61 protein-coding genes (1 of these 61 running past the window's edge) are annotated in these 57671 nt (G+C 30.7%); 60 read left to right on the top strand and 1 reads right to left on the bottom strand.

Features of this window, described 5'->3' with window-relative positions; translation table 11 throughout:
• The 17 genes from rplR to ctlX form a co-directional block, all read left to right on the top strand.
• Nucleotides 1–234, top strand: the 3' portion of a protein-coding gene (rplR, locus tag BSF41_RS21205; RefSeq protein WP_035650451.1) for a 50S ribosomal protein L18. 117 nt of this gene lie to the left of the window's left edge; 234 of the gene's 351 nt are visible here — the last part of the coding sequence; its start codon lies beyond the left edge, outside the window; the stop codon is at nucleotides 232–234.
• A gap of 3 nt (nucleotides 235–237) precedes the next feature.
• Nucleotides 238–762, top strand: a complete 525-nt coding sequence (gene rpsE, locus BSF41_RS21200; RefSeq protein WP_085949269.1) for a 30S ribosomal protein S5 — start codon at nucleotides 238–240, stop codon at nucleotides 760–762.
• 11 nt (nucleotides 763–773) lie between these two features.
• Complete coding sequence (gene rpmD, locus BSF41_RS21195) at nucleotides 774–956, top strand: 50S ribosomal protein L30 (protein WP_008464315.1); 183 nt, start codon at nucleotides 774–776, stop codon at nucleotides 954–956.
• Nucleotides 957–967: 11 nt separating this feature from the next.
• Nucleotides 968–1420: a 50S ribosomal protein L15 gene (rplO, locus tag BSF41_RS21190; RefSeq protein WP_095931496.1), complete on the top strand. Its 453-nt coding sequence runs from the start codon at nucleotides 968–970 to the stop codon at nucleotides 1418–1420.
• Between the two features lie 13 nt (nucleotides 1421–1433).
• Nucleotides 1434–2780: a preprotein translocase subunit SecY gene (gene secY, locus BSF41_RS21185; protein ID WP_007803669.1), complete on the top strand. Its 1347-nt coding sequence runs from the start codon at nucleotides 1434–1436 to the stop codon at nucleotides 2778–2780.
• A gap of 7 nt (nucleotides 2781–2787) precedes the next feature.
• Nucleotides 2788–3003, top strand: coding sequence for a translation initiation factor IF-1 (infA, locus tag BSF41_RS21180; protein ID WP_007136545.1), 216 nt, complete (start codon nucleotides 2788–2790; stop codon nucleotides 3001–3003).
• Nucleotides 3004–3015: 12 nt separating this feature from the next.
• On the top strand, nucleotides 3016–3132 hold the full coding sequence (gene ykgO, locus BSF41_RS21175; RefSeq protein WP_002987490.1) for a type B 50S ribosomal protein L36: 117 nt from the start codon (nucleotides 3016–3018) through the stop codon (nucleotides 3130–3132).
• A gap of 2 nt (nucleotides 3133–3134) precedes the next feature.
• A complete protein-coding gene (rpsM, locus tag BSF41_RS21170) occupies nucleotides 3135–3509 on the top strand; it encodes a 30S ribosomal protein S13 (protein ID WP_095931495.1) in 375 nt (124 codons plus the stop codon).
• An 8-nt stretch (nucleotides 3510–3517) separates the two neighbouring features.
• Entirely contained in the window at nucleotides 3518–3901 is a 384-nt protein-coding gene (rpsK, locus tag BSF41_RS21165; protein WP_026727866.1) for a 30S ribosomal protein S11, read from the top strand.
• 91 nt (nucleotides 3902–3992) lie between these two features.
• Nucleotides 3993–4598, top strand: a complete 606-nt coding sequence (rpsD, locus tag BSF41_RS21160) for a 30S ribosomal protein S4 (RefSeq protein ID WP_095931494.1) — start codon at nucleotides 3993–3995, stop codon at nucleotides 4596–4598.
• Between the two features lie 21 nt (nucleotides 4599–4619).
• Nucleotides 4620–5612, top strand: a complete 993-nt coding sequence (locus BSF41_RS21155; RefSeq protein WP_008464329.1) for a DNA-directed RNA polymerase subunit alpha — start codon at nucleotides 4620–4622, stop codon at nucleotides 5610–5612.
• A 62-nt stretch (nucleotides 5613–5674) separates the two neighbouring features.
• Complete coding sequence (rplQ, locus tag BSF41_RS21150; RefSeq protein ID WP_095931493.1) at nucleotides 5675–6166, top strand: 50S ribosomal protein L17; 492 nt, start codon at nucleotides 5675–5677, stop codon at nucleotides 6164–6166.
• A 245-nt stretch (nucleotides 6167–6411) separates the two neighbouring features.
• Nucleotides 6412–7521 carry a glutamine-hydrolyzing carbamoyl-phosphate synthase small subunit gene (gene carA / locus BSF41_RS21145; protein ID WP_095931492.1) on the top strand — a complete coding sequence of 370 codons (1110 nt, stop codon included), beginning with the start codon at nucleotides 6412–6414 and terminating at the stop codon, nucleotides 7519–7521.
• 111 nt (nucleotides 7522–7632) lie between these two features.
• Nucleotides 7633–8925 carry a phosphopyruvate hydratase gene (gene eno, locus BSF41_RS21140; RefSeq protein ID WP_095931491.1) on the top strand — a complete coding sequence of 431 codons (1293 nt, stop codon included), beginning with the start codon at nucleotides 7633–7635 and terminating at the stop codon, nucleotides 8923–8925.
• A gap of 153 nt (nucleotides 8926–9078) precedes the next feature.
• Complete coding sequence (locus tag BSF41_RS21135; RefSeq protein WP_095931490.1) at nucleotides 9079–10356, top strand: citrate synthase; 1278 nt, start codon at nucleotides 9079–9081, stop codon at nucleotides 10354–10356.
• 62 nt (nucleotides 10357–10418) lie between these two features.
• A complete protein-coding gene (locus tag BSF41_RS21130; RefSeq protein WP_095931489.1) occupies nucleotides 10419–11333 on the top strand; it encodes a dimethylarginine dimethylaminohydrolase family protein in 915 nt (304 codons plus the stop codon).
• A 90-nt stretch (nucleotides 11334–11423) separates the two neighbouring features.
• On the top strand, nucleotides 11424–12359 hold the full coding sequence (gene ctlX, locus BSF41_RS21125) for a citrulline utilization hydrolase CtlX (RefSeq protein WP_095931488.1): 936 nt from the start codon (nucleotides 11424–11426) through the stop codon (nucleotides 12357–12359).
• A 76-nt stretch (nucleotides 12360–12435) separates the two neighbouring features.
• On the opposite strand, the gene BSF41_RS21120 is transcribed toward ctlX, so the two are convergent.
• Nucleotides 12436–13062, bottom strand: coding sequence for a MarC family NAAT transporter (locus BSF41_RS21120; RefSeq protein ID WP_095931487.1), 627 nt, complete (start codon nucleotides 13060–13062; stop codon nucleotides 12436–12438).
• A gap of 152 nt (nucleotides 13063–13214) precedes the next feature.
• Between BSF41_RS21120 and BSF41_RS21115 the strand changes: the two genes are divergently transcribed.
• From BSF41_RS21115 to BSF41_RS20905, 43 genes are all read left to right on the top strand, one after another.
• Nucleotides 13215–13580, top strand: coding sequence for a CoA-binding protein (locus BSF41_RS21115; protein WP_095931486.1), 366 nt, complete (start codon nucleotides 13215–13217; stop codon nucleotides 13578–13580).
• Between the two features lie 130 nt (nucleotides 13581–13710).
• Nucleotides 13711–14331, top strand: coding sequence for a recombination mediator RecR (gene recR / locus BSF41_RS21110; protein WP_095931485.1), 621 nt, complete (start codon nucleotides 13711–13713; stop codon nucleotides 14329–14331).
• A 70-nt stretch (nucleotides 14332–14401) separates the two neighbouring features.
• A complete protein-coding gene (locus tag BSF41_RS21105) occupies nucleotides 14402–15193 on the top strand; it encodes a polysaccharide biosynthesis/export family protein (protein WP_095931484.1) in 792 nt (263 codons plus the stop codon).
• A gap of 16 nt (nucleotides 15194–15209) precedes the next feature.
• On the top strand, nucleotides 15210–17657 hold the full coding sequence (locus BSF41_RS21100; RefSeq protein ID WP_095931483.1) for a polysaccharide biosynthesis tyrosine autokinase: 2448 nt from the start codon (nucleotides 15210–15212) through the stop codon (nucleotides 17655–17657).
• 10 nt (nucleotides 17658–17667) lie between these two features.
• Entirely contained in the window at nucleotides 17668–18651 is a 984-nt protein-coding gene (locus BSF41_RS21095; RefSeq protein WP_095931482.1) for an SDR family oxidoreductase, read from the top strand.
• 27 nt (nucleotides 18652–18678) lie between these two features.
• On the top strand, nucleotides 18679–20070 hold the full coding sequence (locus BSF41_RS21090; RefSeq protein WP_095931481.1) for a UDP-glucose 6-dehydrogenase: 1392 nt from the start codon (nucleotides 18679–18681) through the stop codon (nucleotides 20068–20070).
• 64 nt (nucleotides 20071–20134) lie between these two features.
• Nucleotides 20135–20599: a UpxY family transcription antiterminator gene (locus BSF41_RS21085; RefSeq protein WP_095931480.1), complete on the top strand. Its 465-nt coding sequence runs from the start codon at nucleotides 20135–20137 to the stop codon at nucleotides 20597–20599.
• 283 nt (nucleotides 20600–20882) lie between these two features.
• On the top strand, nucleotides 20883–22172 hold the full coding sequence (locus BSF41_RS21080; protein ID WP_172426951.1) for a nucleotide sugar dehydrogenase: 1290 nt from the start codon (nucleotides 20883–20885) through the stop codon (nucleotides 22170–22172).
• A gap of 24 nt (nucleotides 22173–22196) precedes the next feature.
• Nucleotides 22197–23204 carry a mannose-1-phosphate guanylyltransferase gene (locus tag BSF41_RS21075; RefSeq protein WP_095931479.1) on the top strand — a complete coding sequence of 336 codons (1008 nt, stop codon included), beginning with the start codon at nucleotides 22197–22199 and terminating at the stop codon, nucleotides 23202–23204.
• Between the two features lie 15 nt (nucleotides 23205–23219).
• Nucleotides 23220–24266, top strand: a complete 1047-nt coding sequence (gene rfbB / locus BSF41_RS21070; RefSeq protein ID WP_095931478.1) for a dTDP-glucose 4,6-dehydratase — start codon at nucleotides 23220–23222, stop codon at nucleotides 24264–24266.
• 48 nt (nucleotides 24267–24314) lie between these two features.
• On the top strand, nucleotides 24315–26792 hold the full coding sequence (locus BSF41_RS21065) for an SLBB domain-containing protein (protein ID WP_095931477.1): 2478 nt from the start codon (nucleotides 24315–24317) through the stop codon (nucleotides 26790–26792).
• A 6-nt stretch (nucleotides 26793–26798) separates the two neighbouring features.
• Nucleotides 26799–27875 (top strand): Wzz/FepE/Etk N-terminal domain-containing protein, encoded by a 1077-nt coding sequence (locus tag BSF41_RS21060; protein ID WP_095931476.1) that lies wholly within the window; start codon nucleotides 26799–26801, stop codon nucleotides 27873–27875.
• Nucleotides 27876–27890: 15 nt separating this feature from the next.
• A complete protein-coding gene (locus tag BSF41_RS21055; protein WP_095931475.1) occupies nucleotides 27891–28292 on the top strand; it encodes an FdtA/QdtA family cupin domain-containing protein in 402 nt (133 codons plus the stop codon).
• Nucleotides 28285–28707 (top strand): FdtA/QdtA family cupin domain-containing protein, encoded by a 423-nt coding sequence (locus tag BSF41_RS21050; RefSeq protein WP_095931474.1) that lies wholly within the window; start codon nucleotides 28285–28287, stop codon nucleotides 28705–28707. The genes BSF41_RS21055 and BSF41_RS21050 overlap by 8 nt, the downstream gene beginning before the upstream one ends.
• Nucleotides 28688–29230 (top strand): acyltransferase, encoded by a 543-nt coding sequence (locus BSF41_RS21045; RefSeq protein ID WP_172426950.1) that lies wholly within the window; start codon nucleotides 28688–28690, stop codon nucleotides 29228–29230. The genes BSF41_RS21050 and BSF41_RS21045 overlap by 20 nt, the downstream gene beginning before the upstream one ends.
• Complete coding sequence (locus BSF41_RS21040; RefSeq protein ID WP_095931472.1) at nucleotides 29227–30336, top strand: DegT/DnrJ/EryC1/StrS aminotransferase family protein; 1110 nt, start codon at nucleotides 29227–29229, stop codon at nucleotides 30334–30336. Before BSF41_RS21045 ends, BSF41_RS21040 begins: the two co-directional genes overlap by 4 nt.
• 83 nt (nucleotides 30337–30419) lie before the next feature.
• Nucleotides 30420–31013, top strand: a complete 594-nt coding sequence (locus tag BSF41_RS21035) for a hypothetical protein (protein ID WP_095931471.1) — start codon at nucleotides 30420–30422, stop codon at nucleotides 31011–31013.
• 89 nt (nucleotides 31014–31102) lie between these two features.
• A complete protein-coding gene (locus tag BSF41_RS21030) occupies nucleotides 31103–32584 on the top strand; it encodes an oligosaccharide flippase family protein (RefSeq protein ID WP_095931470.1) in 1482 nt (493 codons plus the stop codon).
• Complete coding sequence (locus BSF41_RS21025; RefSeq protein ID WP_095931469.1) at nucleotides 32584–33537, top strand: glycosyltransferase family 2 protein; 954 nt, start codon at nucleotides 32584–32586, stop codon at nucleotides 33535–33537. Before BSF41_RS21030 ends, BSF41_RS21025 begins: the two co-directional genes overlap by 1 nt.
• 1 nt (nucleotide 33538) lies before the next feature.
• The gene (locus BSF41_RS21020) at nucleotides 33539–34669 is read left to right on the top strand and encodes a glycosyltransferase family 4 protein (RefSeq protein WP_095931468.1); all 1131 of its coding nucleotides are present in this window, start codon (nucleotides 33539–33541) and stop codon (nucleotides 34667–34669) included.
• A gap of 10 nt (nucleotides 34670–34679) precedes the next feature.
• Nucleotides 34680–35570 carry a glycosyltransferase family 2 protein gene (locus tag BSF41_RS21015; protein ID WP_095931467.1) on the top strand — a complete coding sequence of 297 codons (891 nt, stop codon included), beginning with the start codon at nucleotides 34680–34682 and terminating at the stop codon, nucleotides 35568–35570.
• 77 nt (nucleotides 35571–35647) lie between these two features.
• Entirely contained in the window at nucleotides 35648–36730 is a 1083-nt protein-coding gene (locus tag BSF41_RS21010) for an EpsG family protein (protein ID WP_172426949.1), read from the top strand.
• Between the two features lie 15 nt (nucleotides 36731–36745).
• Nucleotides 36746–37915, top strand: a complete 1170-nt coding sequence (locus BSF41_RS21005) for a hypothetical protein (protein WP_095931465.1) — start codon at nucleotides 36746–36748, stop codon at nucleotides 37913–37915.
• Entirely contained in the window at nucleotides 37912–38703 is a 792-nt protein-coding gene (locus tag BSF41_RS21000) for a glycosyltransferase family A protein (RefSeq protein WP_095931464.1), read from the top strand. The genes BSF41_RS21005 and BSF41_RS21000 overlap by 4 nt, the downstream gene beginning before the upstream one ends.
• Nucleotides 38700–40064, top strand: coding sequence for a hypothetical protein (locus BSF41_RS20995; protein ID WP_095931463.1), 1365 nt, complete (start codon nucleotides 38700–38702; stop codon nucleotides 40062–40064). Before BSF41_RS21000 ends, BSF41_RS20995 begins: the two co-directional genes overlap by 4 nt.
• 117 nt (nucleotides 40065–40181) lie before the next feature.
• Nucleotides 40182–41288, top strand: coding sequence for a glycosyltransferase (locus BSF41_RS20990; protein WP_095931462.1), 1107 nt, complete (start codon nucleotides 40182–40184; stop codon nucleotides 41286–41288).
• Complete coding sequence (locus tag BSF41_RS20985; protein ID WP_095931461.1) at nucleotides 41281–42180, top strand: NAD-dependent epimerase/dehydratase family protein; 900 nt, start codon at nucleotides 41281–41283, stop codon at nucleotides 42178–42180. The genes BSF41_RS20990 and BSF41_RS20985 overlap by 8 nt, the downstream gene beginning before the upstream one ends.
• A gap of 3 nt (nucleotides 42181–42183) precedes the next feature.
• Nucleotides 42184–43134 (top strand): glycosyltransferase family 4 protein, encoded by a 951-nt coding sequence (locus BSF41_RS20980; protein ID WP_095931460.1) that lies wholly within the window; start codon nucleotides 42184–42186, stop codon nucleotides 43132–43134.
• A gap of 9 nt (nucleotides 43135–43143) precedes the next feature.
• A complete protein-coding gene (locus tag BSF41_RS20975; protein ID WP_095931459.1) occupies nucleotides 43144–43575 on the top strand; it encodes a WxcM-like domain-containing protein in 432 nt (143 codons plus the stop codon).
• Nucleotides 43565–44692 (top strand): DegT/DnrJ/EryC1/StrS aminotransferase family protein, encoded by a 1128-nt coding sequence (locus tag BSF41_RS20970; protein ID WP_095931458.1) that lies wholly within the window; start codon nucleotides 43565–43567, stop codon nucleotides 44690–44692. The genes BSF41_RS20975 and BSF41_RS20970 overlap by 11 nt, the downstream gene beginning before the upstream one ends.
• Before the next feature lie 14 nt (nucleotides 44693–44706).
• A complete protein-coding gene (gene rfbC / locus BSF41_RS20965; protein ID WP_095931457.1) occupies nucleotides 44707–45255 on the top strand; it encodes a dTDP-4-dehydrorhamnose 3,5-epimerase in 549 nt (182 codons plus the stop codon).
• A complete protein-coding gene (gene rfbD, locus BSF41_RS20960; RefSeq protein WP_095931456.1) occupies nucleotides 45255–46100 on the top strand; it encodes a dTDP-4-dehydrorhamnose reductase in 846 nt (281 codons plus the stop codon). Before rfbC ends, rfbD begins: the two co-directional genes overlap by 1 nt.
• Before the next feature lie 74 nt (nucleotides 46101–46174).
• Entirely contained in the window at nucleotides 46175–47059 is an 885-nt protein-coding gene (gene rfbA, locus BSF41_RS20955; RefSeq protein WP_095931455.1) for a glucose-1-phosphate thymidylyltransferase RfbA, read from the top strand.
• A gap of 84 nt (nucleotides 47060–47143) precedes the next feature.
• Nucleotides 47144–49111 carry a nucleoside-diphosphate sugar epimerase/dehydratase gene (locus BSF41_RS20950; RefSeq protein WP_095931454.1) on the top strand — a complete coding sequence of 656 codons (1968 nt, stop codon included), beginning with the start codon at nucleotides 47144–47146 and terminating at the stop codon, nucleotides 49109–49111.
• 129 nt (nucleotides 49112–49240) lie between these two features.
• On the top strand, nucleotides 49241–50104 hold the full coding sequence (locus BSF41_RS20945; protein WP_095931453.1) for an ABC transporter permease: 864 nt from the start codon (nucleotides 49241–49243) through the stop codon (nucleotides 50102–50104).
• A complete protein-coding gene (locus BSF41_RS20940; protein WP_095931452.1) occupies nucleotides 50105–51370 on the top strand; it encodes an ABC transporter ATP-binding protein in 1266 nt (421 codons plus the stop codon).
• Between the two features lie 2 nt (nucleotides 51371–51372).
• Nucleotides 51373–52140 (top strand): TylF/MycF/NovP-related O-methyltransferase, encoded by a 768-nt coding sequence (locus BSF41_RS20935; protein ID WP_172426948.1) that lies wholly within the window; start codon nucleotides 51373–51375, stop codon nucleotides 52138–52140.
• A complete protein-coding gene (locus tag BSF41_RS20930; RefSeq protein WP_095931450.1) occupies nucleotides 52137–52844 on the top strand; it encodes a class I SAM-dependent methyltransferase in 708 nt (235 codons plus the stop codon). Before BSF41_RS20935 ends, BSF41_RS20930 begins: the two co-directional genes overlap by 4 nt.
• Entirely contained in the window at nucleotides 52825–53943 is a 1119-nt protein-coding gene (locus BSF41_RS20925; protein ID WP_095931449.1) for a glycosyltransferase, read from the top strand. The genes BSF41_RS20930 and BSF41_RS20925 overlap by 20 nt, the downstream gene beginning before the upstream one ends.
• Before the next feature lie 20 nt (nucleotides 53944–53963).
• Nucleotides 53964–54806 (top strand): glycosyltransferase family 2 protein, encoded by an 843-nt coding sequence (locus BSF41_RS20920; protein WP_095931448.1) that lies wholly within the window; start codon nucleotides 53964–53966, stop codon nucleotides 54804–54806.
• A 105-nt stretch (nucleotides 54807–54911) separates the two neighbouring features.
• Nucleotides 54912–55802, top strand: coding sequence for a glycosyltransferase (locus BSF41_RS20915; protein ID WP_095931447.1), 891 nt, complete (start codon nucleotides 54912–54914; stop codon nucleotides 55800–55802).
• A complete protein-coding gene (locus tag BSF41_RS20910; protein ID WP_095931446.1) occupies nucleotides 55799–56719 on the top strand; it encodes a glycosyltransferase family 2 protein in 921 nt (306 codons plus the stop codon). The genes BSF41_RS20915 and BSF41_RS20910 overlap by 4 nt, the downstream gene beginning before the upstream one ends.
• The coding region (locus BSF41_RS20905) for a glycosyltransferase family 2 protein (protein ID WP_141248175.1) at nucleotides 56720–57671 on the top strand (952 nt) is incomplete at its 3' end.

The raw sequence follows: 57671 nt of genomic DNA, 5'->3' as shown, positions 1-57671 counted from the left end.
GCTCAAATTATTGATGATGTAAATGGAGTTACTATCTTAGCTGCATCTTCTAGAGAAAAAGAAATAGGAAAAGGTACTAACGTTGAAGTAGCTGCTGCTGTTGGAAAACTAGTTGCAGAGAAAGCGTTAAAAGCTGGGATTGATACCATCACTTTTGATAGAGGTGGATATTTATATCACGGGCGTATTAAATCATTAGCAGAAGGCGCAAGAGCCGCTGGACTTAAATTCTAATATATTATGTCTAAATACAAAAATGTAGAATTGGTAAAACCTAGTGGTCTTGAATTAAAAGATCGTCTAGTTAGTGTTAATCGTGTTACTAAAGTTACAAAAGGTGGTAGAGCTTTCGGTTTTTCTGCTATTGTAGTTGTAGGTGATGAAAATGGAGTAGTTGGTCATGGATTAGGAAAATCTAAAGACGTTTCTGAAGCAATTGCGAAAGCAGTAGAAGATGCTAAGAAAAATTTAGTTAGAATTCCTTTGAATGGACAATCTGTTCCTCACGAACAAAAAGGTAAATTTGGTGGTGCACGCGTATTCTTAATTCCAGCGTCTCATGGTACTGGAGTTATTGCTGGTGGAGCTGTTCGTTCAGTTCTTGAGTCAGTAGGTATTCACGATGTATTGTCTAAATCTCAAGGATCATCAAATCCACATAACGTAGTAAAAGCAACTTTTGATGCTTTATTGCAAATGAGAAGCGCTCATACTGTTGCAAAACAAAGAGGTGTTTCTTTAGAGAAAGTTTTTAAAGGTTAATTCAGGAAATTATGGCTAAATTATTAGTAAAACAAGTAAGAAGCAAAATCAACTGTCCTCTTTCTCAAAAGAGAGGGTTGGAAGCTTTAGGTCTACGTAAAATTGGACAAGTTGTGGAGCATGAGTCAAATCCTGCTATCCTTGGGATGATAAACAAAGTTAAACACTTAGTTTCTGTTGAAGAAGCTAAATAACAAATACTGTTATGAATTTAAGTAACTTACAACCTGCTGAGGGATCTACACACAATCAAAATAAAAGATTAGGTAGAGGAGAAGGTTCTGGAAAAGGTGGTACCGCTGCACGTGGACACAAAGGAGCAAAATCTCGTTCTGGTTATTCTAAAAAGATTGGTTTTGAAGGAGGGCAAATGCCACTTCAAAGACGTGTACCTAAGTTTGGTTTCAAAAACATCAATCGTAAAGAATACGAAGGTGTTAATTTAGATACTCTTCAATTATTAGTTGATAACGGTGCAATTACTGATTCTGTTTCTATGACAGAATTCGTAGCAAATCGTCTAGCTACTAAAAATGAAATCGTTAAGATTTTAGGTAGAGGAGAATTGAAAGCAAAATTAAAAGTAACTGCCCACAAATTTACTGCTACTGCAAAAGCTGCTATCGAAGCTGCTGGTGGAGAAGCTGTAACTATATAACTTATCTATTAAGATGAAGAAATTTATTGAATCAATAAGTAATGTTTGGAAAATCGAAGAACTAAAGAATAGAATCTTAATTACATTAGGATTGCTTTTAGTATATCGTTTTGGAGCACACGTTACGCTTCCTGGAATTGACGCAACGCAATTGACTGGTTTAGCGGGACAAACTAAAAATGGTCTAGGATCTATTCTAGACATGTTCACCGGGGGTGCTTTCTCTAAGGCTTCAGTTTTTGCCTTAGGTATCATGCCTTATATTTCTGCGTCTATTGTTGTTCAGTTGATGGGGATTGCGATTCCATATTTACAAAAACTTCAAAATGATGGGGAAAGTGGTAGAAAAAAGATTAATCAAATCACTCGTTGGTTGACAATCGCTATCACATTGGTTCAAGGTCCAACTTATATCTATAATTTATACAGAACATTGCCTAGTAATGCATTTTTGCTAGGCTTTAATTCTCCTGAATTTTTGTTCTCGTCTGTTATCATTTTAGTTACTGGTACAATTTTTGCTATGTGGCTGGGTGAGAAAATTACAGATAAAGGTATTGGAAATGGTATTTCATTGTTAATTATGGTTGGTATTTTAGCTCGTTTACCGCAAGCTTTTATCCAAGAGTTTACAACTCGTGTTACCAATAACAATGGAGGTCCAATGTTATTAGTTATTGAAATTATTGTGTGGTTATTAGTTATCATTTCTTGTGTATTGCTTACAATGGCAGTGCGTAGAATCCCTGTTCAGTATGCTCGTCGTACAACTACAGGAGATTACGAGCAAGATTTGGCAGGAGGTAATAGACAATGGATTCCTCTAAAGCTTAATGCTTCTGGAGTTATGCCAATTATTTTTGCTCAGGCAATTATGTTTATTCCTGCGGCTGTAGCTGGATTGTCTAAATCAGATACATCACAATCTATTGTTGGTGCATTTAGTAATATGTTTGGTTTCTGGTATAATTTTGTTTTTGCAACTTTAATTATTGTATTTACATTCTTTTATACTGCGATCACTGTACCTACTAACAAAATGGCTGATGATTTGAAGAGAAGCGGCGGTTTTATTCCTGGAGTTCGTCCTGGAGCAGAAACTTCTGATTTCCTTGATAAAGTGATGTCTTTAATAACTTTCCCAGGATCTTTATTCCTTGCTTTGATTGCTGTGTTCCCAGCTATTGTTGTAAGTATTATGGATGTACAACAATCTTGGGCGATGTTTTTTGGAGGTACCTCATTAATAATTATGGTTGGTGTTGCAATAGATACTATTCAACAAATCAATTCATACTTGTTAAACAAACATTATGATGGTTTAATGAAGACTGGTAAAAATAGAAAAGCGGTAGCTTAATATATTTATGGCAAAACAATCAGCAATAGAACAAGACGGATCAATCATTGAAGCATTATCAAATGCGATGTTCCGTGTAGAGTTAGAAAATGGACATATTGTAATTGCTCATATTTCTGGTAAAATGCGAATGCATTACATCAAATTATTACCTGGTGATAAAGTGAAACTAGAAATGAGTCCTTACGATTTGTCAAAAGCAAGAATTACTTATCGATATTAAAGGATATTCACTATGAAAGTTAGAGCATCAGTAAAAAAGAGAAGTGCCGAGTGCATTATCGTGCGTAGAAAAGGGAGACTGTACGTAATAAACAAAAAGAATCCTAGATTTAAACAAAGACAAGGATAATTATGGCAAGAATAGCAGGGGTAGATATCCCAAAAAACAAAAGAGGTGTTATTGCACTTACCCACATCTTCGGATTAGGAAAAAGTAGAGCTATCGAGATTTTGGAAAAAGCTCAAGTTAGCCAAGATAAAAAAGTTCAAGATTGGAATGATGATGAAATCGGAGCAATTCGTGAAGCTGTTTCATTTTACAAAATTGAAGGAGAATTACGTTCTGAAATTTCTTTAAACATTAAACGTTTAATGGATATCGGATGTTACAGAGGTATTCGTCATAGATCTGGTCTTCCATTAAGAGGACAAAGAACTAAAAACAACTCAAGAACAAGAAAAGGTAAAAGAAAAACTGTTGCTAACAAGAAAAAAGCAACTAAATAATAAGTAATATGGCTAAAGCAACTGCAAAAAAACGTAAAGTTATCGTTGAATCAACGGGTGAGGCTCATATTTCTGCCACTTTTAATAACATTATTATTTCTTTGACTAATAAGAAAGGTGAAGTTATCTCTTGGTCTTCAGCTGGTAAAATGGGTTTCAGAGGTTCTAAAAAGAACACTCCTTATGCAGCTCAAATGGCAGCAGAAGATTGCGCTAAAGTAGCACTTGAGGCAGGACTTAAAAAAGTGAAAGTTTATGTAAAAGGACCAGGTAACGGACGTGAGTCTGCTATCCGTTCTATTCATAACGGTGGAATTGAAGTTACAGAAATTATTGATGTTACTCCAATGCCTCACAACGGATGTCGTCCTCCGAAAAGACGTAGAGTTTAATTTTTTATTTTTATAGTATAAACAAGGTAGAACATAGATTATCGAAGGATTAGACCTGAATTCATAATTTCTACCTTAAATTTTTTTTAAAATGGCAAGATATACTGGTCCTAAAACCAAAATCGCTCGTAAATTTGGCGAGGCAATCTTCGGAGATGATAAATCTTTCGAAAAAAGAAATTACCCACCTGGACAACACGGGATGGCTAAAAAAAGAGGAAAAAAATCTGAGTACGCTGTTCAGTTAATGGAAAAGCAAAAAGCTAAATATTCTTATGGAATTTTAGAAAAACAATTCAGAAATTTATTCGAAAAAGCATCAGCGACTAAAGGAGTAACTGGTGAAGTTTTATTACAATTATGCGAAGCAAGATTAGATAATGTTGTTTTTAGAATGGGAATTGCTCCATCTAGAAGAGGTGCGCGTCAAATCGTTTCTCACAGACACGTTACTGTAAATGGAGAGGTTGTTAATATTCCTTCTTACCACCTTAAGCCTGGTGATAAAGTTGCAGTTCGTGAAAAATCTAAATCTTTAGAAGCTATCGAACGTTCTTTATCAAATTCAAGTCATGTTTATGAATGGATTACTTGGAACAATGATCTTAAAGAAGGAACTTTCGTTTCTGTACCTGCGAGACTTCAAATTCCAGAAAACATTAAAGAACAATTAATCGTAGAGTTGTACAACAAATAATAATTGACTTAGTCGAAATTTATGGCAATATTTAATTTTCAAAAGCCCGATAAAGTTATCATGATCGATTCAACCGATTTTGAAGGTAAATTTGAGTTTAGACCTTTAGAACCTGGTTACGGATTGACAGTTGGTAATGCACTTAGAAGAGTTTTGCTTTCAGCGTTAGAAGGTTATGCAATTACATCTGTTCGTATCGAAGGTGTAGATCATGAGTTTTCTACTATTTCAGGTGTTGTTGAGGATGTTACCGAAATTATCCTTAATCTTAAACAAGTACGTTTCAAACGTCAGATTGAAGATATCGATAATGAATCAGTTACTATTTCTGTTTCTGGTAAAGATCAATTAACAGCAGGTGATTTTCAAAAATTTATCTCAGGTTTTCAAGTTTTGAATCCAGACCTTGTTATCTGTAATTTAGATTCTAAAATCAAATTGAACTTCGATTTAACAATCGAGAAAGGTAGAGGATACGTTCCTGCTGAAGAGAACAAAAAACAGAATGCTGCAATTGGAACAATTTTTACAGATTCTATTTTTACTCCGGTAAAAAATGTAAAATATGCAATCGAAAATTTCCGTGTAGAGCAAAAAACAGATTACGAAAAATTAGTTTTTGAAATTAAAACTGATGGATCTATTAATCCAAAAGATGCTCTTACTGAAGCTGCTAAAGTTTTAATTCACCATTTCATGTTGTTTTCTGATGAAAGAATTACACTTGAGGCTGACGAAATTGCACAAACAGAATCGTATGATGAAGAGTCATTGCATATGAGACAATTGCTTAAAACTAAGCTTGTTGATATGGATTTATCTGTGAGAGCATTAAATTGCTTGAAAGCGGCTGAAGTTGATACACTTGGTGATTTAGTATCGTTCAATAAAAATGACCTAATGAAATTCCGTAATTTTGGTAAAAAATCTTTAACTGAACTTGATGAACTTGTTGCAGTGAAGAATTTAACTTTTGGAATGGATTTAGCTAAATACAAATTAGATAAAGAATAATTTACTTCATATTTTGCTCTCCATAGTGGATTGTAGCAAGATGAAGATAAAAAAAACACGTCATGAGACACGGAAAAAAATTCAACCACTTAAGCAGACAGACTGGACATAGAAAAGCTATGTTGGCTAATATGGCTTGTTCTCTTATTGAGCACAAACGTATTAACACTACTGTTGCTAAAGCTAAAGCGCTTAAACAATTCGTTGAGCCTTTAATCACTAAATCAAAAGAAGATACGACTCATAATCGTCGTATTGTTTTTGCTTACCTACGTAGCAAATATGCTGTAACTGACTTGTTCAGAGATGTGGCTGCTAAAGTTGGAGACCGTCCAGGTGGATACACTCGTATCATTAAAGTTGGAAATCGTTTGGGAGATAATGCTGATATGGCAATGATCGAACTTGTAGATTTTAATGAACTTTACAACGGAGGTAAAAAAGAAGTTAAAAAAGCGAAAAGCCGTCGTGGTGGTAAAGCTAAAAAAGCTGAAACTGCTGCTCCAGAAGCTCCTGCTGCTGAAACAGAAACGACTACTGAAGCTTCTGAATAATTATGAAAGTAATCATTCTATAGAGATCAAGGATAAACTAATTTTTAGTTTATCCTTTTTTTTTGATTTTTTTGAAACCGTAAAAATGTAACTTATTTAAAATGATAGGTTTTATTTTTACCGATGAAAGTTTTAAAAAATCTTGGAGGGGCTATTTTAAAGAAGTAAATTTGCAAAATTCTAATTACACTTAAAACCTATATTTTGGTTTTATAACTTGATTAAAAAACAATACAAATTAAATAATGAAATACACAACACGACAAAGCGCCATTTTATTACTTAGTGACGGAACAATCTTTCACGGAAAATCTATCGGGATTAGCGGTAAAACTTTTGGTGAAGTTTGTTTTAACACAGGGATGACTGGGTATCAGGAAATTTTTACTGATCCTTCTTATTTTGGGCAAATAATGGTTGCTACAAATACACATATCGGAAACTATGGTGTTAATGATTCTGAAGTTGAATCTGATAGTATTAAAATTGCCGGTTTAGTTTGTAAAAACTTTAGTTTTAATTATTCTAGAGAAAATGCTTCGGGAAGTTTAGAGGATTATTTTGCTAAACAAAATTTAATCTGTATTTCTGATGTTGATACGCGTGCACTTGTAAGCTACATTCGAGATAATGGTGCTATGAATGCAGTAATTTGTACAGATGGAACTTCAATCGAGGATTTGAAAAAAGAGTTGGCTAATGTTCCTAATATGGAAGGTTTGGAATTGGCTTCTAAAGTTTCAACTAAAGAACCATATTTCTTTGGCGACGAAAATGCTACTTATAAAATATCAGCTTTAGATCTTGGAATTAAAAAGAATATTTTAAGAAATCTTGCTAAGAGAGATTGCTACATTAAAGTTTTTCCGTACAACTCAACTTATGAGGATTTAAATTCGTTTAATCCAGATGGGTTTTTCTTGTCAAATGGACCTGGGGATCCAGATCCTTTATTTGGTGCGATAGAAGTAGCAAAGAAAATTCTTGCTGAAGATAGACCTTTATTCGGGATCTGTTTGGGGCATCAAGTAATTGGTTTGGCTAATGGAGTTGAAACTTATAAGATGTTTAATGGACACCGAGGGATTAACCACCCAGTAAAAAATCTTATTACAGGTAAAGGTGAAATAACATCTCAAAACCACGGTTTTGCTGTTAAGAGAGAGCAATTGGAAAATCATCCAGAATTACAAATTACTCATGTTCACTTGAATGATGGTACTGTGGCAGGAATGAGGATGAAGAATAAAAATTGTTTCTCAGTTCAGTATCACCCAGAAGCTAGTCCAGGACCACACGATTCGTCATATTTGTTTGACCAATTTGTAGAGAATATTAAAAGCGACAAAGCCTAAAACGATGTAGTTAATAAATAAAGGTGTTTAATGACTACAATGCGTTTATAGTATTAAATATTTTTATAATTTCGAAAAAAAAATATAATTTATTAATAAAAAACAAAAATAATGAGTATTATAATTAAAGTTCACGCAAGACAAATTCTTGATTCTAGAGGTAATCCTACTATTGAAGTAGATGTAGTAACTGAAAATGGAGTTTTAGGTAGAGCTGCTGTTCCATCTGGAGCATCAACTGGAGAACACGAAGCTGTTGAATTACGTGATGGAGGTAAAGCTTATCTAGGTAAAGGTGTTTTGAATGCAGTGAACAATGTAAATACTGTTATTGCTGAAGAATTAGTGGGAACTTCTGTTTTCGAACAAAACACAATTGACCAATTAATGATTGATTTAGATGGAACTCCAAATAAATCTAAATTAGGAGCTAATGCTATTTTAGGAGTTTCTTTAGCTGCGGCAAAAGCTGCTGCTAATGAACTTGGATTGCCATTATACAGATACGTAGGTGGTGTTTCTGCTAATACGTTACCAGTTCCAATGATGAACATCATCAACGGTGGTTCTCACTCTGATGCGCCTATCGCGTTCCAAGAGTTTATGATTTTCCCAGTAAAAGCAACTTCTTTTACGCATTCTATGCAAATGGGAACTGAAATTTTCCACAGTTTGAAGAAAGTTTTACACGATAGAGGTTTGAGTACTGCTGTAGGTGACGAAGGTGGTTTTGCTCCAAACTTAGCTGGTGGTACTGAAGACGCGTTAGATACAATTAAATTAGCTGTTGAAAAAGCAGGTTATTCTTTCGGTGACGAAATTATGATTGCTCTTGACTGTGCTGCTTCTGAGTTTTATGTAAACGGTAAATACGATTATACTAAATTTGAAGGTGAAACTGGAAAAATCAGAACTTCTGAAGAGCAGGCTGATTACTTAGCTGAACTTGCTGCTAAATATCCAATTATTTCTATCGAAGATGGTATGTATGAAGATGATTGGAATGGATGGAAATATTTGACTGAAAAAATTGGTGACAAAGTGCAATTAGTAGGTGATGATTTGTTTGTTACTAATGTTGAGCGTTTGTCTACAGGAATCCAAAAAGGAATTGCTAACTCTATCTTGGTAAAAGTAAACCAAATTGGAACTTTAACTGAAACTATTGCAGCTGTAAACATGGCGAAAAATGCTGGTTACACATCTGTAATGTCTCACCGTTCTGGAGAAACTGAAGATAACACAATTGCTGACTTAGCTGTTGCTTTAAACTGTGGTCAAATTAAAACTGGTTCTGCTTCTCGTTCAGATCGTATGGCAAAATACAATCAATTATTAAGAATTGAAGAAGAATTAGGAAGCACTGCTTATTTCCCTGGTTTAAATGCTTTCAAGATTAAATAATCATAAGAGATATATTAAGATAAACCATTCATTTTTTAATGAATGGTTTTTTTTTGGAGTTTTAACAAATTCATAGCAGTATTCTTTTTTTAATTAGTCTTAAATTCATTAGATTTGATAAATTATTATTTAAAGAATTATTTCCAGTATATTATGTCAAAAATAGCTACATTAGAAATAGATGGTAAAAAGATTGAGCTTCCAGTAATCACAGGAAGCGAAAACGAATCAGCTATCGATATTAACAAATTACGTGATTTAACAGGTTTTATAACACTTGATCCTGGTTATAAAAATTCAGGGTCTTGTACAAGCGAAATCACTTTCCTAGACGGAGAAGAAGGAATTTTACGTTACAGAGGATACTCAATCGAAGATCTTGCAGAAAAAGCTAATTTCTTAGAAGTATCTTATCTTTTGATTTTTGGTGAATTGCCTACAGCTTCACAATTAGAAGATTTTGAAAATGGTATCAAAAAGCATTCTTTGGTAAACGAAGAAATGAAAAATATCATTGACGGTTTTCCTAAAACGGCTCACCCAATGGGAGTGTTATCTGCTTTAACTAGTGCTTTAACAGCATTTAACCCTAAAGCAGTTAATGTTGATAATGAAAAAGAAATGTACGAGGCTATTTGTAAAACAATGGCAAAGTTTCTTGTAATTGCTACATGGACTTATAGAAAATCTATGGGTTATCCTTTAAACTACTACGATAATACAAAAGGATATGTAGAAAGCTTTATGCAATTAATGTTTAAATTGCCTACTGGTCCTTATGCTGCAAATCCAGTAATCGTAAATGCTTTAGATAAATTATTTATTCTTCACGCAGATCATGAACAAAACTGTTCTACATCTACTGTTAGAATGGTAGGTTCTTCTCACGCAGGTTTATTTGCTTCGGTATCTGCAGGAGTTTCAGCTTTATGGGGGCCACTTCACGGTGGAGCAAACCAAGCTGTACTTGAAATGCTTGAAGAAATTAATAAAGATGGCGGAGATACAGATAAATTCTTAGCAAAAGCAAAAGACAAAAATGATCCTTTCCGTTTAATGGGATTCGGACACAGAGTTTACAAAAACTTTGATCCAAGAGCTAAAATTATCAAAAAAGCAGCAACAGAAGTATTAGAGACTTTAGGTGTTGAAGATCCGATTTTAGATATCGCAAGAAAATTAGAAAAAGCTGCACTTGAAGACGAATACTTCAAAGCAAGAAACTTATATCCAAACGTTGATTTCTACTCTGGAATTATCTACAGAGCTTTAGGAATTCCAACTGATATGTTTACTGTTATGTTTGCAATTGGAAGACTGCCTGGTTGGATTGCGCAATGGAAAGAAATGCGTGAAAACAAAGAACCAATTGGAAGACCAAGACAAATTTATACAGGACATCCTTTACGAGAGTTTAAGTCTAATAAATAAAAAACGAAAGCTTCACTTAACTGTGAAGCTTTTTTTATATTTGCTCAAAATACAATAGAGTTATGTTGCAATTAAATGTAAAGAACGAAACGTCTCGACTTCGTGCTGTAGTTTTGGGTTCTGCTGTTCATAATGGACCAACTCCAACTATAGAAGAGGCTTATGATCCTAAATCATTGGAACATATTAAGGCGGGAACTTATCCTTTAGAAAAAGATATGGTTGCTGAAATGGATGCTTTTAATGCTGTTTTTCAGAAATATGATGTTACAGTTTATCGTCCGGAGATGATTGAAAACTACAATCAGATTTTTGCAAGAGATATTGGATTCGTAATTGATGATATCTTTGTGAAATCGAATATTCTTCCAGATAGAGAACGCGAATTAGATGCTATTCAATATGTAATTGATCAGATAGATCCATTAAAAGTGGTTCGTCCTCCAGAAGAAGTTCATATTGAAGGAGGAGATGTGATGCTTTGGAATGATCATATTTTTATCGGAACTTATAAAGGAAGTGATTATAAAGACTACATTACAGCAAGAACCAATATGCATGGTGTAAACTATATCAAATCGTTATTTCCTAATAAGATTGTAAAAGAATTTGATTTGGTAAAATCTAAATTAGAAGCAAGAGATAATGCGTTACATTTGGATTGTTGTTTCCAGCCCGTTGGAAAAAATAAAGGTATTATTTATAAAAGAGGCTTTCGAGAGGAGGCAGATTATCTTTATTTAGTGAAGCTTTTCGGAAAAGAAAATCTATTTCATATTGAAAGAAACGAAATGTATAATATGTTTTCGAATGTATTTTCAATTGATGAAAATGTGGTGGTTTCTGAAAAGAATTTCACGAGATTGAATAATTGGCTTCGTGAAAATGGTTTTACTGTTGAAGAAATTCCATATGCTGAAATTTCAAAGCAAGAAGGTTTGTTAAGATGTTCAACGCTTCCATTAATTAGAGAGTAAAAATAGTTTTTTGTTTCAAGTTTCAGATTTCAAATTTTTGCAAGACGTGAAACCTGAAGCTTGAAACGTGAAACAAAAAAAATATAAAAAATGAGACAAACAACAAACGCAATAGTAATGATTCGCCCAGTTGCATTCAGGATGAATGAACAGACGGCTGTAAATAATTATTATCAAAAAGTATTAGACGAACTTTTACCAAGTACTGTTAATGCTAAAGCACAACAGGAATTTGATGCTTTTGTTGAAAAATTAAGAGCAGTCGGAGTAGATGTTACTGTTGTTGATGACAATTTAGAGACTGATACTCCTGATAGTATTTTTCCAAACAATTGGGTTTCATTTCATGAAAATGGTGATGTAGCACTTTATCCGATGTTTGCTGAAAATCGTCGTCAAGAACGTCGTGAAGATATTTTGGATACTTTGGAAGAAAAAGGATTCGAAATTTCTAATATCATGGATTATACTTCAGCAGAAGAAGATGGCATTTTCTTAGAAGGAACAGGAAGTTTGTTGTTAGATAGAGCTAATGGAAAAGCATATTGCGCACTATCTCCAAGAGCAGATGAAGAGCTTTTTATAGAATTCTGCGAAGATTTTGATTATGCTCCTGTTATTTTTGAAGCTTTTCAAACGGTTGATGGCGAGCGTAAACTAATTTATCATACTAATGTAATGATGTGTTTAGGTGAAACTTTTGCTGTTATTTGTGCAGATTCTATCGATGATAAGAAAGAACGAAAAATGGTTCTGGATAATCTTAAACAAGATCAAAAGGAAGTTATTTTAATAACAGAAGACCAAGTGAATAATTTTGCAGGAAATATGCTAGAAGTTCGCGGAAAAGATGATAAGAGATATATTGTTATGAGTGCTTCTGCACACCAGATCTTAACTCCAAAACAGATTGCTCAATTGGAAAATCATGCAGAAATCTTAAGCTCAAGCCTTGATACAATTGAAGCTTGTGGCGGAGGAAGTGCAAGATGTATGATGGCGGAAGTTTTCTTACCGAGAAGTTAAAATAAAAGATCTAATAAAAAGAAAGGGATAAAATCATACTTGATTTTATCCCTTTCTTTTTAAGAATATTTTGGAGTTAAAAATTTCCTTTTATAATATTTACTATAGCACTTACTATGTATTGAATTCCGATAGAAATAACGATAAAACCAACAATTCTTGAAATAGCGACAATTCCAGATGCTCCTAAAATTCTAGCTAAATAATGAGCGCTTTTTAAAATAGCAAAAATCGCTACAGCAATTGCTAGAATCGCTAATGATGAAATTATAATTTCGTTTATTTCATGATGCTCTTGATAAAAAGCAATTAAAAGAGACATCGATCCAGGGCCAGCAAGCATTGGTATTGCTAAAGGTGTTAATGCAATATCATTTCTGTGTTGCGCTTCATTTTCAATTTTTTTATTGATTCCTCGTTTCTTGTTGAATTTTCCAGAAAGTAAAGAAAAACCAGAATTTACAATTACAATTCCGCCCGCAATTCTTAAGGCGTCTATGCTGATTCCGAAAAAAGTTAAAACATATTGGCCAATGAAATAAGAAACCAATAATATGATGAAAACATTGATTGCGGTCCAAAGAGAGATTCGTGATCTTTCTTTTTGAGAGTCGTGTTGTGTTAATCCGACAAAAATAGGTACAGTTCCAATTGGGTTTAGCACTGAGAACAAGGCAGCAAATAAGTAAATAAATAATTCCATATTATATTGATTGGTTGAAGTAAATGTAATTATTTTTTGATGTTTTTATGTGAAATTATGTTATAATAATGTTTTTATTGCTGTTTATTCTGAATCAAAGACATGAAGTTAAATCGTTCTTTTTGATTACTTTTGCAGTCTAAACAAAAACAATGAAAAATAAAAAAACATTAGTCATAGGAGCATCTACAAATCCAGAACGTTATTCTTATAGAGCAGTAAATATGCTGGCAGGAAAAGGACATTCTGTTTTAGCAATCGGACAAAAAGCAGGAGAAGTTGCTGGAGTAAAAATTCAAACTAAGGCGATACCAGTTAAAAATATTGATACCATCACTTTGTATTTAAATCCTATTCGTCAGAGAGATTATTATAATTATATTATTGAGTCACATCCTAAACGAGTGATTTTTAATCCAGGAACAGAAAACCCAGAGTTGTACCAATTACTAGAATTAAATGATATTCAAGTAGAGGTAGCTTGTACATTAGTTTTGTTGGCTACAAATCAATACTAAAATATTATTTGTCACTTTCATTTTAACATTGAAAAGAAAGGTGTTTCGTAATAAATTTTCGTTAGTGTTAAGCTTTGAATTTAATGGCTGTAATGTAGGCTAAACCATTAAAAGTATTACTTTTGTCGTCATGGAATTTTCATCAAAATTAATTGAAAAAGCGGTAAACGAAATGTCGCAATTACCTGGTATAGGTAAGCGTACGGCACTTCGATTAGTTCTTCATTTATTAAAACAACCTAAAGAACAAACAGCTTTTTTGTCTCAAGCATTATTGAAAATGCGTGAGGATATTAAGTTTTGTGAAAGTTGCCATAATATTTCTGATACTAAAATGTGCGAGATTTGCGCTAATCCAGTTAGAAATCATGAAACAATATGTATTGTAGAAGATATTAGAGATGTTATGGCAATAGAAAATACAGGGCAATTTAGAGGAATATATCATGTGCTTGGAGGTAAAATTTCACCTATTGAAGGAGTAGGCCCAAATCAGTTAAATATTTCTAGCTTAGTAACAAAAGTAAAATCTGGAAATGTAGCGGAGATTATTTTTGCGTTAAGCTCAACTATGGAAGGAGATACAACGAATTTTTATATCTATAAACAAATTGCAGATTCTGATATTATAATTTCGACAATTGCGAGAGGAATATCGGTTGGAGATGAATTAGAATATGCAGACGAAATAACACTTGGACGAAGCATCTTGCATAGAGTTCCTTTTGAAAAAACATTTAAAAACAATTAACTAAACCCCAAATAGCGATTATGTTTTTCTTGATATTAAAGGAAAAGATCTTTGCGAAAACATTGAACGAATGACAAAAAACAGTTTTTTTCTATTTTTATTAATCTCTACATTATTTACCTCGTGCATTCCAATCAAAGATTTGGTTTACCTTCAGGATAAAAATGATTCAGGAGAACAAGCAGCGATTGTAGCAGTAGAATCAAAACCATATAGATTGCAAGTGCATGATGTTTTAAAAGTTAATATAAAGGCAATAGACTCAAAATTAGTCTCTATTTTTAATACAACTGAAGGCGAAACTGGTCAGGCAGGCAAGAGCGAAGCTAGTTTGTACTTTGATGGATTTACAGTTGACGATCACGGAAATATAAGAATGCCAATTCTTGGAGAAATTAATGTAATTGGATATACTCTTGAAGAGACAAGAATAAAAATCGAAAAGAAATTACTGGAAGAATATTTTAAAAGCGAAGCAAATATTTTTGTAACAGTAAAACTAGCGGGTTTTAGATATACAATTAATGGAGAGGTTGGAAGTACAGGTACAAAAACATTATTTAAAGATAATGTAAATATTTTAGAAGCTGTTGCAAATGCTGGAGATATTACAACAGTCGGTAATAGAAAAGAAGTAACCATAATTCGTCAGAGTCCAACTGGTGTTCAACTGCATGAGATTGATCTTACAGATGTGAACGTAATGAAATCACCTTATTATTATTTACAGCCAAATGATTATATCTATGTAAAACCATTGAGGCAAAAAACATGGGGAACGGGTCAAACGGGGATACAGTCAATAGGAACAATAATCACATTATTGTCTTTGGCAACAACAGTTTATTTAATTATAAAGTAAAAAATAGGTTTTTAAAATGTTAGACATTAAAGATTTTGCCATTTTTGAAAATCATTCTCATTTTGATTTTAAAGGGTTTCTGTTGAAAATTGCAAGTTACTGGAAATGGTTTCTTGTAAGTTTGATTATTACATTCACTATTGCTTACCAGATAAATATTCGTAAAGAAAAAATTTACGGAATGCAAACCATGATTTCTATTAAAGAAGAAAGCAATCCTTTTTTTACATCAAACACCAGTTTGGTATTCAATTGGGGAGGAGTTTCGGATCAGGTAAATGGTATTTCTACAATTTTGCAATCAAGATCTCATAATGAACTAGTCGTAGATAAACTTCAATTTTATATTAATTACTTAGAGCAGGGGAAATACAATTTAATTGATTCTTATGGAGCGGTACCATTCTACGTCGATATTGACAAAACAAAGGGACAGCTTGCAAATACATTAATTAATATAAAATTTTTAAGCGAAAATGAGTATCAAATTCAGATACCATTTGAAGTTAATTCTGTTTCGTTAATTACTTATAGCAATAATTCTTATGGCAAGACGTCAGTACAACCCACAACTTTTATTAAAAAATACAAAGTAGGAGAACGTGTTAATCTTCCATTTTTAGATTGGAAACTTCAAATAGTAGATAATCCAGGTTTTTATAAAGGTAAAGAATACTTTGTAAGATTTAATGATTTTGATGGAACTGTATCTCAATACAAAGGCATAAATGTAGATGCTGGAAAAAGTGCAGGGTCGTTGTTGACTTTGTCAATGCAAGGAACAAATAAAGCAAGAATGGTTGATTATCTAAATGCTACCGTAAGGATGCTTATGAAATTGCAATTAGATGGTAAAAACCAATTTGCAACAAACACTATTAGATTTATTGATAGTACTCTTGTTGCAATGGAATCTCAGCTTAAAGAGACTGGTAACGAATTAAAATCTTTTCAAAAAGATAAAAATATTTACCAAATAGAAGATGGTGGCTCAAGGGTTTCAGAAAAGATAATGAATTTTGATGTTGAGAAAGATCAAGTTACTAGAAAGATAGCTTATTATAATTCGTTAAGATCATATTTAAATAGTAGCGACGACTATTCTAGGTTGCCAGCACCTTCTGTTGCTGGAATTGAAGATCCTAATGTTGTTGCTAATGTTTCCAAACTTATAGCTCTTTCTACTCAAAGATCAGAAATGGCTTATGCTGTAAAAAGTGAAAAAATATTTAAAGATTTTGATAATCAAATGGCTGCGGTAAAAAATGTTCTTCAAGAGAATATTGCTACTGCAAAGTCTTCTTTAGTTTATGATTTATCTTTGTTAAATGCCAAAATTGGCCAAGCAGAAAGTGCTGTTAAAAAACTTCCTGAAGAACAACAGGAATTACTGAAGATTAAAAGGAAATATGATTTGAATGACAATATCTATACAGAGTTCCTTCAGAAGAGAAATGAAGCAGAAATTGTAAGAGCATCTAATCTATCAGATATTCATTTTATTGATCCTGCAAAAGATATTGGTGGAGGTTTAATTGGTCCTAAGACTTCTGTAAACTATGTAATGGCTTTGTTTTTAGGTGTTTTAATCCCTTTGTTGTTTGTTTTATTAATCTTCTTTATTAATAATTCAATTCAGAATGGTGATGATATTAGTAAACTAACACAGATTCCATTGCTTGGAGTAGTTGGTATTAATAAAGACTCAGGAAGCTTAGCGGTTTTTGATAAACCAAAATCTGCTCTTTCAGAATCATTTAGGGGCTTACGTTCTTCACTTCAGTTTTTATATAAAAAACAAAAAGTTGACGGATCCAAAACCTTAATGATTACTTCTTCAATTAGTGGAGAAGGAAAAACATTCTGCTCTATAAATATCGCTACAGTTTTTGCTTTAAGCGAGAAAAAAACAGTAATAGTTGGTCTGGATTTAAGAAAACCAAGATTGGCAGATGAATTTCAATTAAAATCATCTCTAGGAGTTGTCAATTATTTAATAAGACAAAATAATTTAGAAGAAATTACTAATCAGACACCAATTCCTAATTTAGACATAATACTTTCAGGACCAATTCCTCCAAATCCTTCTGAGTTAATTTTAAGTGATGCAATGAAAGAATTGATTGATGAACTGAAGCAAAAATATGATTATATAGTTTTGGATACTCCGCCAGTTGGTTTAGTAGCAGATTCATTGGAATTAGTTCAGTTTGCAGATGTAGTATTGTATATTGTAAGACAAAATTATACTAAGAAAGATATGATAACGTTGTTGAATACTAGGCTTAAACGTGGAGAGTTGAGCAACGTGAGTATTGTATTAAATGGTTATGAAAATAAAGCAAAATACGGTAGTGGCTACGGATATGGTTACGGATATGGAGCTTATTCGAATGGTTATCATGAAGAGGATGTTAAAGATGGATTTTGGAAAGCATTTTTAAACCGAATTAGAAAAAAATAAACTTTGACAAATGGAAAGCAGGGTAAAGAATACAATTTTGATTACAGGAGGAGCTGGATTTATAGGTTCAAATTTGACTGAGTATTTTTTAGGCTTAGGCTATAAGATCGTTTGTATGGATAATTTTTCTACAGGCCATCGTTATAATTTAAAAGATTTTTTAAATAATCCTGATTTTAAGTTAATCGAAGGCGATATCCGAAATTTAACTGATTGTAGTTTAGCTGTTGAAGGAGTAGATTATGTTTTACATCAAGCTGCTTTAGGTTCTGTTCCTAGGTCGATAAAAGATCCAATTACGACTAATGATGTAAATGTTTCGGGTTTTTTAAATATGCTTACAGCAGCACGCGATGCTAAAGTAAAACGATTTGTTTATGCTGCGAGTTCTTCTACTTATGGAGACTCTCAAGGATTACCCAAAGTAGAAGATGTTATAGGAAAACCATTGTCTCCTTATGCAATTACAAAATATGTGAATGAGCTTTATGCGGAAATTTTTAGCAAGACATATGGATTAGAAACAATCGGACTTCGTTATTTTAATGTTTTTGGAAGAAAGCAAGACCCTAATGGAGCTTATGCGGCTGTAATTCCAAAGTTTGTAAAGCAATTTATGAGCCACGAGAGTCCAATAATTAATGGAGACGGAAATTATTCTCGTGATTTTACTTACATAGACAATGTAATTCAAATGAATGAGTTGGCTATGACTTGTCAAAATTTAGAAGCAATTAATACTATTTATAATACTGCATTTGGAGACAGAAATACTTTAAATGACTTAGTTGGATATTTAAAAGAATATTTATCAGACTTTGATCCAAAAATAAAGGATGTTCCAGTTATTTATGGCGAAAATCGAGCAGGAGACATTCCGCATTCTCTAGCAAGTATCGAAAAAGCAAAAAGAAATCTCGGTTATAATCCAAAGTATTCTTTGCAAGACGGGTTAAAAGAAGCTGTTGAATGGTATTGGAATAATTTAAAATAAATTTAAGATCAAGATAAAATAGATCAAATGAAAATTACAAAAATTTGCTGCATTGGTGCAGGATATGTTGGAGGGCCAACAATGGCAGTGATTGCTCAAAAATGTCCTCATATTCAGGTTACGGTTGTTGATTTAAATGAACAAAGAATAGCAGATTGGAATGATCCGAATCCTGAAAATATTCCAATATATGAACCTGGACTTTCTGAAATTGTAGCAGAAGCAAGAAGCAGAAATTTGTTTTTTTCTACAGATGTAGATAAAGCGATAGATGAAGCTCAAATGATATTTATTTCTGTAAATACACCAACCAAGACTTATGGAAAAGGAAAAGGAATGGCAGCAGATTTAAAATATATCGAATTATGTGCTAGACAAATTGCAAGGGTTGCAAAACAAAATAAAATTGTAGTCGAGAAGTCAACTTTACCAGTGAGAACCGCTGAGGCCATTAAAAGTATATTGGATAATACAGGAAATGGTGTTCAATTTCAAATTTTATCTAATCCAGAGTTTTTAGCAGAAGGAACTGCAGTTACAGATTTATTAAACCCTGATCGAATTTTGATTGGTGGAGATAAAACTCAAGAAGGTGAAGAGGCAATTAATTCCTTAGTAGAAGTTTATTCAAATTGGGTAAGCAAAGATCGAATTTTGACAACAAATGTTTGGTCGTCTGAATTGTCTAAACTAACCGCAAATGCATTTTTAGCACAACGTATTTCTTCAATAAACGCGATGTCGGAACTTTGCGAGAAAACGGGAGCAAATGTAAATGAGGTAGCTAAAGCGATCGGTATGGATAGTAGAATTGGTCCTAAATTTTTGAAAGCTTCTGTAGGATTTGGAGGTTCTTGTTTCCAAAAAGACATATTGAATTTAGTATATATAGCAAAATCATACGGATTAAATGAGGTTGCAGATTATTGGGAGCAAGTGATTATTATGAATGATCATCAAAAAAGAAGATTTTCAAATAAAATTGTTCAGACTTTATATAATACAGTAGCCGATAAAAAAATTACTTTTTTAGGTTGGGCTTTTAAAAAAGACACAAATGATACAAGAGAGTCTGCAGCAATTTATGTTGCTGATGATTTAATAAATGAACAAGCCAAAATCTCCGTTTTTGATCCGAAGGTTTCTAAAACTAAAATGCTAAGTGACTTAGATTATTTAGAAACGAGAGCAAGTGAAAATAATCTTGACGCACTAAGTGTTTTTGATAATGCTTATGAGGCATGTAAAGACGCACATGCGATTGCAATTTTAACAGAGTGGGATGAGTTTACAACTTATGATTGGAAAAGGATTTACGATTCTATGCATAAGCCAGCTTTTATATTTGATGGAAGAAATATTTTAAATGCCAAACAATTAGAATCAATTGGATTCGTTTATAATGGTATTGGAGCATAAATTGGTTTTGTATTTGTAGAATTAAATGGAGTGGAATATGTTGCTTCATCCTAAATAAAAAAAAATGAATTGGTATGTTGTTTATACAAAACCGAAATGGGAAAAGAAAGTAGCAGATAAACTTAATCAGCTTGGAATAGAATGTTATTGTCCATTGATTACTCAAATAAAACAGTGGTCAGACAGGAAGAAGAAAATTGAAACGCCTCTTTTTAATTCCTACGTTTTTGTTCAGTTATCCGATTCAGATCGTAACTTAGTTTTTCAAGTACAAGGAGTAGTTAGGTATTTGTTTTGGTTAGGAAAGCCAGCAATTGTAAAAGATCAAGAAATTGAAATTATTAGAACAAGTTTAAAATCCCCGAATCTAAAGGATGTTTCAGTTTCGACTATTCAGGTTGGAGATAAAATTAAATTAGAGTCCGGTGCGTTTATCAATCAAGATGCAATTGTTCAGGAAGTTTCTAATAATTATTATGTGCTGGTGCTTGAAGCTTTAGGGTGTGTCTTGAAAATAAAATATAAATAACAGCGTTATCCAATAAAAAGTTAACAGAAGAGAAGTCTTTTTTTAGATTTTTTTCTTCTGTTTTTTTTATAAAGTAATTATTTACAGCCTGATTAATAACACATTGTGGGTAAGCGTTTTTTTATTAACAATTTGTTTTTGAGTATTACGGGAAACCGTATTGATTAACTAGAGTTATTATACTATATTTGCGCGAAAATGATTAATTTAGGCATCTGAGTCAGATATTGTGACTTGGAACGGCGAAGCCGTGAATTTTTAAAAGCCTAAAGAAATTAAAAAGATGGAGCTAGAAAAAAATATTAAAATTGCAGTTATTGGTTTGGGCTATGTCGGTTTGCCACTGGCTCGATTGTTTGCAACAAAATATTCTGTAATTGGTTTTGATATAAATGAATCGAGGGTTAGTTCTCTGAAATCAGGAACAGATACAACATTAGAAGTAGAGGATGATGTTTTACAAAGCGTTTTAATAAATAAAACCGATGAAAAAGAAGGACTATATTGTACTACCTCTATAGCGGATATTGCTGAATGTAATTATTATATAGTAACAGTTCCTACACCAGTAGACAAAAACAATAGACCAGATTTAACTCCTCTTTATAAGTCGAGCGAAACAGTTGGTAAAGTTTTAAAAAAAGGAGATATAGTTATTTACGAATCAACTGTCTATCCAGGAGTAACAGAAGAACAATGTGTGCCAGTTTTAGAACAGGTGTCTGGTTTAAAGTTTAATGAAGATTTTTTTGCAGGATATTCTCCAGAAAGAATTAATCCTGGAGACAAGGAACATACAGTTGAAAAAATTTTAAAAGTAACATCAGGCTCAACACCAGAAATAGGTTTAAAAGTTGACGCTTTATATAAGTCTGTAATTACTGCTGGAACCCATTTAGCTCCAACAATAAAAGTAGCGGAAGCAGCTAAAGTTATTGAGAACTCTCAGCGAGACATTAACATTGCTTTTGTTAACGAATTAGCTAAGATATTCAACTTAATGAATATCGATACTCAAGAAGTATTAGAAGCGGCATCTACAAAATGGAATTTTTTGCCATTTAAACCAGGACTTGTCGGCGGACATTGTATTGGTGTAGATCCTTACTACTTAGCACAAAGAGCACAGGAGTTTGGTTATCACCCAGAAATAATTTTGGCAGGAAGACGCTTGAACGATAGCATGGGCGAATATGTGGCTTCACAAATAGTGAAGTTAATGATAAAAAAAGGTATTTCGGTTAATGGAGCTGAGCTGTTAATGCTTGGTATTACTTTCAAAGAAAATTGCCCAGACGTTAGAAATACAAAAATTGTCGATGTTATAAAAGCATTAAAAGATTACGGAATAGTGGTTACTATTTTTGATCCTTTAGCTAATAATGACGAAGTTAATAAAGAATATAAGCTGGAGACTATTAACTCTCTGCCTGAAAAAGAATTTGATGCATTAGTATTAGGAGTAGCTCATTCAGAGTTTCTTCAAATAGATTTTTCAAGTTTGCAAAAAGAAAAAAGTTTAATTTATGATGTAAAAGGAGTTTTAGGATCTTTGGCAGACAACAGACTTTAGATCTCCTTTTTTATTTAAGAGTATATGAGTTCAGATAAAACGATAACGCACGTAATACTTACTGGAGGAGTTGGAAGTAGACTTTGGCCACTTTCTCGTAAAAGTAGACCAAAACAATATCTTGAAATATTTGATGGTAAATCTTTATTTGAAATGACAGTTAAACGAAACAGTCATTTAGCAAATAAAGTAATGGTAGTTGGGAATGTTGATAATCATCATTTGAGTGGCAAAGTGATGGAAAAAACAAGTACTTCTTACATAAATATTATTGAGGCAACGCCAAGAAATACGGCTGCGGCGATAGCTTTTGCTGCATTTGCATCTGAACCTAATGATATTTTAATAATTACTCCGTCAGATCACATAATAGATCAGATGGAGAATTATAATCAGGCTATCAACGAGGCGGTTACAAAAGCTAATGATGGTTTTATTGTAACTTTTGGGGTTATTCCAACTAAACCAGAAACAGGTTATGGTTATATAGAAGCAGAGGGGGACAATGTAATTTCTTTCCGTGAAAAGCCAAATGAAACTACAGCAAAGGAGTTTATTGCAAAAGGCAATTTTTTATGGAATAGTGGAATGTTTTGTTTTAAAGCAAGTGTGCTTTTAGAGGAGTTGAAAAAATTCCAGCCCGATGTTTATGAAAAATCAAAAACAGTATGGGAGGGAAGTAATGATGGATTTTTAAATTTTGACTTATCTATGGAAATTCCTTCTATCAGTATTGATTATGCAGTAATGGAGCGTAGTAAAAAGATTAAAGTTGTTCCTGCTTCGTTTTCATGGTCAGATTTAGGCTCATTTGAATCAGTATATGATTATTTATATTCTAAAGGACATTCAACAGATTCTAACGGCAACATGGTTATTGGATGTGATAAGCATACCACTTTTCTTGGTTTGAAAAATACTATTTTTGTCTATACAGAAACGGCTAATTTAATTTTGCAAAAAGAAAATTCACAAGATGTAAAAGATATATATAACGAATTGGAAAAACAAAATTCCGATTTATTAAATTAATAAAAAGCATTTAAAATGAAAAAAATTTTAATAACTGGCGGTGCTGGATTTATTGGTTCTCATGTAGTAAGACGTTTTGTAAACAAATATCCGGAATATCAAATTTTTAATTTGGATGCTTTAACCTACGCAGGAAATCTGGAGAACATAAAAGACATTGAGGATAAACCAAATTATACCTTTATTAAAGGAGATATAGTTGATGAAAGTTTTATAAATGACCTTTTTAAAAAACATGAATTTGAAGGAGTTTTACATTTAGCTGCTGAATCACATGTTGATCGCTCGATAGAAGACCCATTAGCATTTGTAAAAACTAATGTTATCGGAACTATGAATTTATTAAATGCGGCTAAAAATCAGTGGAAGGGCAATAATGAAGGAAAAAGATTTTATCATATCAGTACAGATGAAGTGTATGGTTCATTAGGAGCTGAAGGTTTATTTAAAGAAACTACTTCTTATGATCCAAACTCCCCTTATTCCGCCTCAAAGGCTAGTTCAGACCATTTTGTAAGAGCGTATGGAGAAACTTACGGACTTCCATATGTTTTAACTAACTGTTCGAATAATTACGGTTCATTTCATTTCCCCGAAAAGTTAATCCCATTATTTATAAACAATATAATTAATAGTAAACCTCTTCCTGTATATGGAGACGGAAATTACACTCGTGATTGGCTTTTTGTGGAGGATCATGCCATTGCCATAGATTTAGTTTTTCACGAAGGAAAAAATCATGAGACCTATAATATTGGAGGTTTTAATGAATGGAAAAATATTGATTTAGTAAAGCTTCTTTGTAAAATTATGGATCAAAAATTGGGTCGTGAAGCTGGAGATTCTGAAAACTTGATTACTTATGTAAAAGACAGGCCGGGTCATGATTTAAGATATGCAATCGATGCATCTAAAATCAATACAGAATTAGGATGGAAACCTTCGGTTACTTTTGAAGAAGGATTAGAAAAAACTATAAATTGGTATCTTAATAATAAAGAATGGCTTCAAAATGTTACTTCAGGAGCCTATAAAGAGTATTATCAAAAACAATATTCATAAAAAGTATACTTACAATAAATATATCGAAGATAATTTTTCCTGTAAATTATGAAAAAAATAATATACGTTCTTACATTTTCTTTTGCATTAATAACATTTAATGCAACTGCACAAGATTTAATGAAATCCAAAGATTTAAGTTCTGTAAGAGTAGATTACTTATCAGATGATGATTTGACAAAAATTAGCGCTCAGTTAAAAAGTAATAACACAACTATTGAGCAAGTTGAATCAATGGCACTTTCAAAAGGTATGAACCAAGCAGAGTTTAATAAACTTAAGATTAAGCTTAATGATTATGAAAAGAAAAATTCAAAAGATGGTGGAAAAGATAAAAATAAGGATAGTAAATTAAAATCAGGTGATAAGGATTCAGAGTTTGGCAGAAAACAGGAAAAAATTAAAAATGAGAAGATAAAAGATTCTTTGAATGCATTAATTTTTGGATCAGAACTCTTTGATAATCCTACTTTAAATTTTGAACCAGATTTGAATTTGGCAACTCCTATGAATTACATTCTCGGTCCTGGTGATGAATTGCAAATAAGCGTTTATGGTGTTCAAGAATATAATGCTAATGTACCAGTAAGTGTTGAAGGCAAAATAAATATTGATTATGTTGGGCAAATTTCAGTTTCAGGAATGTCTATAGAAGCGGCAACACAAAAAATAAAAGCGGCTGTTGCTAGAGTTTACAGTACCGTTCGCTCTGGGCAATCTCAAGTTAGCATTAGTTTAGGAAAAATACGGACTATAAAAGTTACCATTGTTGGAGGTAAACAGCCAGGGAATTATTCTATTTCTTCGCTAGCAACTGTTTATAATGCTTTACATTTAGCTGGTGGGCCAGGAAAGAATGGGAGTTATAGAAATATTGAATTGATACGAAACAATAAGGTTTACAGGAATATTGACATTTATAGATTTTTAGTTAAAGGAGATCAATCTGATAATGTTACCTTAAAAGAAAATGATGTAATTAGAATTCCTGCATATACACAAAGAGTAACTGTAGAAGGTGAAGTAAAAAGACCAGGGATTTTTGAAATGAAAAATGGCGAAAAATTCTCAGACTTATTGAATTTTGCATCTGGCTTTAATGAATTTGCTTATACTGCTTCAGTAAATGTATTGCAAAAGACAGGAAAAGAATTTAAAGTCCACGATATAAATGAAAGTGAATATAATTCCTATCAACCTCAATCCGGAGATGTTTTTAGAATTACTAAGATTATAAATCGATTTGAAAATCGTATCAAGATTGAAGGGGCTGTTTTTAGACCAGATTATTATTCTTTTACAGAAGGGATGAGGATTTCAGATCTTGTGACAAGAGCAGAAGGATTAAAAGAAGATGCTTATAGTAAAAGAGCAAGAATTATTCGTTTAAGAACAGATTTAACAACAGAAATTGTTAATTTAGATTTAGGAGCCGCTTTGTCAGGTGATTTAAATGAAGATATTGAACTAAAAAGAGAAGATATAGTGACGGTATATTCTATATTAGATTTTAGAGAAGAATATAAAGTAACTATAGATGGGGAAGTAAAAAATCCTGGAGAGTATGAATATTTTGAAAATTTAACTTTAAATGATTTAGTGGTTCAAGTAGGTGGCTTAACTGGTTCTGCTTCAAAAAGAGTTGAAATTGCTAGAATGATTAAGTCTGATGCTATTGATGATGCTGACCCTAAACGTGTAGAATTAGTGGAACTGGAAATAACCGCAGACAATAATGAACAAGTTAAAAATTTTGTTTTAAAACCTTTTGATGTTATTAATATTCGTAGAATGGCAGTTTATGAAAAACCCGAAATGGTTAAAGTTAGTGGGGCTGTTACTTATCCTGGTAAATATGTATTGGCTAATAAAAAAGAGAAGGTTTACAATGTGGTGATGAGAGCAGGAGGTTTAACATCAATTGCAAATTTAGATGGTATGAAAATCAAAAGGCCAATCAAGGAAGAACAGATTGAGCAACTAGAAAGTATAAATCTTAACTACGATAAGAAAGAAACTTCTGAAGAGGGAGTTGATTTAAAGACAAAAGATACTCTCAAGTCTAGATTGTCAAAAAGACTTAGAGATGATTTAAAATATACTACAATTCCTGTAAATTGGGTGAAAATCGTTAAAGATAAAAATCATTATTCTAATGTTACATTATTTCCTGGAGATGAAATAGAAGTTGCTGTCTATAATGAAGGAGTAAAAGTTACAGGAAATGTATTATTGACATCTGAAATTCCATATAGAAATGGAAAAGGATTTAAATATTATATAAATTCTGTTGGGGGAGTAGATAGTAAAGGATGGAAAAGAAAGGCATATATAATATATCCCAACGGAAAAGCAGCAGTGACAAGTTCTTTTTTATTTTTTAGGTCTTATCCGAAAGTAGAGCCAGATTCGCAAATTGTTGTACCAGAAAAGCCTGAAAAGAGAAAGATGAGTGCAGGTGAATGGGCTGGTCTTGGGACAGCATTTGCCAGCTTGGCATTATTAATTGTAACTGCTTTTAAATAAATTTTGATGGAAAATACGGCGACAGAAAGTGATGAGCTCTTGTTTAAGGATGTGTTAGAAAAAGTGAAACAACTTATAGTTTATTTTTTTAATCATTGGAAAATAATTTTTATTGCAGGCTTTATAGGAGGGGGACTAGGGATAGTCTACTCATATATTAAAAAGCCTATTTATACGGCAACATTATCTTATGTTTTAGAGGATGAAAACTCAAATGGCGGGTTAGGTGGTGCATTAAGTTTGGCAGGAACTTTAGGTTTAGGCGTTGGAAGTAATGGAGGAGGAGGAGTTTTTTCAGGATCAAACTTAACAGAATTATTTAAATCTCGTAATATGGTTGAAAAAACCTTATTAATGCCAGTCAAAGTGGAAGGGAAAGAAATTTCGTTAGCTGAGATGTATATTCAAATTAATAAATGGCGTGATGTTTGGAATACACAGCCTAAGTATAAAACTATTCAGTTTCTACCAACTAGTGATCGCAAAAAATTTACAAGAGTTCAGGATAGTATCTTGGGAGTAATTTATAGCAATTTATCAAAAAGTTCTTTATCAATAGAGCAAAAAGATAAAAAAACTGCAATTACATCCATTGAAGTTGCTTCTGGAAATGAATTATTTTCCTTTTACTTTTGTGAAGCACTTGCTAAACAGGTTGGTAAATTTTACATTGAGACCAAGAGCAAAAAAGCTCGTACCAATATGGAGATTTTATATCGGCAAACTGATTCTATTAGAAGAGAATTAAATGGCGCGATACATGGTATGGCTGTAGCCAATGATAATACATTTATGTTAAATCCTGCACATAATGTTCAACGTGCACCATCTTCTCGCAGACAGGTAGATATTCAGACTAACACAGCAATTCTTGCTGAGTTAGTAAAACAATCGGAATTAGCTAAAATTACGCTGAGAAAAGAAACACCTTTAATCCAGGTAATCGATAGACCAATTTTGCCTTTACCCAAAGAAAAATTTGGGAAAACAAAGGGATTGCTAATTGGTGGATTTTTAGCTGTATTTATTAGTTTAATTTTTTTATTATTTAAGAAACTATTTTCTGAAGGGACTTTCAAGTAGCCCCATGCTTATATTATGAAACCATTTATTATTGATTTTCCTAAGATACATGACCCAAGAGGAAATCTTACCTTTCTACAAGGATTGCAACAGATTCCATTTGAGATCAAAAGAACATTTTGGACATATGATGTTCCTGGTGGCGAAGTACGAGGCGGTCATGCATATAATTCTCAAAAAGAAGTGATTATTGCTTTAAGTGGAAGTTTCGATGTTATAATTACTAACAAGGATGGTATAACGGAAAAGTTTTCTCTTAATAGAAGTTATTATGGCTTGTATTTACCAGCAAAAACATGGAGGCATATTGAAAATTTTTCAACAAACTCGCTTGCATTACATATTTCTAGCGAATCATTTTCAAAAGAAGATTATATTAGAGATTTTGAAGAATTTAAAATTTTGAAAGATGTATAATGTATCAGATTGTAAAATAATTGATTTGTCTCAAGTACATAACGACGCTGGTAATATTACAGTTTTAGAGAACAATATAAATATTCCTTTTGCTATAAAGAGAATTTATTATTTATATGATGTCCCTAAAAAGGCAGACAGAGGTGGACACGGACATTATGAGTTGCAACAATATATTGTTGCAGCAAGTGGTTCATTTACATTCGTGCTAGATGATGGTGTCAGTAAGAAAGATTTTTTTTTAAATGATCCATCAAAAGCATTGCATATCCAGCCTGGAATTTGGAGAGAGATTAAAGATTTTTCTAGTGGTTCAATATGTTTAGTTCTAGCTTCACATGAGTATAGTGAATCTGATTATATAAGAGATTACAAAGAATATTTAAAATATAGAAATGATACACCCATTATCTGATGTTAAGTCTACCAACATAGGTATTGATACTGACATATGGCAATTTGTAATTGTGTTAAAAGAAGCTGTAATTGGCAGTAGATGTAATATAAATTGCAATGTTTTGATTGAAAATGACGTATTTATTGGAGATGATGTTACAGTAAAACCAGGAGTGCAAATTTGGGATGGTATCTATATCGGTAATAAAGTAATGATAGGGCCTAATGTAACTTTTACAAATGACAGAATTCCAATTTCAAAAAATAAAAATTACAAAAATGAGAAAACAATAGTTGAAGATTATGTTTCAATTGGTGCAAATTCAACAATTTTATGTGGTATTAAAATAGGTTATAAAACTTTAATAGGGGCGGGAAGTGTATTAACAAAAAGTACTTCTCCATATACTGTATGGTACGGAAATCCAGCAAAGCATACAGGTTATATTACAGACGATTCAATTTTACTAAATTTGAACTTAGTAGATCGCTGTACTGGTGAAGAATATTATTTAGATGGATTTAGACCAATTAGAAAATGATTAAATTTTTAGATTTACAAAAAGTTAATGCCCAATATAGTGATGAACTAAAATCTGTTGCGGCTGAGGTAATTGATAGTGGATGGTATTTATTAGGCGACAGAGTACAAGAATTTGAAAATTCTTTAAAAGATTTTCAAGATGGAGGAAATGTAGTTGCTGTTGCAAATGGTTTAGATGCATTACGTCTTATTTTCAAAGCCTATATAGAATTAGGTATTATGAATGAAGGAGACGAAGTAATTGTTCCTGCAAATACCTACATTGCTTCAGTACTAGCGATTACTGATAATAATTTGGTTCCTGTTTTAGTTGAGCCAAATTTGGAAACCTATAATTTAGATATAGATTTAGTAGAAAGTAAAATTACTTCAAAAACTAAAGCTATTATGGTTGTTCATCTGTATGGAAGGGTTTGTTGGAGTACGGAATTAGAAAATATAGCTAAAAAATATAGCATAAAAATTATTGAAGACAATGCTCAGGCAATTGGTGCAAAATGGAATGGTATAAAAACTGGGAATTTAGGGGATGCTGCTGGATTTAGCTTTTACCCAGGCAAAAATTTGGGTGCATTGGGAGATTCGGGTGCAGTTACGACTAAAAATCCTGAGTTAGCTGAAGTGATACGTACATTGGCGAATTATGGTTCTGCACAAAAATATGTAAATCAGTATCAAGGATTAAACAGTCGTATGGATGAAATACAAGCTGCTTTTTTAACTGTTAAGTTAAAACATTTAGAAAATGAAGCTAAAATTCGTAGAGAAGTGGCATTTGAATATATTAGAAACATTGATAATAAAAGTGTAATTTTGCCAAATTATAATGAATATGAAGAACATGTATGGCATCTTTTTGTTATTCGTGTAAAAAATAGAGATGAACTGTATTCGTATTTGACTGAAAACGGTGTTCAAACATTAATTCATTATCCTATCCCAATTTATAAACAAGAGTGTTACAATTACATGTCGAATATTTCTTTACCAATAACAGAAATTATTCATAATGAAGTTTTGAGCTTACCTATTAGTTCTGTTATTACAAAACAAGAAATTTCAAAAATTGTAGAGCTTTTAAATTCTTATAATAGAATACCTTGATTAAGAAACTTAAAATAATTTTATCAAATCCTTTTTTGATATGTAGATTTATTATATGTAAAATAAAATCTATTTACTATTCTATGTATATAGATGAAGGTAGTAAGGGAAAAATTATTATAAATAATCCTCATATCTCTTTAAAAATTAAAAAAAGTCAAGGATCGAAATTAATATTAAATGGTGATGTTTTTATTAATTCTCACATTGGTGGCACAAATCCAATTATTATCACTTTAGGAGTTAATTCAACTTTAAAGATTGATGGTGATTTTATAATTGGAAATGGTGTCAAATTGATTTTAAGTGATGAGGCCTTTTTATATTTGGGAGGTAAAGATATTGAGTCAGGTTCTGGAATAACAGCAGATTCCGTAATAATGTGTTATAAAGATATTAGAATAGGTAAAGATTTTTTATGTGCTTGGAATGTCTTCATCACCGATTCTGATTGGCATACAATAGAAAATAAACAACATTATGAAAATGTGACTATTGGTAATCATGTTTGGATCGCGAATAATAGTAGTGTTTTAAAAGGCTCTACAATTTGTGATAATTCAATAGTTGCAAGTTTAACCAAAATTAGTAATAAATCATATCCTCCTAATTCAATGTTAGCAGGAATACCTGCTAATATTGTAAAATCAAACATATCTTGGTCAAGAGATATTTGATATATATCACAAATGAGGAATTTGTATTGCAAAACTTACGACCAATGCAAATCATTTTGAAAGCAAAGAAATTCAGTTTGAGTTTTTAGATGAATAATAAAGAAGAAGAAAAGGATGCCCTTAAAGCGACAGGGACAGTTGGAGGAGCTCAAGTTATTAATATATTGATTTCTCTTTTGAGAACTAAAGTCATTGCCTTAATTTTAGGCACTTTTGGAGTTGGGGTAGTTGGAATATTAACTACAGCGACAGACATGATAAGAAACTTTGCAAGTCTAGGTCTTCCATTCAGTGGTGTAAGAGATATTTCAATAGCAAATGCCAAAAAAGATGATTTAGAAATTTCAAGGATTGTTAAAGTATTCAATAAATGGATTTTTATTTCAGCCCTTGTTGGAAGTATTATTACTGTAATATTTTGTCTGCCATTAAGCAGGTTCTTATTTAATAATGATATTTATACTGTTGGAATAGGGTTTTTATCGGTTTCAGTTTTTTTTTCTACATTGGCTGCAGGTTATCAGTCGGTTATGCAAGGTAAAAGAGCTGTTTTATTGATGTCTAAAGCGACTATTGTCGCGAATTTTTTTGGCTCTTTGGTCTCGGTATTATTTTATCTTGTTTTAAAAGATAAAGGAATAGTTCCTTCACTTATCTTAATGGCATTAGTTAATTTTTTAGTTATCTATTTCTTTTATAAAAAATTACGAATTCCAAAATATAAAAAGATTTCAGTTATAGAATCATGGAGTACTGCAAAAGTGATGATTCGGATAGGATTTTTTACTATAATAGTCAGTATTGTTGAGCAATTTGTAAGTCTAGGCTTAAGAGCTTTTTTGTCTAATAAATCGGGAATAGACGGGGTTGGACTTTTTACAGCTGCAAATACAATTGCAACAATGTATCTGTCAATTGTGTTAAACTCTATGGCGAGTGATTACTACCCAAAATTATCTTCAATACATGATGATAATCATAAGTTAGGCGCAACTGTTAACAATCAACTTTATATTGTTCTATTATTGGCATCACCTATTATTATTGGTATGGTTGGGTTTGCGGAAGTAGCGATTAAGATTTTATATTCAAGTAAATTTTTAGGAGCTGTTTCAGTACTAAAATGGCAGATAATTGGAGATTTCTTTAAAATTATTGCTTGGCCATTTGGATTTGTTTTTTTAGCAAAAGGCCTAGGTAAACTCTTTGTTTTTAGTAATGTTTCTTATACGATTATTTATATTGCAAGTGTATATTTAAGTTGGGACAAATTTGGGTTTTTATCAATAGGATTATCTTTTTTCATTGCTCAGTTTTTTTTGATGGTTTTTATATGTCTATATAGTAATTTTCGATTTGGTATAAATATTTCTTCTAAAAACATAAAAGTTGTAATTGTAATGTTTTTTCTTTTAGCAGTTTCCTTTTGTTCTCATGAATATTTTACAGGACCTTTACGTTTAATGATTTCTGTTATTGCATTGATTTTTTCTATTATCTACTCTATATATAATTTAAGTTTAATAATGGATGTAAAAATGCTTATAAGCAGAATAATAAGAAGAAAATAATGTCAACAAAACCTCTTATATCAGTTGTTATACTTTGTTATAACCAAGAAGCTACAATAGCACGTACAATTGAAAGCGTATTACAGCAAGAAACAAACTATAGCTTTGAAATAATTATTGGAGAAGATGCATCCCCAAATGATAACACACGACTAATTTGTAAACAATATGCGGAAAAGTATCCTGATATTATTCACCTTATGGATAAACAACCAAATAAAGGTCTGTTGAAAAATTATATTGATTGCATACAGAAGAGTAGGGGTAGATATTTAGGAGTTTGCGCTGGTGACGATTGGTGGCATAATCCTCATAAACTGGAAATGCAGGTTCAATTTTTAGAAAAAGACAATAGTTTTGGATTAGTTTTTACTGATTATAGAATAGTGAATGTAAATAATAATGTTGAAGTTTTTACAAGTTCAAAGCCAATTATTGTTGACGAAAAAAAGATGTATTTAAATTTACTAAAAGGTAATTTTATTTCAGCGGGAACAGTAATTTTTAGAAAAGAAATTTTCTCTAAATATATAAACTTTGATAAGTTTATATCACTTGGTTTTGTAATGGAAGATTATCCTATGTGGTTAGAGATGATACAACATACAAAGTTCAAATATATACCTGTAGAAACCATAACTTATACTGTAGCAGAAGGATCTCTAAGCAACAATAAAAGCAACTACGAGAAAACTGAAAAATTTGAGAATGCAGTGTTCGATATAAAAAAGCACTTTTTAAGCAAATATTCAACTAATGATATTACTGTTAAAAAACTTCAAGAATTGCACCATAATTTTTTAGCAACTAATTTTATTAAGGAAGGACATTTTGAGAGAGCTAAATATCATTCGAATTTCTTAGTTAGAACAGGACTCAAGGGGTTTGTGAAATTTTTAATATGTAATACTCCTTTCGTCAAATTGTATTCAAATTATCTTAATAAAAGTTAAAATGGATAGAGATATTAGATTTTTGACCATTTTTACTCCTTGCGAAAATATCCATCTAATTAAAGACATTGGTATGATTCCATATGTTCTTTATAAAGAATTTAATTATAATTCTACTGTAGCAAGTTATAATAACGGTGAGTATCCATACCTACAAACAGATGTTAAAGGATTAAAACAAGTCTTTATAAAAAAAGTTTTTAAGAGTGAGTTCCTAAATTCGTTAAATTTCATACTTTTTAACTTTAGAAAATTTGATATTTTACAGGTTTATCATTTTTCACTAAAACATGTCTTATTGTTGTATGCGTTTAAGATTCTCAATTTTAGAAATAAAAAAGCGAGAGTTTTTCTGAAGATGGATGTGAATGATTCAATTAAAGATTGGAAATTTACTTTTATAAAAAGAAAAATTTATAAATTTCTTCTAGAAAAAATTGATTTACTTAGTTTAGAAAGTAAGAAACTTAATGATTTTGCTTTAAACAATAATATTTTTGGGAACAAAATTAAATATATCCCTAACGGCTTTTATGATTATGGAATAAGGAAAGATATCAAATATGCCAATAAGGAGAATTTAATTATAACAGTTGGTCGTATTGGATCATTTGAAAAAAATAATGAAGTGCTTCTTGAAGGTTTCAAAGAATTTTCTAAATTAAATGATAAATGGAAACTTGAAATTATAGGTCCAATTGAGGAAAGTTTTATAGCTTATATTAATAGTTTCATGAAAAATAATCCAAGTCTAAAAGATAAAGTTTCGTTCACAGGAGCGATTTCTGATCGAAAAGCTTTAGATGATAAATATAAAAAAGCAAAGATCTTTGTATTGACATCAATCTCGGAAGGTTTTCCATTAGTATTTCTTGAAGCTATTAAGTCTGGATGCATAATTGTATCTACTGATTTAAATACTGCTCACGATGTTACTGATGATGGAAGATTAGGTAGTATTTTTCCCATTGGTGATCATGTTGAGTTATCGAAAATTCTAAATGAAAAGGCATGTGACGAACAAAAGTTGTCTGAAGATTGCTTATCCATTCAAAACTTTGCTTACGAAAATTTTTATTGGAAAAATATTTGTCATAATATAATCACATTAATGCATTGCAAAACTAATTAAGAAATTGTAAATGAATGTTTCAATTATAATAGTAAATTATAATACTAAGGATTTGTTATCTAATTGTATTGGATCAATTTACAGTAATACAAAAGATGTCGACTTTGAAATCATCATTGTCGATAATGCTTCAATAGATGGCTCACAGGAGCTTATAAAAGAAAAATTTCCTGAAGTTGTTCTTATTGAGTCAGAAGTAAATTTAGGCTTTGGAAAAGCTAATAATTTAGGAGCAGAATTTGCTAAGGGTGATTACTTATTTCTTTTGAATTCCGACACTATTTTGCAAAATAATGCAGTTTTTTACTTTTTAGATTTTTATAAAAAAAATAATAATTTAAATATAGGATGTCTGGGAGGTATGTTAGTTGATGAAAATGGAGAAATTATTCATTCAGCAGAGCAGTTCCCTTTAAAAAGGACGGTAATATTTAAGATAATAAATAATTATTTATCTAAATTATTTAAATATCCATATAAATTGGATATTATAAAATTTGATAATAATCGATATGTTGAAGTAGATTACATCACTGGAGCTGACCTTTTTTTGACAAAGGAACTATTTTTAAAAGCCGGAAAATTCGATCCAGTTTTTTTTATGTACTTTGAAGAAACAGATTTGCAACTACAGATACATAAATTAGGATTAAAGCGTTATTTAATTAAAGAGCCCAAGATAATACATCTCGAAGGAGCAAGTGTTGCTGAAGAAGATTTTTCAGCAAAGAAAAGAATGATGATCAACGATGGGATGTTTAAATACTTCAAAAAGAATTCTTTTATCTTAAGTTATTATTTATTTAGGTTTGTCTATTTAATTGTGAGGTTACCTATTTTATTAGATAAGAGATTAACACTAAAAGAAAAATCGCAGTTTTTTTTCTCATTGGTTAGTTAAATTACGTAAACTGATTTAACTAAATATTGTTTGAAGTTTAAAATAATTAAGCATTGGGGATCTACATAATTTTATTTTTGATACTAGTCACTCTAAGTTTTACTGATTACGTTCGCTTTGATAAAAACCAAAGGAAAATATTTTTGGTAACAGGGGCGTGTGTATTTTTCCTAATTTTCTGGGCATTTGCCAGTTTAAGATGGGAATGCGGTACAGATTGGGAATCTTATTTTGATACATTCTATTATTTTTCTGATGCCCATACTGTAAATTTTGAACCAGGCTATATTGTTTTAGCGGGTCAAATTAGGCAATACACATCAAATTACACTGTTTTTCTTACTATTTTTTCCTTTTTATGTTTGACTTTTAAATTTTCCTATTTCTATAAATTTCATAAAGAGTTCTTTTTTACACTTATTTTATTATATTTTTGCTATTACTTTGCTGATATATTTGCAGTACGTCAAAATTTGGCAATTTCTTTGACATTATTTAGTACCATTTTTATTATAAGAAGACAACCTTTTTATTTTGCTTTATTTGTAATATTAGCATCATCAATTCACTATTCTTCAATACTATATTTTTTGGCTTATTATATTTATTGGACTAAAATCAGTGACAAAACTTTTTATTACTTAGTAGCATTTTGTGTAGCATTAGGATTAATTGGAATAGGCACATTAATTTTAGACTTAGTGTTAAGAGTTTTAGGAATTGATGGTTTTATAGGAGCAAAAATAAATAATTATCTTAATGAAGATAGTGAAGTATTGAATACAACTAATAATCCAATTGTAATGTATTTACTTGGTGTCACAAAGAGACTCTTATTTATACCTTTTTTTATTTTCGTAAAAAATAGATCCAAAGGCAACTTTTTGTACTTTCAAGGTTATTTTAACCTTTATATGATAGGGAATTTGACATATTTTGTTTTTGCAAAAGATTTGGCTGTATTTGCAAGAGCATCTGTTCCTTTTCTTTTCTTTGAAATTTTTTTAATAGGATATTCGCTGTCTTTCTTTAAAACTAGAAAAATGATGTTATTAACGGTATTTGCCGTAGTTATTTTTTTCTCTTGGACTAGATTTAATGCTTTAGTTAATTCCTATTACAATCTTTATGTGCCTTATAATTCAATTTTTAATAAATAAGCAAACTATTTTTCAATGAAAAATACAATAATAATAAGTGAAGTGTCTCATATAGGAGAGATTCATTTTCAGGTAAATAGTTGTTTTATTGAAATGATTACGAAAAGTAATCCATCAAGTAAGGTTATGTTTGTTGCCGAAAAAAAGCATGTTAGTGCGGTAAGATTTAATTTGGAATTATCGAATATACAAAATTTGGAATATTTACCATTTGAAGGATTTTATAATGAAGAAAAATTTAAGTGGAGATCCAGAATTATTGGAGAATGTAAACAAATCCTGAAAATTTTTAAACTCGCAGCATTACATAAAAATGAGTTATTTATATGGACATGTTTGTTTCCAACAGGACACCTTTTTTTAAATATTCTTCTACTTTTTAAAAAAAACACCAAACACATTATAATTTTGCATGGTGAGCTAGAATTATTGAAAGGAAAAAGAAAATCTGAAATTTTCTTAGGTATTATTCTTAAACTAGCATTTTTCTTAAGCAGTAAAAAAAATAAATACATAGTACTTGGAGATAATATTAAAAAAAGTTTAAAGGGCTTATTAAGTAATTCCACATTAGATAAAACATATTCTATATTACATCCATATAATTTTTGTGTAAATAAAGAAAATCTGATTAATAAAGAAGATTATAATGGATTAAACATCGGCGCGATTGGAACACAAATGTTATCAAAAAATTCTAATTGCATTTATGATTTAGGAGAATATTTTAAAAGTGAAGTTATTAATAATAAAATTAATTTGCTCACAATTGGAAAAGTACTTCCTGAACTAAAAAAATATCAAAATGGCTTTGTTAGAAATTTATATTCAGATTCTTTCGTTTCACAGCAAAAGTTTGAATTAGAAATATCAAAACTAGATTTTGTAATTTTTTTCTATGACAATAATTCTTACAAACTGTGCGCAAGCGGAGCCATTTTTGAAGCAATTAGGTTGGAAGTGCCAATAATATCTATCAAGAATGACTTTTTTGTGTGGTTATTTGAGAGTTTCGGCGAATTTGGGTTTCTATGCGATGATCTGAATGAGATCAAGCATGTTATTAGTGAATTGAATCATCAAAATTATAAGAAAAAAAATGAAGAATTTAAGAATAATATGAGACAATTTAAGATTGATAATAATTTAAGTAAGATCTCTTTAAAGCTTGAAGCAATTTTATGAAAAATATTGTCACAATTTCTGCTGTCGTTCCTATTTATAATTCACAGAAAACGATTGCTAAATGTTTAGAATCTATCTTAAGCCAAACAGAAAATGTTAACGAAATTATTATTGTTGATGATGGCAGTGTGGATAGATCTGTAGCTATTGCTAACGAAGTGTTAAAATCTGTACATGGTATAATGATAGTTTTAGTAGAACAAGAAAATGCCGGGCCTTCAGCAGCTAGAAATAAAGGTGTTTCATTGGCGACTAGTAGTCATATTGCTTTTTTGGATAGTGATGATATATGGTCACCTGATCATATTAGAAATGTTAAAGAATTTTTTCAAGAAAATGATAGTTTCAAAATCGTGGCAACAAAATATTTAGGCGCGCCGATAAGTTATGTAGGTGAAATTTTTTTGAAAAAAATGCTTTATAAAAACTATTTCCTAACTCCTTGTGTTGTTTTAAAAAAAGATGTATTTTTTGAAGTAGGCGGCTTTAATGAAGAAATGAGTTTTGCTGAGGATTATTTTTTGTGGCTCAGTATAATTTCTAATAATAGAGGTTATTTATTAGATTATGTTGGAGCAGCAAATGTTGATGATAAAAAGGTTTTTGGACAGAATGGATTATCATCAAACTTGCGACTAATGCATGAAGGGGTTTTACAATGTTATAAAAATCTCTATTCAAATAAATTAATAAACTATAAAACTTATATAAAAATTATTTTTTTTGAAAAAATTAAATACTTGAGAAGAATTATTATAAGTTGTGTTGTTAAAAATGAGTTATCATGAATATTAGACTTTTTATATTATTTGGTTTATTATGCTCATCGATTTTAATATTTAGTTTTACATCTCAAAAGGATGTTTTTTTTGAGGATAAAATATCTGTACTTGATTTTGGTGCGCGAGGTGATGGAATGACAGATGACTCAGATGCTTTTGAAAATGCAATTATATATTGTATTAAAAATCAAAAAACATTATATATCCCAAAGACTCAACAAACCTATAATTTGAATAAAACTATTCGAGTGGAGTTACTAAAAGGTGAAAAAATTAAAATTATATCAAATAAAGCAACAATTACTCCAAAAATCACTGATACAAGGAGTGCGTATAAATTAACTCCTTTTAAAGAACATGTTTTTATTTCTATAGGAAGGAAAATAAATTCAATCTATAAACCTGAAGAGCCTACTGAAAATATAGGGACACAAATATTCATTTCAGGATTAGTAATAGACGGAATTCAACAGGAAGTTACTAAAAATGTACACTCATTTGATGATGATATATATATTGCGGCACAATTTGTATCTGAAAAAGTAATTGTGGAAAATTGTGTTTTTAGAAATATAAATGGTTATGGTTTGAGAATTCATGATGTTTTAAATAGCAATATTAAAAACTGCAAATTCATAAATGTTGGAGGTAGAGGTTATACCCAATTCGCAAATAAAGTTGATATGGACGGATTTGGAGACGCCATTTATCATGCAAAAGTTAATTCGAATGCGAAAATAGTAATTAAGGATTGTTTTTTCGAAGGGAAAATTACTAATAATAAAAGGAGTAGATCGGCGTTGACATTCGAGTATTCGACTTTTCCATATGACGTTTCTATTAGTAACGTAAATATTTCGGGCTATGCAAAGTGTCTCCATATCGAAGAAACTGCTAAAACAATTTTTAGATTAAAGAATGTAAAATTTGAAGACTTTAATTTTGCTATCGCAAATGTTCTTAATGACTCTTCAATAATTTATTTACAGAATGCAATTGTAAAAGTAGGATTTAACGATGGCAATGATAATGGTGATGCGTTAGCATTTTTAAATTATCATAGCACTGCTAAAATATATGTAAGTGATTCTGAATTAGATTTTAACGGAAGAGAAAAAGCATATCAGAGTGCAGTTGGATTAGTGAAAGTTGAAAGATCAACAATTAATGGCAACAATACTAATTTTTTCTTTGCTGACGGCAATACTATTTTCTCATATTGTAAATTTATAAATTTTGGCGGGCACGAAATGTCTTTTTTTTCTAATGATAAAAGCTTAAAATATAAAATTGAAAATTCAAAGTTTATAGGGAACTCGAGAAAAGATATAAGTGCAAAATATGTTAAATTAGAAATTAATAATTAATTTTATTCTAAAAAGCATTTTTTTAAATAAATATTGGAATTTTAAAATAATCTTTTAATAAGTAAATTGCTAGAACTATAAATACTAGCAGACATTTTATACAACTTAGTTTAATTTATGAAAATTCTCCAAATTGTAAAATATTATGATCCATGTCAAGGAGGTATGGAAAGTGTAGTTAAAAATTTAGTTGAAGGTGTAGTTGATTGTTCCGACGAAATTAATTTTACAGTTTACTCGAATAATCATGTGAAAAGTTTTACTCGAGTAAAAAAAATATTCGGTAAAATCATTGTTCTTAAAGAAATAACACCTCTTTTTCTTAAAAGTCAACCTCTGAATTTGAGATATCCAGCATTAAAGAAACTAATAGCAGAAAATGATATCATTCATCATCATTACCCATTTCCTACTATGGAAGTAAGCTTATTAAGATATCTTAAGAAGTGCCAAAATAAAAAATTAATCATTACTTGGCATGCCAATATAAAAAATTCTCGGTGGAGCTGGATCGAGAAATTTTACAACCCTATGATTAAAAAAATATTGGATAGGGCAGATTGTATTATTGTAACTTCTCCACAACTTTTTGAAGCTTCTAATATTTTAAAAGATTATAAAGATAAAATAAAGGTCATTCCTTTGAGTTTTGACCCAAAGTATAAGATTTCAGCTGGTAAAAAAATGCCTGAAAATAGAAATTTCGAACTACTTTTTGTTGGTAAGTTGAGAAAGTATAAAGGGGTTGAATATTTGATTGAAGCTATTCAAAATTTGCCTGTAGGACTCACCATTGTAGGGAATGGTGAAGAACTAGAAATTTTGAAAGAAAAAGTAAATTCTGTGAGCTTACAGGATAAGGTTCGTTTTATTACTAATGCTTCTGATGAAGAATTGTCACAAATTTATCAAGCTTCGGATTTATTTGTTCTCCCATCAATTAATGAAGCAGAAGCATTTGGAGTTGTACAATTGGAAGCTATGGCAAATGGTCTTCCTGTTATAAATACAAATTTAAATTCAGGAGTGCCTTTCGTATCATTAAATGATTTTTCGGGTATTACAGTAGAACCAAAATGTTCTAAAAGTTTAAAATGTGCGATTGAGAGAATAATAGTTAATAAAGAATTATATGAGCTTTTTTCTTCAAATGCAATTCAAAGAGTAGGATTGTTTACGCGTAAAAAAATGTCTGAATCATATTTAGAGGTGTACAATGCTTAGAGTCATAATTACTGGTAAATCGGGGTTTGTAGCGCAGAATCTCTCTAGTTATTTTTCAACCATTCCATTTTCTACCTCTTTTATTTCATTAAGAAATTCTAAATGGAAAAATAATCTTTCTGGTGATGTAATTATACATTTAGCAGGAAAAGCCCACGATCTTAAAAATGTCAGGAATGCTTCAGAATATTTTGAGGTTAATACTTATTTAACCCACAAATTATTTGACTTTTTTATAGAAAGTGAAATTAAGGATTTTATTTATTTTAGTAGTGTAAAGGCTGTTGCCGATCAAGTTTCGGAAACTTTGTATGAAGATGTTTTGGCAAAACCAAAAACCCCGTATGGACAGTCAAAATTAAAAGCAGAAGAATATATTTTATCGAAACAAATTCCAGAAGGGAAAAGAGTTTTTATAATAAGGCCTTGCATGATTCACGGACCAGGAAATAAAGGGAATTTGAATCTTTTATACAATTTTGTAAAAAAAAGAATTCCATATCCTTTAGCAGCTTTTCATAACGAAAGATCTTTTTTAGGAATAGATAATCTTAATTTTTTAATTAAAGAAATTATCCAAAACAAACAGATTTCTTCAGGAGTTTATAATTTTTCGGATGATGAGGTTTTATCTACAAATGAGCTTATTGAAATTGTTTCAAGGGTTTTGAACAAAAAAACACTTTCAATAGCAATTCCTAAAGCTTTAATTAAGGGGATAGGTAAAATCGGAGATGTAATTAAATTACCTTTAAACTCTGATAAAATTCAAAAATTAACTGAAAATTATAGGGTTTCAAATCAAAAAATAAAAGATGCTGTCGGAATTGATAAAATGCCATACACAGCTAAAGAGGGACTTGAAAGAACAATAAAAAGTTTTATAAATTAGATAATGCAATATACAATTTTAGGAATTATTTTAATGATTATTATGTTGCTCTATTTTAAAGTAGCAGATCATTTTAATATAATTGACAAACCAAATCAAAGAAGTTCGCATACAGAAATTACTTTGCGAGGAGGTGGAATCATTTTTTGGTTTGCAGCATTGTTATATTTTGCTCAAAACATTGAAACTAATTTCTTTTTTTTTACAGGAATTACTTTAGTCAGTTTAGTCAGTTTTTGGGACGATATTCAAAGTTTATCAAATAAAATCCGAATTTCAATTCATTTCCTTTCCATCACGTTAATTTTTTTTGATTTAAACTTATTTACTTTCGTCCCAATTTGGATAGTTTTAGTAAGTTACGTATTAGCAATAGGGCTCATTAATGCCTATAATTTCATGGATGGAATTAATGGTATTACAGGGCTTTATACTTTAGTAGTAATGGGGTCACTGTTGTATGTAAATACAAAAATCCAGCTTTTTACTGATGGTGTTTTTATAATATATGCAATGATTGCGAGCTTAGTTTTTCTGTTTTTTAATTATAGAAAAAAAGCAAAATGTTTTGCAGGCGATGTCGGAAGTATTGCTATAGCTTTTTGGGTAATTTATCTGGTGTTAGGACTAATTCTAAAAACAGAATCACTTATATGGTTATTATTTTTGGCAGTTTATGGAGTTGATGCAGTTTGTACAATTCTACACAGACTTTATCTTAAACAGAATATTTTTGAAGCGCATAGATTGCATTTATATCAGGTTCTTAGTAATGAATATAAAATACAACATAGGTTGGTATCTCTTCTTTATGCTTTAGCCCAGACAGGAATTTCTTTAATAGTTATTTTTCTTTATCAAAAAGTTCAGGATGCAATTATATTCGTAATTGTAATTTTGCCTTTATTATTCCTTTATTCATCAAAATTTTATTTATTAAAAAAAGTAATTTAAGATTGAATCATGGAACCTAAAATAATTCAAGGAGGAAAATTTTCAGATCATCGAGGAAGTATATCTTATGTAAACGATTTTAGTTTTACAGATATTGAAAGATTTTATATTATAAGTAATTCTAAAGAAAATCCAATTCGTGCGTGGCAAGGACATAAATTAGACGCAAAGAATTTTTATTGCCTTTCAGGCTCTTTTAAAATTCATTTTATAAAAATTGACAATTGGGAGAATCCTTCAAAGGACTTGGCTATTGAGACTTTTTTAGTTTCGGAATCTGACAGCAAAATTGTTCACATACCAGCTGGTTATGCAAATGCAGTTGAGTCTCTTGAAGAAAACTCAAAATTGATATCGTTTTCTACATTATCATTAAGTAATGTTAATGAAGATGATGTTCGTTATCCGTCAGATTATTGGCATATTAATAATGGACAATAAGAGAATTTATTTGTCATTATCTCAAGAAAGCGGATTTGAGCAAGAGTATATTCAGAATGCATTAAAGTCAAATTGGATTACTTCTAGTGGCCCAAATGTTGATGAATTTGAATATAGAATCCAAAATTTTTTTAAAAATGAAAATTTTGTTACGGCGACAAATTCGGGAACGTCTGCTATACATTTAGCATTAATTTTATTAGGTGTTAAAAGTGGAGATGAAGTGATCTGTCAAACTATGACTTTTGTAGCTTCTGCAAATCCAATTTTGTACCAAAATGCATACCCGATATTTGTAGATAGTGAAGTAGATACTTGGAATATCTGTCCGAAAAATCTTGAAATTGCAATAAAAGATAGGATAAGAAAAGGAAAAAAACCAAAAGCAATTATAGCAGTACATTTATATGGAATGCCTTATAAAATTGATGAGGTTCATTCAATTGCTGATAGATACGGCATACCAATTATTGAAGATGGTGCCGAAGCTCTTGGGAGTACTTATAAAGAAAAAAAATGTGGTAGTTTTGGGACTTTTGGGATTTTGTCTTTTAATGGTAATAAAATCATTACCACTTCAAGTGGAGGAGCATTAATTTCGAATTCAAAAAGCATAAAAGAAAAAGCTATTTTTTATGCAACCCAATCAAAAGATTCAGCTGTACATTATCAGCATAGTGAAATAGGATATAACTATAGAATGAGTAATATCTGTGCCGGAATTGGTCTTGGACAAATTAAAGTTTTAGAACTGAATATTCGTCTTAGACGAGATAATCATTTATTCTATGAAGAAATTTTTAAAGACATTCAAAACGTACAACTATTCGATAATCCAAGCGGTGACTTTTTTTCTAATTTTTGGCTAAATACAATATTACTTGAAACAAAGATAGAAAGAGAAAGGTTGAGACTTGCTTTTGAAGAAGCTAATATAGAGAGTAGACCATTATGGAAGCCAATGCATTTACAGCCAGTTTTTGAAAAGTATTCCTATTACGGTAATAAAGTTGCTGAAGAATTGTTTGAAAAAGGCTTATGCTTGCCATCAGGATCAAATTTAAGTGCTAAAGATAGAAGTAGAATAAAAGATGTTATTATAAATTTCTTTAAGTGAATAAAAAAATTAAAATGAAAATCGAAGAAACGTTTATAAAAGATTTGATAATAATTGAACCAACAGTATTTGGAGACGAAAGAGGGTATTTTTTTGAGTCTTATAGTAAAACTAAATTTGAAGATTTAGGGATTAATATTGAATTTGTTCAGGATAATCAGTCATTTTCAAAGAAAGGGACTTTAAGAGGTTTACATTATCAAAATCCTCCTTTTGCCCAGACAAAACTAGTTCGTGTTTTAGAAGGTGAAATTATTGATGTTGCAGTAGATTTAAGAAAAGATTCTCCTACTTATGGAAAAGCATTTAGTATTCTATTGTCAGCAGAGAATAAAAAGCAGTTATTAGTGCCACAAGGATTTGCGCATGGATTTTCAGTTATTAGTGACACTGCTTCAGTAATGTATAAATGTGATCAATTTTATAATAAAGCCTCTGAGGGCGGAATTAAATACGATGATCCGTCTTTGAGCATTGATTGGGGAATGAATCTGGATGAAGCAATAGTTTCAGAAAAAGATCAAATTCTTCCTTTTATTGAAAATTGTAATAGTTTATTTTAATGAAAAAAATTTTAGTAACTGGTGCAACAGGACAATTAGGATCAGAACTTTCAGTTTTAGCGCCTTCTTATCCTCAATATGATTGGGTATTTGCAGATAGAACTCAAATTACATTAGATAACTTGGAAATGCTTCAATCCCAATTAGAGGCAATTTGTCCTGATGTTATATTTAATTGTGGAGCTTATACAGCAGTTGATAAAGCTGAATCAGAAAAAGATTTAGTTTTTACAGTAAATCATTTAGCAGTAGAATTAATCGCAAAATATGCACGAGAAAAGAACGTTAGATTAATTCACGTTTCAACTGATTACGTATTTGATGGAACTTCGTCAATTGCTTTGGATGAAAAAGCTGAAACTAAACCTATAAATGTTTATGGAGAAAGTAAATTGGCTGGAGAAATTGATTGTTTAAAAGAAAACCCAGAATCCATTATTATTAGGACTTCGTGGGTTTATAGCAAGTTTGGAAATAATTTTGTAAAAACAATGCAGCGATTGATGCAGGAAAGAGAGGAAATTAATGTGGTTAATGACCAAATAGGTTCTCCCACTTACGCTGCTGACTTGGCTAAAGCAATGATTGATATCATCGAATCCTCAAAATGGATCCCCGGAATTTACAATTATTCGAATGAAGGCGAAATAAGCTGGCATGAATTTGCTTTAGGCATTAAAGAGCTTGGAGATTATAACTGTAAAGTTGTTGGAATTCCTTCATCAGCTTATCCAACCCCTGCAAAAAGACCAAGTTACTCACTATTAGATAAGAAAAAGATAAAAACAGTTTATAATTTAGAAGTTCCAAATTATAAAGAAAGTTTAAGAAAGATGTTTGCTTAAATTAAAAATGATTTGAAGATTTATACGAGAGAATTTCAAGGAAATCTAAAATCTAAAATATAAAATCAAAATATATGAAAGGAATTATATTAGCTGGAGGTTCTGGCACAAGATTGCATCCATTGACATTAGCTGTAAGTAAACAGCTAATGCCGGTTTACGATAAACCTATGATTTATTATCCGTTATCAACATTAATGATGGCAGGAATTAATGAAATTTTAATTATATCTACCCCTCACGATCTACCGCATTTTAAAAAACTTTTAGGCGATGGGAGTACGGTTGGTTGTAAGTTTAGTTATGCAGAACAACCAAATCCGAATGGATTGGCTCAGGCTTTTGTAATCGGAGAGGAATTTATTGGAAAAGATAAAGTTGCTTTAGTACTGGGAGATAATATTTTCTTCGGTACTAATATGCAGCAATTGTTAAAAGATAATGCGGATCCAGATGGAGGAGTTGTTTTTGCTTACCATGTTTCGGATCCTGAAAGATATGGAGTAGTGGAATTTGATGAAAGTAAAAATGCTATTTCTATTGAGGAAAAACCTTTAGAACCTAAATCTAATTATGCCGTTCCAGGACTTTATTTCTACGATAATTCTGTTGTAGAGATTGCAAAAAGCATAAAACCAAGTGCTAGAGGTGAATATGAAATTACGGATATAAACAAAGTTTATCTTGAAAAAGGCAAATTAAAAGTGGGTATACTAAGTAGAGGAACAGCTTGGCTGGATACAGGAACTTTTAATAGTTTAATGCAAGCTGGGCAATTTGTACAAGTTCTAGAAGAAAGACAAGGATTAAAGGTTGGGTGCATTGAAGAAATTGCATGGAGGCAAGGATTTATTGACGATGCACGACTGGAAGAATTAGCTCAGCCATTACTTAAATCTGGTTATGGAACTTATCTTTTGGAATTTTTAAAGCAAAAGAAAAAAGGTGTTAAAATTTAATTTGCACCATTAAGTAATTATTTAAAACCTTTAATTTGTATTTTTGTATAAAGTTCAAATTTTACTGACTTAAAAAATGCTAAATTGAATACAGAAAAACCAAATAATATAGCCTCTTTGTTATATAGAACCTTTTCTCCAAGAAACCTTAGAGCAAATATCAATAATTTGAGTTATTTGCCTAGGTGGATTATTGTTGCTATTGATGTAATGGTTTTGTTTTTTTCATTTTCCTTTACTTATTTGCTTTTTGATGGAACTGCAATTGGGTACATTATAACTTCTCATGATTTTTATTTTGTAGCGGGATTAATAACAGTCAATATATTTTTCTTTTGGCTCTTTAGAACCTATTCAGGAATTATTAGACACTCCTCATATATTGATGCAATAAAATTGCTTTTCTCTCAAATGTCAGTTTTAGTTTTCTTTCTATTTATAAATCTAATATTTGAATTATATACTGGGCATAAAGCATTTTTAAATACAGCGCTTTTTATCAATTTAGTTTTATCTTTTTGCGGCCTATTTTTATATCGTGTTATTGTAAAGCAAACATTTGAGATGTATTTTTCGGAAAAAGCGACAACTAAGCTTGTACGGACAGTTATTTATGGTACAGATGCAAATGCAATTTCTGTCGCAAATGCTTTAAAATTTGAGACGCCTTCTAGGTTTAAAATTGTTGGATTTGTTGATAAGAATAATCAGAATGCATCTAAGAGAATGCTAGATCTTCCTATTTTAATTTTAAGAAAGAAACTTCCTGCTTTAATGCGTTCTGTTGCAGCAGAAGGGGTAATTATTGCAGATAAAAGTTTGACAAAAGATGAACAACTTATTATTGTTGATCAATGTTTAGAGTTCAATTACAGAGTATATACGGTTCCATTGATTTCAGATTGGGAAAATCAAAAAGAAATTTCTCAGAAAGTAAAAAATATACAGATTGAAGATTTATTAGAAAGAAAACCTATAGTCTTAGATAGTAAATCAATTTCGAAACAATTAAAAGATAAAACAATCTTAATAACAGGTGCGGCTGGTTCAATTGGGAGTGAGATTGTCAGACAGGTTCTGAATTTTAATCCAAAAAATGTAATTGTTTTAGATCACGCAGAGACACCGTTACACAATTTATGCTTAGAAACTCAGGGAATGAATTTCAGCACGAAAATTGTTGCAGTAATTGCTGATGTAAGAAGTAAAAAAGCTTTAGAAAAAGTTTTTAAAAATTATAATCCTCATGTTGTTTTTCATGCGGCAGCTTACAAACATGTGCCTTTGATGGAAGAGAATCCGTCTCAAGCAATTCAAACTAATATTAAAGGAACTAAAAACCTTGCCGATTTAGCTTGTAAATATCAGGTTAAGAAATTTGTAATGGTTTCTACCGATAAAGCTGTTAACCCAAGTAATGTAATGGGAGCTAGTAAACGTATTGCAGAAAAATATGTGCAGTCTTTATTCTTAAAAAACCAAAGAGAAAAGGTTGAAGGCGGGACAAAATTTATTACTACTCGTTTTGGAAACGTTTTAGGTTCAAATGGATCTGTTGTCCCCTTATTTACTAAACAAATAGCAGAAGGAGGACCAGTAACAATTACACATCAGGATATAATTCGTTATTTTATGACAATCCCTGAGGCATGTCAACTTGTATTAGAAGCTGGAGCTATGGGTAATGGTGGTGAAATTTATATTTTTGACATGGGTAAACCAGTTAGAATTATTGATTTGGCACGAAAAATGATTAAGCTGGCTGGTTTTATTCCTGACAAGGAAATTAAAATTAAAATAGTTGGTTTAAGACCTGGAGAAAAACTTTACGAAGAATTATTAAATGATACTTCTAAGACTCTTCCAACACATCACAATAAGATCATGATTGCGCAAGAAATTCAAGACGAGTATGAAAATCTTCATAATGAGGTTGATGAATTGATTGGAATTGCTGATTTTTACGAAAATGATGATATTGTTTCAAAAATGAAAAAGATAGTTCCTGAATTCAAAAGCATGAATTCAACTTTTGAAGTTTTAGATAAATAAGATCAAACGAAAATAAAATCAATATAGTCAAGAGGTGTTTTTTAAACGCCTTTTGACATTTTTAAATAAATTTTAAAATGTTAAAAATCTTGTTAATTTTTTTAAATTAAGATTTTTAAGCCCCTTTAAATGGATTCTAAAAATACAAAAGACTGGCTGTTTGAAATAACACCCAAGAATAAATTTTTCTCGCTAAATTTTAAAGAAATTTGGCAATATCGAGATTTACTAATGCTCTTTGTAAAAAGAGATATTATCACAGTTTATAAGCAAACTGTTTTAGGTCCTCTATGGTATTTAATACAGCCTTTATTTACTTCTATTACCTTTACGATTATTTTTAATAATGTAGCAGGAATCAAAACAGGATCCATTCCACCATTCTTATTTAATCTTGCAGGAATTATGGTTTGGAATTATTTTACTGCGTGCTTAAATGGGACTTCAGATACTTTTAAATCCAACGCAGGAATATTTGGAAAAGTATATTTCCCTAGAATTATTACTCCTTTATCCATAGTGACTTCGAACTTAATAAAATTCGGAATTCAATTTGGGATATTTATTTTCTTTTACATTTTCTTTTATTTTCAAGGAGCAGATTTAAGCCTAAATGGATTAATACTATTTTTCCCAATCTTAATTTTGTTTATGGGAATTTTAGGTTTAGGTTTGGGGATGATGATTTCTTCAATGGTTACAAAATATAGAGATTTAAATAATTTAGTTGGTTTTGGAGTCCAACTATTAATGTATATATCTGCTGTAATGTATCCTATGGAATTAATAAAAGAAAAACTCCCAAAATTTGGTTGGATTGTAGAATACAACCCATTGGCTTATGTTGTAGAAACTTCTCGCTATATGCTTTTAAATATTGGAAGTATTTCAATTTTAGGTTTAGTATATACAATGATAGTTACAATTGTAGTTTTCTTCATTGGGTTATTAATTTTTAATAGAACAGAAAAAAGCTTTATAGATACTGTATAAATGAAAGACATCATATTAAAAGCTGAAAATATCTCTAAGCAATATCGTTTAGGGCAGGTTGGAACAGGAACTTTAAGCCATGATTTAAATCGATGGTGGCACAAAATTAGAGGAAAGGAAAATCCATATCTAAAAATTGGTGATACCAACGATCGCTCTACAAAAGGAACTTCAGATTACGTTTGGGCTTTACAGGATATCAACTTTGAGGTAGAAAGAGGTGAAGTTTTAGGAATTATTGGAAAGAACGGAGCAGGAAAATCTACCCTTTTAAAAATTCTTTCAAAGGTTACAGCGCCAACAACAGGTAGTATAAAATCTAAAGGACGTATTGCGTCTTTATTAGAAGTTGGAACAGGTTTTAATGGAGAGATGACAGGGCGAGAAAACATCTTTCTAAATGGAGCCATTTTAGGAATGACCAAAAAAGAAATTGCTTCAAAGCTTGATGAAATTATTGAATTTTCTGGCTGTGAACGTTATATTGATACCCCAGTGAAAAGATATAGTTCTGGAATGACAGTTCGTTTGGCATTTGCAGTAGCTGCTTTTTTAGAACCTGAAGTTTTAGTAGTCGATGAGGTTTTAGCAGTGGGAGATGCTGAATTTCAAAAAAAGGCGATCGGAAAAATGCAAGAGATTTCGACTGAAGGGGGGAGGACAGTATTATTTGTAAGCCATGATATGAATGCTATTTCTACATTGACAAATAAAGTGATTGTTTTGAGAAACGGAGGTGTTTATTTTGAAGGAAACACAGATGAAGGAATAAGGAGATATTTAAATGACGGTTCAAGCGAATCTACTTATATAGCTAATGCAGATGAGCATATTCCAAAAATTACTAAAATAGAGCTATTTACCAGTTTGCCAGGTAAAATTCATGAATTTGGTAAAGAGTTAAAAATTGAGTTTACAATTAATTGCCCTATCCGTGTTGAGAATTTAGCATTATCATTTCAAGTAATTGATGAATTTCAAAATCCAATTTTGCATACATGGCAAATTGATTCTGAGTTTAAGATAAATAGAGAAAAAGGAATATATACTTTTAGTTGCACTTATGAAAAGCTAAGGCTTTATATGGGGGTCTTTTCTATCAGAGTGTATTTATCGGAATCTAAAACTAAGGAAAGATTTGATTTTATCGATTCAACTTGTAATTTTAAAGTTGAAATGATGAAAAATGTAAGAGGAGACTATAAATGGCAAGGAGGAACCTGTAAGTATATAGAAGATTCAAAATGGGAAGTAACAAAACAATAGCTATGAGTAGATTATATAGAATTAAAAAGAAAATTAGTAAATACTTGAATCATAATGTTAAAGAGAGCTCTACTCTAAAAACGGACTCTCGAACAAATGATTTTACAGATTTTGAAAATTCAGTAATTAGTCAGGTTAAAGATTATACGATGACATCAGCAGAGAGAATAGTTTCTTTAATACATGCTGTTGAATATATAGCTACAAATAATATCGAGGGAGATATAATTGAATGTGGAGTTTGGAAAGGAGGCAGTATAGGAACGTGTATGCTGACTTTGAACAAGCTAAACAAAAATAATACTAAAATCTGGCTGTTCGATACATTTGAAGGAATGAATGAACCAACAGATTTTGATTTGGACATAAATGGAGATCTAGCATCTGATCGAATGGAAATAGAAGATGAGGAAACGTCAAGATTATGGGCTAAAGCCGAATTAGATAATGTTAAAGAGAATATAAGTAAATATAATTATCCAAGTGAAAATGTTAATTTCATAAAAGGTATGGTTGAGGAAACTTTATTGTCTCATGAATTGCCAGAAAAAATTTCTTTGCTAAGATTGGACACAGATTGGTATGAGTCAACAAAAATAGAATTAGAAATTTTATATCCAAAACTTGTTTCAGGCGGTGTTTTAATTATTGACGACTATGGACATTGGGACGGCTGTCGAAGAGCTGTTGATGAATATTTTAATTCACTACCTTTTAAACCTTTTCTAGGCCGAATCGATTATACTGGAAGAATTATGATAAAACCATGAAGCTAAATAATTTCACGGATGTACCTTACTGTAAAGAAAATTTAGACAGATATTACATTAGAACGTCGATTCTAAATGCACTTAATGAAAATCTTAAAAGATTTAGTGGTGAAATACTAGATATAGGTTGTGGTAAAATGCCATACAAAAATTATATTCTTAAAAATAGTAATGCGACAAAATATACAGGTCTTGATATCGAAGATGCTTTGGTTTATGATTCGGAAGTAAAACCAGATTTTACTTGGAATGGAATCAATATGCCGTTTGAAAATAACTCTTTCGACTGTGCATTTGGAACAGAAGTCTTAGAACATTGTCCCGAGCCAGAAATAATCTTAAAAGAGCTTCATAGGGTTTTAAAAGAAGACGCTATATTTTTCTTTACTGTTCCTTTTTTATGGAATCTTCATGAAGTTCCTCATGATGAATACAGATATACGCCTTTTTCATTACAACGACATCTTGAGAATTCAGGATTTAAAGATATTGAAATAAAAGCTTTGGGCGGATGGCATGCTTCATTGGCGCAAATGTTAGGACTATGGGTAAGAAGAGCTCCTATGAGTGCTAAAAAAAGAAAAGTACTTTCTTCGGTTTTAAAACCATTTATTCTTTTTTTAATAAAAAAAGATAAAAATTTGACGATAAATTTTAAAGAAGGACAAATGATAACAGGACTATATGGTATCGCAAAAAAATAGAATAGCGATGGTATCACCATCATTTAATACGTATTCTGAAACATTTATTCAAGTTCAGAAGACAGGAATAAAAGCAGAAGTTTTTTACTATTACGGAGGAAGTCTTCCGCTATATTTAGAGAATTTTGGCAAACTGTTAAAAACAAAAGATTTATTATTCTATAAAATATTAGAAAAGATTAGGCCTACTAATTTTAAACCAGAAGAATTAGCATTTATTAGATCTTTAAAGAAGAATAAAATAGAATTAATTTTTGCACAGTATGGTCCGGTAGGAAATCGTTTGGCAAAGATTAGCAAATATTTAAATATTCCGCTTATTACTCATTTTCATGGTTATGACGCATCTGTATATTCTGCTATTGAAGAATGTCAAAATTATTCGCAGGCTTTTAATTACAGTACATTTGTTGTAGCAGTTTCTATTTCTATGAAGCAAAATCTATTAAGATTAGGCTGTCCAGAGGAGAAACTAATTTATAGTACATATGGTCCAGATAAAAGTTTTATTAATTTAGTTCCTAAATTTACCGACGATACTTTTATAGCCATAGGGCGTTTCGTAGAGAAAAAAGCTCCATATTACACTATTTTAGCCTTCAGTAAGGTCTTGGAGAAATTTCCAAATGCTAAGTTAGTGATTGGCGGAGATGGAAATTTATTTGAAGTTTGTAAAAACTTAGTTTATTATTTAAAACTTGAAAATAATGTTTTCTTGCCAGGAGTACTTTCTAAAGAAGATTTTGTTGCTTATTTAGAAAATTCACTTGCCTTTGTACAACATTCTATAACTGCTATAAATGGTGATCAGGAAGGAACTCCAGTTGCAATTTTAGAGGCCAGTGCTGCTGGATTGCCTATTATTGCCACTTTCCATGCAGGAATTCCTGACGTTATTATTAATGAAAAAACGGGATTGTTGATAAATGAACATGATGTGGATGCAATGGCTCAACAGATGATAATGTTACTTGAGAATAAAGAATATGCAATTGAGCTGGGAAGAAAGGGAAAGGAAAATATTCAATCTAATTTTTCGCAAGAAAGACATTTAAAAATTCTTAATGATTTAGTCGATAAAGCTATTGAGACAGCATAAAAGCATTTTATTGATTATTTATGGAAAAATTAGAAGATAATATAGTAATTAATGTACTTACCCGTACTTCAAATCGTCCTATTGGATTTAAAAATTTAAAATATTCTTTAAATAATCAGACTTATAAAATAATCAGACATATTGTTTCTTATGATAATGATGTCGATTTAAATTATCTTAACCAGTACGATGTTGAGAAAGTTAAGGTAAATAGCGATATAAGAGAAGAGAAAAATCATCCAGATGGTTTTACACCTGCATATTATAATTTATATTGTAATGAATTGCTGGATAAGGTAACTGACGGTTGGATAGTTTTTCTGGATGATGATGTAAATCTTTTTCATCATAAAGTATTTGAAGAAATTATAAGTCATATTAAAAAGAATGATAATGATACTATGTTTTTTTGGCAAATTAGATTTCCAAATAAAGTTATTTTGCCGGATAATAGAAGAGTGAAAAAGGGGATGATTGAAATCTACAATATCGATACTGCATGTTTCTTGTTTCATTCAAAATATAAGAATAAGGTTAGGTGGGATGGATGGAAAGTCTCCGATTATAGAGTTATAAATTCTTTGTCAAAAATCATTCCTAAACAAAAATGGATAAATCAAGTCTATGTCCAAATAAACAATCAAGGCGATTTAGGAAATAAAAATGATATAAAGAAAAATAGTGTTAATAAATTTGTTTTTTTTAAAACTTTTTTTTGGCATTTTATTCCAAAATATCATTATCAAATTTTTGGATTGTATCTTTTTAAATCAGATTTTTTAAAACAATTTGGTATCAAGTTTAAGCAAAGTATTCGATATAAAATAAAAATTTTAGTACGTTATCTAAAATTGAAGAATTGATGCAAACAGATCAACTTCTAATTTCTGTAATTGTTCAAAAAAAAATATTGAGAGATAAATAAGTCACTAAAACGCATACTAATAAGATATCCTAAGAATAGAAAAATGAACAGCCTTCCTTTGATTTCGATATGCATTCCCACGTTTAATGGAGAAAAATATCTACAAGAAACATTAAATAGTATTCGAGAACAAACATATTGTAATATTGAAGTGATTGTTAGTGATGATAAATCAATGGATAAAACACTAGATATTATTGAAAAATTTAAATTCCAAAGTAAATTCCCTGTTTTTATCTATCATCACAAACCAAAAGGAATTGGTGCAAATTGGAATAATTGTATAAAAAAATCCAATGGTGAATTTATCAAATTTTTATTTCAAGATGATGTAATGGAACAGAATTGCATTGAAGAAATGATTTCAATATATGATGAAAATCCAGCGGTTGGCTTAATCGCAAGTAAACGATCTTTTATTATTGAACAAAATGCTGTTGGAGAAAATACTAATAACTGGATAAAAAAATATGAAGATTTACAAAAAAAATTAGTTAAGGAAGAAACTGATGTACTAATATTGGATAAGCTTATATTTAAAAGAGACGATTTTAGAAAACAGCCATTTAATAAAATCGGAGAGCCCAGCGTAGTTCTTTTTAGAAAAGATATTGTAAATAAAATTGGGTATTTCCGGACAGACTTGAAACAAGTTCTTGATTATGAATTTTGGTATAGAATTTTAAAGGAGCAACCGATTCTGATAATAAATAAACCATTAGTGAAATTTAGAATACATCAAGATCAAGCAACAAATGAAAATAGTAAAAAGCATATAAAGGATTATAGTCTTTATGATAAAATTTTGTATAAAGAATATTTTAACCTAGTAAATGAAGAAAACAGATTAAGGTTAGAATATAAATTCTCTATTGTTTCAAAAATAACCCGAAAATTGAAGTTTTTATTCAATGTCAAAATGAAAGTAAAATGAAAATCGTAGTTGTCATTGTAACTCATAATCCAAAAAAATGGTTGCACAAATGTTTAAGTAGCCTAAAGAATAGCACAATTGATTTAAGTATAATTGTGGTTGATAATAAATCTACAGATGGATCTCCTGCTATAATTAAAAATGATTTTCCTGAAGTAAAACTTATTGAAGAAAAAGAAAATAAAGGATTTGGGAATGGTAATAATATTGGCATAAAAAAAGCTTTCAATGAAGGGGCAGACTATTTTTTTTTGCTAAATCAAGATGCTTGGATAGAACCAAACACGATAGCAAACCTTATTATAGCGCATCAGAAAGAACCTCAGTTTGGAATCGTCAGCCCAATGCATTTAAATGGCAAAGGAGATGCTTTAGATTATAAATTTTCGTTATATATCAATCCTTCAAGTTGTAAAAATATATATTCGGATATTTATTTAAAAAAAATAAAAAATTCTATATACGAGGTCGATTTTGTTAATGCAGCTGCTTGGTTAATTTCAAGAAATTGTATAGAAAAAGTAGGAGGGTTTAATCCTTCTTTTTTTCATTATGGAGAGGATGATAATTATATCCAAAGGATAAAATTTCATTCTTTTAAGTTAGGCGTATTGCCTACTTGCAATATTTTTCATGATAGAGAGACTATCTTACATAAGAACATATATTTTGAAGATGAAATAGTATCATATAAAAGGCTTTCAGTTTTAAAATTTTCAAATCCGTATAATAATTGCAGTTTTCAAAATGAATATAAAAAAAACTATATGGGTCTTGCAAAAGCTATTGTTTTTTTGAAAATAGGAGATATGAAAAAGAATATTTTAAAAATTAAAATTTTAAATCAGTTGGATAAAGAAAATATCTTAAAAAACAATAATGAAAGTAAAAAAATAGCATCATCTTTTTTAAATTAAATGATTAATCCATTAGTTTCCATAATAATACCTGCTTTCAATCGTGCACATTTAATAAGTGAAACATTAGACAGTTTGCTTGCGCAAGTTTATCAAAATTGGGAATGTATTGTTGTTGATGATGGCTCCAGTGATAATACGGTTGAAGTTGTGGATGGGTATGTAAAGAGAGATAGTCGTTTTAAATTATATCTGCGTCCTTCAGAAATGCAAGCCGGAGGTAATGCAGCACGCAATTATGGATTTGAAATGTCTAAGGGAAACTATGTAAAGTGGTTTGATAGTGATGATATAATGTATCATAACTTTTTACAGATTCAGGTTTCGATTTTACTTAATAATAAATCACTGGATTTTTGCGCTTGTCAATGGGAATACTTTTTCGAAGATGGAAAAACAGCTAAAAATTATATTAATTTAGCCCCAAAAGAACATCCGTTGTATGCTTATTTTCTTGGTGGACATGTTTTTGCGACACCTTCTCCATTATGGAAAAGGGAATTCTTGACAGGTAAAAATTTATTTGATGTCACTTTATATAGGAGTCAAGAAGCTGATTTTCATTTAAGGATGATTTCTTTTTCTCCAAAATATATTACCCATGCAGATTTTTTATATAAAGTCAGAAGAGGACATGAAAGTATTGAGACAACTTCAGCAGATTTAAAAAAGCAGTTATCTGTTTTAAAATATTTTCAAAATGCATTTAAAATAATTGAGGAAAATACATTCGAAGGAAAAGTAAAGCTCCAGCAATATTTGATTTATAGAATTTTAGTGCAAGTGTATATTGTTGCCTCTCAAGAGAAAAATATATATGGAAGATTAAAATATTTTCATTTTCATAAAAATATTTTTAAATACAATACGTATTTGGGAATTAACACTCTTTTAAAGACACAATTTGGTCTGTTTTTATTGATTTCTTTCAATAAAGGATATCGTTTTATAT

The organism is Flavobacterium sp. ACN2 (assembly GCF_002303885.1).
In the GTDB taxonomy this organism is placed as follows: domain Bacteria; phylum Bacteroidota; class Bacteroidia; order Flavobacteriales; family Flavobacteriaceae; genus Flavobacterium.
This window is presented reverse-complemented; position numbering and strand designations above follow the sequence as displayed.

Coding starts and splice junctions, on each gene's coding strand:
- rfbA (WP_095931455.1), top strand. CDS start 46,175: ATGAAAGGAATTATATTAGCTGGAGGTTCTGGCACAAGATTGCATCCA.
- BSF41_RS21100 (WP_095931483.1), top strand. CDS start 15,210: ATGTTAGACATTAAAGATTTTGCCATTTTTGAAAATCATTCTCATTTT.
- BSF41_RS20990 (WP_095931462.1), top strand. CDS start 40,182: ATGAAAATTCTCCAAATTGTAAAATATTATGATCCATGTCAAGGAGGT.
- BSF41_RS21120 (WP_095931487.1), bottom strand. CDS start 13,062: ATGGAATTATTTATTTACTTATTTGCTGCCTTGTTCTCAGTGCTAAAC.
- BSF41_RS21025 (WP_095931469.1), top strand. CDS start 32,584: ATGTCAACAAAACCTCTTATATCAGTTGTTATACTTTGTTATAACCAA.
- BSF41_RS21080 (WP_172426951.1), top strand. CDS start 20,883: ATGGAGCTAGAAAAAAATATTAAAATTGCAGTTATTGGTTTGGGCTAT.
- BSF41_RS20910 (WP_095931446.1), top strand. CDS start 55,799: ATGAAAATCGTAGTTGTCATTGTAACTCATAATCCAAAAAAATGGTTG.
- BSF41_RS21040 (WP_095931472.1), top strand. CDS start 29,227: ATGATTAAATTTTTAGATTTACAAAAAGTTAATGCCCAATATAGTGAT.
- BSF41_RS21060 (WP_095931476.1), top strand. CDS start 26,799: ATGGAAAATACGGCGACAGAAAGTGATGAGCTCTTGTTTAAGGATGTG.
- ctlX (WP_095931488.1), top strand. CDS start 11,424: ATGAGACAAACAACAAACGCAATAGTAATGATTCGCCCAGTTGCATTC.
- rfbC (WP_095931457.1), top strand. CDS start 44,707: ATGAAAATCGAAGAAACGTTTATAAAAGATTTGATAATAATTGAACCA.
- rplO (WP_095931496.1), top strand. CDS start 968: ATGAATTTAAGTAACTTACAACCTGCTGAGGGATCTACACACAATCAA.
- BSF41_RS21005 (WP_095931465.1), top strand. CDS start 36,746: ATGAAAAATACAATAATAATAAGTGAAGTGTCTCATATAGGAGAGATT.
- BSF41_RS20930 (WP_095931450.1), top strand. CDS start 52,137: ATGAAGCTAAATAATTTCACGGATGTACCTTACTGTAAAGAAAATTTA.
- BSF41_RS21090 (WP_095931481.1), top strand. CDS start 18,679: ATGAAAATTACAAAAATTTGCTGCATTGGTGCAGGATATGTTGGAGGG.
- BSF41_RS20940 (WP_095931452.1), top strand. CDS start 50,105: ATGAAAGACATCATATTAAAAGCTGAAAATATCTCTAAGCAATATCGT.
- BSF41_RS21155 (WP_008464329.1), top strand. CDS start 4,620: ATGGCAATATTTAATTTTCAAAAGCCCGATAAAGTTATCATGATCGAT.
- BSF41_RS21055 (WP_095931475.1), top strand. CDS start 27,891: ATGAAACCATTTATTATTGATTTTCCTAAGATACATGACCCAAGAGGA.
- BSF41_RS21035 (WP_095931471.1), top strand. CDS start 30,420: ATGTATATAGATGAAGGTAGTAAGGGAAAAATTATTATAAATAATCCT.
- rpsM (WP_095931495.1), top strand. CDS start 3,135: ATGGCAAGAATAGCAGGGGTAGATATCCCAAAAAACAAAAGAGGTGTT.
- BSF41_RS21130 (WP_095931489.1), top strand. CDS start 10,419: ATGTTGCAATTAAATGTAAAGAACGAAACGTCTCGACTTCGTGCTGTA.
- BSF41_RS21015 (WP_095931467.1), top strand. CDS start 34,680: ATGAATGTTTCAATTATAATAGTAAATTATAATACTAAGGATTTGTTA.
- BSF41_RS21115 (WP_095931486.1), top strand. CDS start 13,215: ATGAAAAATAAAAAAACATTAGTCATAGGAGCATCTACAAATCCAGAA.
- BSF41_RS20945 (WP_095931453.1), top strand. CDS start 49,241: ATGGATTCTAAAAATACAAAAGACTGGCTGTTTGAAATAACACCCAAG.
- ykgO (WP_002987490.1), top strand. CDS start 3,016: ATGAAAGTTAGAGCATCAGTAAAAAAGAGAAGTGCCGAGTGCATTATC.
- BSF41_RS20970 (WP_095931458.1), top strand. CDS start 43,565: ATGGACAATAAGAGAATTTATTTGTCATTATCTCAAGAAAGCGGATTT.
- BSF41_RS21095 (WP_095931482.1), top strand. CDS start 17,668: ATGGAAAGCAGGGTAAAGAATACAATTTTGATTACAGGAGGAGCTGGA.
- BSF41_RS21020 (WP_095931468.1), top strand. CDS start 33,539: ATGGATAGAGATATTAGATTTTTGACCATTTTTACTCCTTGCGAAAAT.
- rfbB (WP_095931478.1), top strand. CDS start 23,220: ATGAAAAAAATTTTAATAACTGGCGGTGCTGGATTTATTGGTTCTCAT.
- BSF41_RS20925 (WP_095931449.1), top strand. CDS start 52,825: ATGGTATCGCAAAAAAATAGAATAGCGATGGTATCACCATCATTTAAT.
- rpsD (WP_095931494.1), top strand. CDS start 3,993: ATGGCAAGATATACTGGTCCTAAAACCAAAATCGCTCGTAAATTTGGC.
- BSF41_RS21045 (WP_172426950.1), top strand. CDS start 28,688: ATGATACACCCATTATCTGATGTTAAGTCTACCAACATAGGTATTGAT.
- secY (WP_007803669.1), top strand. CDS start 1,434: ATGAAGAAATTTATTGAATCAATAAGTAATGTTTGGAAAATCGAAGAA.
- rpmD (WP_008464315.1), top strand. CDS start 774: ATGGCTAAATTATTAGTAAAACAAGTAAGAAGCAAAATCAACTGTCCT.
- BSF41_RS20915 (WP_095931447.1), top strand. CDS start 54,912: ATGAACAGCCTTCCTTTGATTTCGATATGCATTCCCACGTTTAATGGA.
- BSF41_RS20975 (WP_095931459.1), top strand. CDS start 43,144: ATGGAACCTAAAATAATTCAAGGAGGAAAATTTTCAGATCATCGAGGA.
- BSF41_RS21075 (WP_095931479.1), top strand. CDS start 22,197: ATGAGTTCAGATAAAACGATAACGCACGTAATACTTACTGGAGGAGTT.
- BSF41_RS21030 (WP_095931470.1), top strand. CDS start 31,103: ATGAATAATAAAGAAGAAGAAAAGGATGCCCTTAAAGCGACAGGGACA.
- eno (WP_095931491.1), top strand. CDS start 7,633: ATGAGTATTATAATTAAAGTTCACGCAAGACAAATTCTTGATTCTAGA.
- rplQ (WP_095931493.1), top strand. CDS start 5,675: ATGAGACACGGAAAAAAATTCAACCACTTAAGCAGACAGACTGGACAT.
- BSF41_RS21065 (WP_095931477.1), top strand. CDS start 24,315: ATGAAAAAAATAATATACGTTCTTACATTTTCTTTTGCATTAATAACA.
- recR (WP_095931485.1), top strand. CDS start 13,711: ATGGAATTTTCATCAAAATTAATTGAAAAAGCGGTAAACGAAATGTCG.
- BSF41_RS20935 (WP_172426948.1), top strand. CDS start 51,373: ATGAGTAGATTATATAGAATTAAAAAGAAAATTAGTAAATACTTGAAT.
- BSF41_RS21050 (WP_095931474.1), top strand. CDS start 28,285: ATGTATAATGTATCAGATTGTAAAATAATTGATTTGTCTCAAGTACAT.
- BSF41_RS20995 (WP_095931463.1), top strand. CDS start 38,700: ATGAATATTAGACTTTTTATATTATTTGGTTTATTATGCTCATCGATT.
- rpsK (WP_026727866.1), top strand. CDS start 3,518: ATGGCTAAAGCAACTGCAAAAAAACGTAAAGTTATCGTTGAATCAACG.
- BSF41_RS21000 (WP_095931464.1), top strand. CDS start 37,912: ATGAAAAATATTGTCACAATTTCTGCTGTCGTTCCTATTTATAATTCA.
- BSF41_RS21135 (WP_095931490.1), top strand. CDS start 9,079: ATGTCAAAAATAGCTACATTAGAAATAGATGGTAAAAAGATTGAGCTT.
- BSF41_RS21085 (WP_095931480.1), top strand. CDS start 20,135: ATGAATTGGTATGTTGTTTATACAAAACCGAAATGGGAAAAGAAAGTA.
- BSF41_RS21105 (WP_095931484.1), top strand. CDS start 14,402: ATGACAAAAAACAGTTTTTTTCTATTTTTATTAATCTCTACATTATTT.
- BSF41_RS20980 (WP_095931460.1), top strand. CDS start 42,184: ATGCAATATACAATTTTAGGAATTATTTTAATGATTATTATGTTGCTC.
- BSF41_RS20920 (WP_095931448.1), top strand. CDS start 53,964: ATGGAAAAATTAGAAGATAATATAGTAATTAATGTACTTACCCGTACT.
- rfbD (WP_095931456.1), top strand. CDS start 45,255: ATGAAAAAAATTTTAGTAACTGGTGCAACAGGACAATTAGGATCAGAA.
- infA (WP_007136545.1), top strand. CDS start 2,788: ATGGCAAAACAATCAGCAATAGAACAAGACGGATCAATCATTGAAGCA.
- carA (WP_095931492.1), top strand. CDS start 6,412: ATGAAATACACAACACGACAAAGCGCCATTTTATTACTTAGTGACGGA.
- BSF41_RS20985 (WP_095931461.1), top strand. CDS start 41,281: ATGCTTAGAGTCATAATTACTGGTAAATCGGGGTTTGTAGCGCAGAAT.